General features: G+C 62.6%; 49 protein-coding genes. 24 read left to right on the top strand and 25 right to left on the bottom strand.

Annotated elements, in window-relative coordinates; all coding sequences use genetic code 11:
- From BN1136_RS09945 to pspA, 6 genes are all read right to left on the bottom strand, one after another.
- Window positions 1-536 (bottom strand): phenylalanine 4-monooxygenase (locus BN1136_RS09945; protein ID WP_043808424.1); only part of this gene is annotated, 536 nt, incomplete at its 3' end.
- A 168-nt stretch (window positions 537-704) separates the two neighbouring features.
- A complete protein-coding gene (locus tag BN1136_RS09940) occupies window positions 705-1,727 on the bottom strand; it encodes a YcjF family protein (RefSeq protein ID WP_043760998.1) in 1,023 nt (340 codons plus the stop codon).
- A gap of 30 nt (window positions 1,728-1,757) precedes the next feature.
- Window positions 1,758-3,164: a YcjX family GTP-binding protein gene (locus tag BN1136_RS09935; protein WP_043760999.1), complete on the bottom strand. Its 1,407-nt coding sequence runs from the start codon at window positions 3,162-3,164 to the stop codon at window positions 1,758-1,760.
- Window positions 3,165-3,268: 104 nt separating this feature from the next.
- Window positions 3,269-3,673 carry an envelope stress response membrane protein PspC gene (pspC, locus tag BN1136_RS09930; protein ID WP_043761000.1) on the bottom strand — a complete coding sequence of 135 codons (405 nt, stop codon included), beginning with the start codon at window positions 3,671-3,673 and terminating at the stop codon, window positions 3,269-3,271.
- A complete protein-coding gene (pspB, locus tag BN1136_RS09925; RefSeq protein WP_042075503.1) occupies window positions 3,670-3,906 on the bottom strand; it encodes an envelope stress response membrane protein PspB in 237 nt (78 codons plus the stop codon). The genes pspC and pspB overlap by 4 nt, the downstream gene beginning before the upstream one ends.
- 3 nt (window positions 3,907-3,909) lie before the next feature.
- Entirely contained in the window at window positions 3,910-4,584 is a 675-nt protein-coding gene (gene pspA, locus BN1136_RS09920; protein WP_043761001.1) for a phage shock protein PspA, read from the bottom strand.
- Window positions 4,585-4,780: 196 nt separating this feature from the next.
- Between pspA and pspF the strand changes: the two genes are divergently transcribed.
- From pspF to BN1136_RS09890, 6 genes are all read left to right on the top strand, one after another.
- Complete coding sequence (gene pspF / locus BN1136_RS09915; protein ID WP_043761002.1) at window positions 4,781-5,827, top strand: phage shock protein operon transcriptional activator; 1,047 nt, start codon at window positions 4,781-4,783, stop codon at window positions 5,825-5,827.
- Between the two features lie 130 nt (window positions 5,828-5,957).
- The gene (sapA, locus tag BN1136_RS09910; protein WP_043761003.1) at window positions 5,958-7,553 is read left to right on the top strand and encodes an ABC transporter substrate-binding protein SapA; all 1,596 of its coding nucleotides are present in this window, start codon (window positions 5,958-5,960) and stop codon (window positions 7,551-7,553) included.
- 67 nt (window positions 7,554-7,620) lie between these two features.
- Window positions 7,621-8,580, top strand: coding sequence for an ABC transporter permease (locus tag BN1136_RS09905; protein ID WP_043761004.1), 960 nt, complete (start codon window positions 7,621-7,623; stop codon window positions 8,578-8,580).
- Between the two features lie 86 nt (window positions 8,581-8,666).
- On the top strand, window positions 8,667-9,560 hold the full coding sequence (locus tag BN1136_RS09900) for an ABC transporter permease subunit (RefSeq protein ID WP_043761005.1): 894 nt from the start codon (window positions 8,667-8,669) through the stop codon (window positions 9,558-9,560).
- 79 nt (window positions 9,561-9,639) lie between these two features.
- Window positions 9,640-10,638, top strand: coding sequence for a peptide ABC transporter ATP-binding protein (locus BN1136_RS09895; protein ID WP_043761006.1), 999 nt, complete (start codon window positions 9,640-9,642; stop codon window positions 10,636-10,638).
- Window positions 10,639-10,720: 82 nt separating this feature from the next.
- Complete coding sequence (locus tag BN1136_RS09890) at window positions 10,721-11,506, top strand: peptide ABC transporter ATP-binding protein (RefSeq protein ID WP_043761007.1); 786 nt, start codon at window positions 10,721-10,723, stop codon at window positions 11,504-11,506.
- Between the two features lie 139 nt (window positions 11,507-11,645).
- Here BN1136_RS09890 and miaE read toward each other — a convergent pair whose 3' ends face one another.
- Both miaE and BN1136_RS09880 read right to left on the bottom strand, forming a co-directional pair.
- Window positions 11,646-12,404, bottom strand: a complete 759-nt coding sequence (gene miaE, locus BN1136_RS09885) for a tRNA isopentenyl-2-thiomethyl-A-37 hydroxylase MiaE (protein WP_043761008.1) — start codon at window positions 12,402-12,404, stop codon at window positions 11,646-11,648.
- A 103-nt stretch (window positions 12,405-12,507) separates the two neighbouring features.
- Entirely contained in the window at window positions 12,508-13,518 is a 1,011-nt protein-coding gene (locus tag BN1136_RS09880) for a LacI family DNA-binding transcriptional regulator (RefSeq protein ID WP_043761009.1), read from the bottom strand.
- Window positions 13,519-13,772: 254 nt separating this feature from the next.
- Here BN1136_RS09880 and ascF point away from each other — a divergent pair, with 254 nt between their 5' ends.
- Window positions 13,773-15,224 carry a PTS cellobiose/arbutin/salicin transporter subunit IIBC gene (ascF, locus tag BN1136_RS09875; RefSeq protein WP_043761012.1) on the top strand — a complete coding sequence of 484 codons (1,452 nt, stop codon included), beginning with the start codon at window positions 13,773-13,775 and terminating at the stop codon, window positions 15,222-15,224.
- Between the two features lie 30 nt (window positions 15,225-15,254).
- Window positions 15,255-16,685 carry a 6-phospho-beta-glucosidase gene (locus BN1136_RS09870; RefSeq protein WP_407921451.1) on the top strand — a complete coding sequence of 477 codons (1,431 nt, stop codon included), beginning with the start codon at window positions 15,255-15,257 and terminating at the stop codon, window positions 16,683-16,685.
- A gap of 105 nt (window positions 16,686-16,790) precedes the next feature.
- Here the strand turns inward: BN1136_RS09870 and purF are convergent, their stop codons facing one another.
- The 7 genes from purF to lrp form a co-directional block, all read right to left on the bottom strand.
- Window positions 16,791-18,311, bottom strand: a complete 1,521-nt coding sequence (gene purF, locus BN1136_RS09865) for an amidophosphoribosyltransferase (RefSeq protein ID WP_043761014.1) — start codon at window positions 18,309-18,311, stop codon at window positions 16,791-16,793.
- Window positions 18,312-18,329: 18 nt separating this feature from the next.
- A complete protein-coding gene (locus BN1136_RS09860; protein WP_043761016.1) occupies window positions 18,330-18,821 on the bottom strand; it encodes a CvpA family protein in 492 nt (163 codons plus the stop codon).
- A gap of 188 nt (window positions 18,822-19,009) precedes the next feature.
- Window positions 19,010-20,305 (bottom strand): serine--tRNA ligase, encoded by a 1,296-nt coding sequence (gene serS / locus BN1136_RS09855; RefSeq protein ID WP_043761019.1) that lies wholly within the window; start codon window positions 20,303-20,305, stop codon window positions 19,010-19,012.
- A gap of 343 nt (window positions 20,306-20,648) precedes the next feature.
- A complete protein-coding gene (locus BN1136_RS09850; RefSeq protein WP_043761021.1) occupies window positions 20,649-21,992 on the bottom strand; it encodes a replication-associated recombination protein A in 1,344 nt (447 codons plus the stop codon).
- A gap of 70 nt (window positions 21,993-22,062) precedes the next feature.
- A complete protein-coding gene (gene lolA, locus BN1136_RS09845) occupies window positions 22,063-22,671 on the bottom strand; it encodes an outer membrane lipoprotein periplasmic chaperone LolA (RefSeq protein ID WP_043761112.1) in 609 nt (202 codons plus the stop codon).
- A gap of 77 nt (window positions 22,672-22,748) precedes the next feature.
- Window positions 22,749-25,253 (bottom strand): DNA translocase FtsK, encoded by a 2,505-nt coding sequence (locus tag BN1136_RS09840; protein WP_043761023.1) that lies wholly within the window; start codon window positions 25,251-25,253, stop codon window positions 22,749-22,751.
- Window positions 25,254-25,443: 190 nt separating this feature from the next.
- Entirely contained in the window at window positions 25,444-25,935 is a 492-nt protein-coding gene (gene lrp, locus BN1136_RS09835; protein ID WP_005300047.1) for a leucine-responsive transcriptional regulator Lrp, read from the bottom strand.
- A 150-nt stretch (window positions 25,936-26,085) separates the two neighbouring features.
- On the opposite strand from lrp, the gene ald reads away from it, so the two are divergent.
- The 3 genes from ald (at window position 26,086) to BN1136_RS09820 (ending at window position 29,630) form a co-directional block, all read left to right on the top strand.
- Window positions 26,086-27,201 (top strand): alanine dehydrogenase, encoded by a 1,116-nt coding sequence (ald, locus tag BN1136_RS09830; protein WP_043761030.1) that lies wholly within the window; start codon window positions 26,086-26,088, stop codon window positions 27,199-27,201.
- Window positions 27,202-27,381: 180 nt separating this feature from the next.
- Window positions 27,382-28,332, top strand: coding sequence for a thioredoxin-disulfide reductase (gene trxB / locus BN1136_RS09825; RefSeq protein WP_043761031.1), 951 nt, complete (start codon window positions 27,382-27,384; stop codon window positions 28,330-28,332).
- A 56-nt stretch (window positions 28,333-28,388) separates the two neighbouring features.
- A complete protein-coding gene (locus BN1136_RS09820) occupies window positions 28,389-29,630 on the top strand; it encodes a diguanylate cyclase (RefSeq protein ID WP_043761033.1) in 1,242 nt (413 codons plus the stop codon).
- 98 nt (window positions 29,631-29,728) lie between these two features.
- Here the strand turns inward: BN1136_RS09820 and BN1136_RS09815 are convergent, their stop codons facing one another.
- A complete protein-coding gene (locus BN1136_RS09815; protein ID WP_043761035.1) occupies window positions 29,729-30,199 on the bottom strand; it encodes an outer membrane lipoprotein in 471 nt (156 codons plus the stop codon).
- A 17-nt stretch (window positions 30,200-30,216) separates the two neighbouring features.
- Between BN1136_RS09815 and aat the strand changes: the two genes are divergently transcribed.
- The 3 genes from aat to infA all read left to right on the top strand — a co-directional run bounded on the left by aat (window position 30,217) and on the right by infA (window position 31,924).
- Window positions 30,217-30,924, top strand: a complete 708-nt coding sequence (gene aat, locus BN1136_RS09810; protein ID WP_043761114.1) for a leucyl/phenylalanyl-tRNA--protein transferase — start codon at window positions 30,217-30,219, stop codon at window positions 30,922-30,924.
- Window positions 30,921-31,637: an arginyltransferase gene (locus tag BN1136_RS09805; protein WP_043761037.1), complete on the top strand. Its 717-nt coding sequence runs from the start codon at window positions 30,921-30,923 to the stop codon at window positions 31,635-31,637. Before aat ends, BN1136_RS09805 begins: the two co-directional genes overlap by 4 nt.
- Before the next feature lie 68 nt (window positions 31,638-31,705).
- Window positions 31,706-31,924: a translation initiation factor IF-1 gene (infA, locus tag BN1136_RS09800; protein WP_005300033.1), complete on the top strand. Its 219-nt coding sequence runs from the start codon at window positions 31,706-31,708 to the stop codon at window positions 31,922-31,924.
- A 70-nt stretch (window positions 31,925-31,994) separates the two neighbouring features.
- On the opposite strand, the gene clpA is transcribed toward infA, so the two are convergent.
- Both clpA and clpS read right to left on the bottom strand, forming a co-directional pair.
- The gene (gene clpA, locus BN1136_RS09795; protein WP_043761039.1) at window positions 31,995-34,250 is read right to left on the bottom strand and encodes an ATP-dependent Clp protease ATP-binding subunit ClpA; all 2,256 of its coding nucleotides are present in this window, start codon (window positions 34,248-34,250) and stop codon (window positions 31,995-31,997) included.
- A 60-nt stretch (window positions 34,251-34,310) separates the two neighbouring features.
- Window positions 34,311-34,628, bottom strand: a complete 318-nt coding sequence (clpS, locus tag BN1136_RS09790; RefSeq protein ID WP_005325410.1) for an ATP-dependent Clp protease adapter ClpS — start codon at window positions 34,626-34,628, stop codon at window positions 34,311-34,313.
- 228 nt (window positions 34,629-34,856) lie between these two features.
- Between clpS and cspD the strand changes: the two genes are divergently transcribed.
- Window positions 34,857-35,075: a cold shock-like protein CspD gene (gene cspD, locus BN1136_RS09785; protein ID WP_005300025.1), complete on the top strand. Its 219-nt coding sequence runs from the start codon at window positions 34,857-34,859 to the stop codon at window positions 35,073-35,075.
- Between the two features lie 117 nt (window positions 35,076-35,192).
- On the opposite strand, the gene asd is transcribed toward cspD, so the two are convergent.
- Window positions 35,193-36,305 (bottom strand): aspartate-semialdehyde dehydrogenase, encoded by a 1,113-nt coding sequence (gene asd, locus BN1136_RS09780; RefSeq protein ID WP_043761043.1) that lies wholly within the window; start codon window positions 36,303-36,305, stop codon window positions 35,193-35,195.
- Window positions 36,306-36,640: 335 nt separating this feature from the next.
- Here asd and sugE point away from each other — a divergent pair, with 335 nt between their 5' ends.
- Window positions 36,641-36,955 carry a quaternary ammonium compound efflux SMR transporter SugE gene (sugE, locus tag BN1136_RS09775; RefSeq protein WP_043761045.1) on the top strand — a complete coding sequence of 105 codons (315 nt, stop codon included), beginning with the start codon at window positions 36,641-36,643 and terminating at the stop codon, window positions 36,953-36,955.
- A 138-nt stretch (window positions 36,956-37,093) separates the two neighbouring features.
- Here sugE and BN1136_RS09770 read toward each other — a convergent pair whose 3' ends face one another.
- Together BN1136_RS09770 and BN1136_RS20205 are read right to left on the bottom strand one after the other, a co-directional pair.
- A complete protein-coding gene (locus BN1136_RS09770; protein ID WP_043761047.1) occupies window positions 37,094-37,783 on the bottom strand; it encodes a B3/B4 domain-containing protein in 690 nt (229 codons plus the stop codon).
- Window positions 37,758-38,090, bottom strand: a complete 333-nt coding sequence (locus BN1136_RS20205; RefSeq protein WP_156135303.1) for a hypothetical protein — start codon at window positions 38,088-38,090, stop codon at window positions 37,758-37,760. The genes BN1136_RS09770 and BN1136_RS20205 overlap by 26 nt, the downstream gene beginning before the upstream one ends.
- Before the next feature lie 48 nt (window positions 38,091-38,138).
- Between BN1136_RS20205 and ycaO the strand changes: the two genes are divergently transcribed.
- From ycaO to pflB, 3 genes are all read left to right on the top strand, one after another.
- On the top strand, window positions 38,139-39,899 hold the full coding sequence (ycaO, locus tag BN1136_RS09765; RefSeq protein WP_043761049.1) for a 30S ribosomal protein S12 methylthiotransferase accessory factor YcaO: 1,761 nt from the start codon (window positions 38,139-38,141) through the stop codon (window positions 39,897-39,899).
- A gap of 381 nt (window positions 39,900-40,280) precedes the next feature.
- Window positions 40,281-41,129: a formate transporter FocA gene (gene focA / locus BN1136_RS09760; protein WP_043808422.1), complete on the top strand. Its 849-nt coding sequence runs from the start codon at window positions 40,281-40,283 to the stop codon at window positions 41,127-41,129.
- A gap of 41 nt (window positions 41,130-41,170) precedes the next feature.
- The gene (pflB, locus tag BN1136_RS09755; RefSeq protein ID WP_043761116.1) at window positions 41,171-43,453 is read left to right on the top strand and encodes a formate C-acetyltransferase; all 2,283 of its coding nucleotides are present in this window, start codon (window positions 41,171-41,173) and stop codon (window positions 43,451-43,453) included.
- 120 nt (window positions 43,454-43,573) lie between these two features.
- Here the strand turns inward: pflB and phnX are convergent, their stop codons facing one another.
- Genes phnX through phnW form a run of 3 tightly spaced genes read right to left on the bottom strand, consistent with a single transcriptional unit; the run spans window position 43,574 to window position 46,984 of the window.
- On the bottom strand, window positions 43,574-44,413 hold the full coding sequence (gene phnX / locus BN1136_RS09750; protein WP_043761053.1) for a phosphonoacetaldehyde hydrolase: 840 nt from the start codon (window positions 44,411-44,413) through the stop codon (window positions 43,574-43,576).
- Window positions 44,406-45,845, bottom strand: a complete 1,440-nt coding sequence (locus BN1136_RS09745; RefSeq protein WP_043761054.1) for an aspartate aminotransferase family protein — start codon at window positions 45,843-45,845, stop codon at window positions 44,406-44,408. The genes phnX and BN1136_RS09745 overlap by 8 nt, the downstream gene beginning before the upstream one ends.
- Entirely contained in the window at window positions 45,842-46,984 is a 1,143-nt protein-coding gene (phnW, locus tag BN1136_RS09740) for a 2-aminoethylphosphonate--pyruvate transaminase (protein ID WP_043761056.1), read from the bottom strand. Before phnW ends, BN1136_RS09745 begins: the two co-directional genes overlap by 4 nt.
- A gap of 241 nt (window positions 46,985-47,225) precedes the next feature.
- Between phnW and phnR the strand changes: the two genes are divergently transcribed.
- The 5 genes from phnR (at window position 47,226) to BN1136_RS09715 (ending at window position 53,582) form a co-directional block, all read left to right on the top strand.
- Entirely contained in the window at window positions 47,226-47,933 is a 708-nt protein-coding gene (gene phnR / locus BN1136_RS09735; RefSeq protein WP_043761058.1) for a phosphonate utilization transcriptional regulator PhnR, read from the top strand.
- 105 nt (window positions 47,934-48,038) lie between these two features.
- A complete protein-coding gene (locus tag BN1136_RS09730; protein ID WP_081843760.1) occupies window positions 48,039-49,058 on the top strand; it encodes a putative 2-aminoethylphosphonate ABC transporter substrate-binding protein in 1,020 nt (339 codons plus the stop codon).
- Window positions 49,059-49,329: 271 nt separating this feature from the next.
- The gene (locus tag BN1136_RS09725) at window positions 49,330-50,424 is read left to right on the top strand and encodes a putative 2-aminoethylphosphonate ABC transporter ATP-binding protein (RefSeq protein ID WP_043761062.1); all 1,095 of its coding nucleotides are present in this window, start codon (window positions 49,330-49,332) and stop codon (window positions 50,422-50,424) included.
- Complete coding sequence (locus BN1136_RS09720) at window positions 50,421-52,157, top strand: putative 2-aminoethylphosphonate ABC transporter permease subunit (protein WP_043761064.1); 1,737 nt, start codon at window positions 50,421-50,423, stop codon at window positions 52,155-52,157. The genes BN1136_RS09725 and BN1136_RS09720 overlap by 4 nt, the downstream gene beginning before the upstream one ends.
- A gap of 18 nt (window positions 52,158-52,175) precedes the next feature.
- On the top strand, window positions 52,176-53,582 hold the full coding sequence (locus BN1136_RS09715) for an FAD-dependent oxidoreductase (protein WP_043761066.1): 1,407 nt from the start codon (window positions 52,176-52,178) through the stop codon (window positions 53,580-53,582).
- A gap of 116 nt (window positions 53,583-53,698) precedes the next feature.
- Here the strand turns inward: BN1136_RS09715 and BN1136_RS09710 are convergent, their stop codons facing one another.
- Window positions 53,699-54,154 (bottom strand): YcgN family cysteine cluster protein, encoded by a 456-nt coding sequence (locus tag BN1136_RS09710; protein WP_043761068.1) that lies wholly within the window; start codon window positions 54,152-54,154, stop codon window positions 53,699-53,701.
- Window positions 54,155-54,251: the final 97 nt, after the last annotated feature.

The raw sequence follows: 54,251 nt of genomic DNA, 5'->3' as shown, positions 1-54,251 counted from the left end.
CCGTAGATGTGCAGCCCCCCCGCCCCCTGCAGCAAACCAAATTCCACCGTGAACCAGTAGAGCCGGGCCAGATAGACCCGCTCCTCCTTGCTGGCGTTGAGCCCGAGCTGGCCATAGAGGTGGGTGAAATGGGCAAACGCAGGGTTGGTCAGCATGGCGCAATGGCCGAAGATCTCGTGGAAGATGTCGGGCTCCTGCAGGTAGTCGAGCTCATCCCGGCGGCGGATGAAGGTGGCAACCGGAAACTGGCGGTTGGCCAGCAGGGCAAAGAAGCGATCAAACGAGATGAGGGCAGGCACCGCGGCCACCGACCAGCCGGTGGCAGGGGTCAGGGCGGCGTTGATCTCATCGAGCTGCGGAATGCGATCCCGGGGCAGCGCGAGCCGTGCCAGCCCCGCCCGGTATTCATCACAGGCCTTGCCTTCCAGGGCCGCGAGCTGGCGCTCGATCAGGATCTGCCAGGTGCCGTGCTCCTCGTCCGTGTAGTGGATCCTGCCCTGTTCATCCGGCAGATGCGCCGTGTAGAGACTTGCCATGAGTGCTTCCATCCTCTGGGTGCCGCCCCGCCATCCGGGTGCTGACTGGCCGCTTGACCATGGGATCACTGTAACGGTTTGCCCCTCAAAAAAGCAGCCGACCCCGAGGTCGGCTGATTTTGACAATTGTAAATATTTTGTGACATTCGCACCCGGGTGCCGACGGGCTCACGCCTTGTTGAGGTAGCCCGCCAGCTGGCCGATCAACCGCTTTCTCAGCTCGCCCAGCTTCGGCTTCTCGTCGGCACACCAGGGGAGAGGACGGCACGCCTCCATGGTGCGCAGGCCCAGGCGGGCAGTGAGCAGCCCGGCCCCCACCCCCTGCGCTGCCCGGGCGGAGAGCTTGGCGGTGAGCTCGGCTCCCAGCAGATCCATGCCTACCTCGGTCACCAGCTCGGTGGCGCCGGCGTAGAGCATGTTGCGAAACACCTGGCGAATGAGGCGAATGCGGCTCCAATAGCCGAGCTCGATGGCGTAGACATCGGCGATGTCCTCGATCATCCGCAGGTTGCGCCACAGCATCAGCATCATGTCGACGGTGGCGAGCGGGCTCAGGGCCACCAGCACGGCGGCCTCCCCCGACCATTTCGCCACCCTGGCCTGGGCCAGCTTGTCCCGCTCGGTCAGCACCAGCTGGCTGTAGAGGGTCAGCACCTCCCGATCGCTGTGGCTCTCGTCGAGCTGGGCGAGCCAGGTGCGATACCCCTCCCGCCCCTTGTCACCGCTGCGCTCGGCCAGCTGCTCGCAAAACGCCTGCCCCTGCCCGACCCCCTGATGGGCGAGCAGGTCTTCGGCCCGCGAGCGCACGTCCTGACGTTTCTTCAGGGTGCGCAGGCGCAGCCACTCGCGCCCCACCATCCCGGCAGTGCCCACCACCACCAGACCGGAGGCGATCAACCAGGCCCCGCCCCAGAACGGCGAGGAGGCAAACTGCTCGGTGAGGAAGAGGCCGAACTGACCCAGGGAGAGCAGGCCGACCGCCCCCAGCCCCCAGGCCAGCAGGCGATGGCGGCGACGCGGCCTGACGGTGAGGGCGGGCTCGACCTCGGTCAGGGCGTCGAGCTCCTCGAGGCGCTCGAAGCTCTCCTCCTCCAGCCGTTGTGCAGGGGCAGGCGGTCGCGCTTGCGCCGCCTGGGCGGGTTCCAGGATCACCTTGCCTTGCAGCGGTGCCGGTTTGATCTGATCGTTCATCTTGTTGTCTGCTCCTTCGGGCGGTGCCGGTTATTCGAGGTGATCCCCGAGCAAGAACTCCAGCGCCGCATCGAGCCGGATATGAGGCAGCGCCTCATGGGCGCTCATGGGCAAAGGGCGAAATCCCTGAAAATCGAAACCCTGGGTGTGCCACCACTGGGCTGGCGGGATCTGGGACGGCACCTCCCCCGGGAAGAGCAGCAGCGGCTCGCCGGCCAGGCTGGTGCCGCGAATGGCCGGAAACTCCCGGCCATTCGCCTGCCCCTTGCCCACCTCGGTGGCCTTGATGGCGGCGAGGGCCAGACACTCGGTCTCTATCCCCTCGAAACGGGCCTGACCCCGGCCACGGCTCACCAGGTGCTGCAGCAGGGAGACCAGGGGCCCGTGCTGCTCCGGCGTGACGTGATCCGCCTTGCTCGCCACAAACAGCAGCTTGTCGATGCGCGGGGCGAACAGCCGGCGCCACCAGTTGCTCTTGCCGTAGGCGAAGCTCTCCATGATGCGGGCGATGGCCTGCTGCATGTCGCCAAAGCTGGCGGCGCCGGCGTTGAGGGGTTGCAGGCAGTCCACCAGCACGATCTGGCGATCGAAACCGGCGAAGTGCTGCTCGTAGAAGCCCTGCACCAGGTGCTGCTTGTACTGCTCGAAGCGCTGCTTGAAGGTGGCGTAGAGGGTACCGTCGGCAGGAACCTGGGCCGGGGCATCCCAGACCCAGGGCACGAACTGCAGCAGCGGCGCGCCGGCATACTCCCCCGGCAGCACGAAGCGCCCCGGCTGGATGAGGTGCAGACCGAGCTCCCGCTTGCAGGCGTGCAGGTAGTCGGTATAACGGGCGGCCAGTTCGCTGGCGGCCCGCTCCTCGAAGGCCTGCTCCGCCTGCCAGCCGGGGGTCAGCCAGCCTGCCGCCAGGGCCTGCAGTTCGGGGCGGCGCAGCTGCTCGCGCACCTGCTCGCTCCACTGGGCGTAATCGAGCTCGAGCAGGGGCAAGTCCAGAAGCCACTCCCCCGGATAGTCCACCAGATCCACGTAGAGGGTGGAGATCTCCCCCAGGTGCCTGCGCAGGGGGTGGCGGGTACGATAGCGAATTTCGAGGCGCACCTCGGCCACCCCCCGGGTCGGCTCGGGCCAGGCCGGCGGCTCGCCGAACAGGGCGCCCAGGCCCCGCTCGTAGGGGAAGGTGGGAATATGGGCATTCTGCTGGGGCACCCGGCGGGCCCCCAGGATCCGCCCCTGGCGCTGGGCATCCCAGAGGGGCAGCCGGCCATCGATGGCCGCGTGCTCCAGCTGGTTCACCAGGGCCGTGATGAAGGCGGTCTTGCCGCTGCGGGAGAGGCCGGTGACCGCCAGCCGGATGTGGCGATCCCGGGCCCGGTTCACCACCTCAAAGGCCCTGTGCTGCAGCACGGACCAGGAGTGTTCGAGTTTGTTGCGTATCAAGGCGGGTCTGTCTCCCCCTGTTGTCACCTCTGAGTGGCCCCGGCAGCGTCATGAGAGGGGCCATGAGACGGGCCGCGAGGCGTGTGCCGCGCGGCCCGGGGTCGTTACAGCTTGTTGAACTCGCGCTGCAGGGTGAACTCCTTGGAGGTCACCAGCTTCTCGAGCCGCTGCACCCTGGGCTCCAGGGTGTCGAGCTCGCGGGCGATGCGGCCCAGCGCCTGATGGGGGGTGATGCCCGCCTGCCAGGTGCGCGCCTTCATGCGCACCTCGGCAAACTCCCCCTCCTGCTCCCCGTAGAGGGTGACCGGCTTCTTGTCGAGCAGGAACCAGGCGGCGATGTAGGCGGTGAAGGTGATGAAGCCGGCGAAGATGAGGCCGCTGATGGCCAGCAGCCGCACGATCCAGGTCTCCACCCCGAAGTAGTCGGCAAGGCCGGCACAGACCCCGGCAATCTTGCCCTGCTGGGGGTCACGATAGAGGTTGCGTCCCTCTCTGCTCCACTGTGTCATACCCTGCTCCTCCAGCCCGGGACCTCGGCATCCAGGATCGACTCAAGGGCACCGACCCGCTCCTGCATCTTCTCGGCACGGGCCAGCAGCCCCTGCAGCTGTTCCCGCTCGCTGTCGGCAAGGCCGGCACCGATCCGCCCCTTGGCGCGGTAGTGCAGCACCAGCCAGATGGGCGCCACCACCACCATGAAGACCACCATGGGAACCATCAACACACCCAGCAGATCTTCCATCTGTTACTCCCCCTGTTTGCTGTCACTCTGACCGAGCTTCTGGCGCATGGCCTCCAGCTCGCGGCTGATCTGATCGTCCGCCTCCAGCTCGGCAAACTGCTGGGCAAGCGCCTGGTCGGACTGTCCCAGATCGGCGCGGGCCTCCATCTCGTCGATGCGGCGCTCCATGCGTTCGAACTTGCTGACCACGGACTGGCTGCCGCCACGGGCCACCTGGCTCTGCACGTTCAGCCGGCTGCTGGCGGCCTCGCTGCGAATGGCCATCGCCTTCTGGCGGGCACGGGCATCTTCCAGCTTGGCTTCCAGCTGGCGGATCTCCTCCCCCAGCTTGTCGATGCCGCTGTCCACCGCCTGCAGCTCGCGCTGCAGCGCATCGGCGAGCTCGGTCTGCTTGCTCTTCTCGATGAGGGCGGCGCGGGCCAGATCCTCGCGCCCCTTGGTCAGGGCCAGCTCGGCCTTGCCCTGCCACTCGGCCACCCGCTCCTGATGGCGGCTGACCTGACGACCAATCTCTTTCTGGTTGGCGAGGAAGCGGGCCAGGTTGGAGCGCTCCTTCACCAGTTCATCTTCCATCTCCTGGATGATCAGGCGCACCATCTTCTGGGGGTCTTCCGCCTTGTCGAGCAGGGAAGTCAGGTTGGAGTTGATGATGTCGGCCAGGCGGGAAAAAATGCTCATGATTGTACTCCTGTGATAGGCATCGGGTTGTTTCTCCATTGACAATGGCAACTTGTGTGCCAATCTGGAACAATTATTAACTTGTTGATTTATATGGGCACTCTCGCAGGGATTCAAGTGCCTCGGAAACAAGTGATGATTAAAATAACCAACTTTTGGTAAGATTAACCAGATTTTTCAACGAACAGGGGCAGGGATGACCACGGCCACGGAGAGTCTGTTGGGTGAGTCCAACGCGTTTCTAGAAATCATCGAGCAGGCCTCGCGCCTTGCGCCGCTGCGCAAGCCCGTGCTCATCATCGGCGAGCGGGGAACCGGCAAGGAGCTCATCGCCCACCGCCTACATTATCTCTCGGATCGCTGGGATCAAAGCTTTGTCACCATCAACTGCGCCACCTTGAGCGAGAGTCTGCTGGAAACCGAGCTGTTCGGCCACGAGGCGGGCTCCTTCACCGGCGCCGCCAAGCGTCATCAGGGCCGCTTCGAGCGGGCCGACGGCGGCACCCTGTTCCTCGACGAGCTGGCCACCACCAGCGCCCGGGTGCAGGAGAAGCTGCTGCGGGTCATCGAGTACGGTGAATTCGAGCGCGTCGGCGGAGCCAAGGCCCTCAAGGTCGACGTGCGCCTGGTGTGCGCTACCAACGAGGATCTGCCGGCGCTGGCCGACAAGGGGCAGTTTCGCCACGATCTGCTGGACCGGCTGGCGTTCGACGTCATCACCCTGCCCCCCCTGCGGGAGCGGCGCGAGGACATCCTGATGCTGGCGGAGCACTTCGCCCACGGCATGACCCGGGAGCTCGGCTACCCGCTGTTTGCCGGCTTCTCCCGCAAGGCGACCCAGCTGCTGCTGGACTACCCCTGGCCCGGCAACGTGCGGGAGCTCAAGAACGTGGTGGAGCGCAGCCTCTATCGCCAGGGCAACCCGCAGTTGCCGCTGGCGGAGCTGGTGCTCAATCCCTTTGACTCCCCCTGGCGCCCCCGCGCCGCCGGCAAGGCCGCGCCCGTGGCCAGCGAGGCGGCGCCGGTGAACGGGGCCCAGGCCCCCGGCCTGCCCCTGGATCTCAAGGGGGCGGTGGCGGAATACGAGATTAATTTACTCAAGCAAGCGATGCAGCAATCCCAGTATAATCAGCGCAAAGCGGCTCAATTGCTGGCCCTGAGCTACCACCAGTTCAGGGGCATGCTGCGAAAATACCAGCTGCTGGACGGGGATGAGAACGGTGGCAACCCGGAGATGGGCTGATGAGCCCCCTCTGTGCCGGCGGGCATCACGGTGCTCGCCACCCCGATGGGAGTGCCTGCCTGCCAGGATCCCGCAACGCGCCCGCCCTCTGGCGGGCAACTTTGTCTGAAAACATGGTTCCAACATGAGAATGCTAACCCCGCTGCTGCTCGGCTTCCTGGTCCTGGTCAGCGGCTGTCAGAAACGCGACGAGGCCTCCAGAACGGGGCTCATCTATTGCGCCGAAGGGGCACCCCGAACCTTCAATCCCCAGCTGGCCAATGCGGATCCGACCCTGGATGCCAGCGCCCGCCCCCTCTACGATCGCCTGCTCGAGGTGAATGCCAACACCCTCGGCATCGAAGGGGCGCTCGCCACCCACTGGCGCGTGAGCGATGACGGCCTCTCCTATGCCCTGACCCTGCGCAAGGGGGTGACCTTCCACCGCACGCCCTGGTTCAGCCCGACACGCCACTTCAACGCCGACGACGTGCTGTTCACCTGGCAGCGCCTGCTCGATGAACACCACCCCTACCACAACGTCTCCGGCGGCGAGTACCCCTATTTCTATGGCCTGGGGCTCGGCAGCCTCATCAAGCGGGTCTACAAGAAGGGCCCTCACCAGGTAGTGTTCGAGCTGAACCGGCCGGACGCCTCCTTCCTCGCCACCCTGGCCAGCGATTACGCCATCGTGCTCTCCGCCGAATATGGCGAGCAGATGGCCAAGGCCGGCACCCCGGCGCTGCTGGACAGCCGCCCCATCGGCACCGGCCCGTTCAGCTTCAAGGAGTATCGCCACAACGAATTCGTGCGCTACCTGCGCCACCCCGGTTACTGGGGCGGCGAGGCGAAGGTGGAGCAGCTCATCTACGACATCACCCCCAAATCCTCCAAGCGTCTGGCCAAGCTGCTGACCGGCGAGTGCGATGTGATGAGCACCCCCTCCGCCAGCCAGCTGTCGGTGATAGGCAAGGACACCCACCTCAATCTGTCGGTGCAGTCCGGGATGAATGTCGCCTTCCTCGCACTCAATACCCGCAAGGCACCGTTCAACAAGGTGCAGGTACGCCAGGCGCTCGCCAGCGCCATCAATGTGCAGAACCTGCTGCAGGCGGTCTATTTCGAGACGGGCCAGAGCGCCGCCAGCCTGCTGCCGCCGCTCTCCTGGGGCTATAACCCCTCCCTGCCGCAGCGCAAGCCGGACCTCAGGCTCGCACGCCAGCTGCTCAAGGACGCAGGCTACCCCAACGGCTTCGAGATGCAGGTGCTGGTGCAGCCCGGCGCTCGCCCCTACAACCCGGACGGCCTCAAGACCGCCCAGCTGATGCGCAGCGATCTCGCCAAGATAGGGGTGAGCCTCAAGATAGTGCAGCAGGCCTGGCCGGTCATCGAGACCCGGCTCGCCCGGGGGCAGTACGACAGCCTGCTCTCCGGCTGGATCGCCGACAACGCGGATCCGGACAACTTCTTCCGCCAGCTGCTGAGCTGCGCCGCCGTGGAGCGGGGCAACAACTACAGCCGCTGGTGCAGCCCGGCCTTCGATCAGCTGCTGGACGATGCGGTGACCACCCCGCAGCTCGCCTTCCGCCTGCGCAACTATTACTATGCCCAGTCCCTGCTCAACGAGCAGTTGCCGCTCATCCCGCTGGCCCATGCCCTGCGCACCCAGGTGAGCCGCAACGACGTCCAGGGACTGATGCTCATGCCCTTCGGCGGCACCACCTTCAACCAGGCCTATCGGGAGTGAACATGTCGGATATCCATCCCATCGGCGGCGCTCGCCCGGCGGCACGGCCGCACCTGGAGGCATAAGCATGTTCTTCTATATCCTGCGCCGCATCACCCTGCTGGTCATCACCCTGCTGGTGCTGACCCTGGGGGCCTACCTGCTGGAGTTTCGCCTCATCACCCAGGTGCTGGACTTCTGGCACGGCTACCCTGACTTTCTGCAGCGGATCTTCGCGGGGGACTTCGGCCTCTCCAGCGTCTCCGGCCAGCCCGTGCTGGACGAGATCCGCCGCTACTTCCCGGCAACCCTGGCGCTCTGTCTCGCGGCCTTCGCCATTTCGCTGCTGGTGGGGATCCCCCTCGGCACCCTGGCCGCCCTCTACCAGGGCCGCAGCCTGGATCTCTCCATCATGGCCGCCGGCCTCCTCGGCTACGCCGTGCCCGTCTTCTGGCTGGCGCTCCTGATGGTGATGTTCTTCTCCCTGGATCTCGGCTGGCTGCCCTCCTCCGGCCAGATCAGCCTGCTCTACGACGTCCCCTCCATCACCGGGGTCGCCATCGTCGACGTGCTGATGAGCCAGGAGCCCTGGCGGGAAGAGGCACTGCACGATGCCCTGCGCCACCTGGTGCTGCCCTCCCTGGTGCTGGCCGTGGTGCCCACCACCGAGGTGATCCGCCACGTGCGCAGCTCCCTCATCGACGTGATGAAGCAGAACTACATCAAGGCGGCGGCCAGCCGCGGCCTCTCCCGCCGCCAGATCGTCTGGCGCCACGGCCTCAAGAACGCCCTGCCCCCCGTGCTGCCCCTCCTCGGGCTGCAACTGGGCAGCGTGCTCACCTCCGCCATGATCACCGAGGTGGTGTTCGACTGGCCCGGCATCGGCCGCTGGCTGGTGAGCAGCATCGCGCTGCAGGACTACGCCGCCATCCGCGGTGCCTCCCTGGTGGTGGCCAGCTTCGTCATCTTCATCAGCGTCAGCACCGAGCTGCTGACCACCATCATGTACCCGGCAAGGCGCAAGGAACTCTATGCACGACAAGACTGACCGCGCGCCCCAGGCCCTTCGCGGGGTAACGTACGCCATGCAACACCCTGTTGACGACCCTCGCAATCAGGGCGGGAACCTGCATCATGCACGATAAATCGAACATCTATCCGGAGCTGCGGATCCTCTCTCCCCTGGAGCAGACCTGGGCCTCCTACCGGCGAAATCCGCTGGCCATGGCCGGGCTCTGGTGCTTCGGCCTGCTGCTGCTGATCACCCTCATCGGCCCCCTGGTGATCCCCTACGGCATCGACGATCAGCACAGCGACCACCTGCTGCTCGCCCCCTCCTGGGCCAGCATCGGCAACATCGACTACTTCCTCGGCACCGACGATCTGGGGCGCGACATCCTCTCCCGCCTCGTCGCGGGCGCCCGCCTCACCTTCGGCAACGCCCTGGTGGTGGTGGTCATCGCCCTCGTCGTCGGCTCGGCCATCGGCATCCTGGGTGGCATGAGCAAGGGGGTGAAATCGAGCGTGCTCCATCACCTGCTCGATACCCTGCTCTCCATCCCCTCTTTGCTGCTGGCCATCATCGTCGTGGCCATCCTGGGGCCCGGCCTCTTCAACACCCTGATCGCCATCACGCTGGCGCTGATCCCCCCCTTCATCCGGGCGACCTACAACGCGGTCCACGCCGAGATGCAGAAGGAGTACATCATCGCGAGCCGCCTCGACGGCTCACCGCCCTTGCGGATCATGCGCCTGGCCATATTGCCGAACATCGTCGAGACCCTGGTGACCCAGACCACCCGTACCCTCTCGGCGGCCATCCTGGACATCTCGGCGGTGGGTTTTCTCGGCCTCGGAGCCCAGTCCCCCCAGCCGGAGTGGGGCGCCATGCTGGCGGATTCGAGCGATCTCATCTACCTGGCACCCTGGACCGTGACCCTGCCGGGCATGGCCATCCTGTTCAGCGTGCTGGTCACCAACCTGGTGGGTGAAGGCATTCGCGAAGCGCTCAAAGAGGGGAATGATTGATGATGCCCCTGCTCAATGCCGGCCATATCCATCAGGGCGCGCGCCGCCCTCCCCTGAGCCACCATGAGGAGCGCCACTGATGCCGTTACTCGACATACGCAACCTCACCATCGAAATCGACACGCCCCAGGGCAAGGTCAAGGCGGTGGACAGGGTCAGCCTGACCCTGAACGAGGGGGAGATCCGCGGCCTGGTGGGGGAATCGGGCTCGGGCAAGAGCCTGGTCGCCAAGGTGATCGTCGGCATCCAGAAGGACAACTGGACGGTGCGCGCCGACCGGATGCGCTTCAACGACATGGATCTGCTGACCATGGCCCCCAAGGAGCGACGCCGCATCATGGGCCGGGAGATCGCCATGATCTTCCAGGACCCCATCAGCTGTCTCGACCCCTCCGAGGAGATCGGCACCCAGCTCGAAGAGGCCATTCCCACCAGCGCCTTCGCCGGCAAGTTCTGGCAGCGATTCCAGTGGCGCAAGAAGCGGGCCATCGCCCTGCTGCACCGGGTGGGGGTCAAGGATCACCGCAAGGTGATGCGGGCCTATCCCCACGAGCTGTCGGACGGCATGTGCCAGAAGGTGATGATCGCCATGGCCATTGCCAACCAGCCGCGCCTGCTGGTGGCGGACGAGCCCACCAGCGCCATGGAGTCCACCACCCACTCCCAGATCCTGCGGCTGCTGGACAAGATGAACAAGCTGGGCAACACCACCATCCTCATCATCAGCAACGACATCGCCGCCATCGCGAACCTGACCGACACCCTCAACATCATGTATTGCGGCCAGATGGTGGAGGTGGGCACCCGGGACCAGATCCTCGAATCCCCCCACCACCCCTATACGGATGCCCTGCTCAAGTCCATCCCGGACTTTGACAAGCTGGTGCGCCACAAGTCCCGGCTCGAGACCCTGCCCGGCGTCATCCCGCCGCTGCAGCATCTGCCCATCGGCTGCCGCCTCGGCCCACGCTGCCCCTACGCCCAGAAGCAGTGCGTGCAGACGCCGCTGATGAGCAAGGTCAAGGGGCACCAGTTCAGTTGCCACTTCCCGCTCAACATGGAAGACCCGAAGAAATGAACCGGCACCAGACCATGACCCGGGGCACCTGCCCGCCCTGCCAGCCCCTTTTCCCGGCGACCACACGCAAGGAGACCACGTCGTGACCGAACCTTCCCTGTTGCAGGTCAGGGGCCTGTGCAAGACCTACCAGAACCGTACCGGCCTGTTCCGACGCCGCGCCGTGGAGGCCATCAAGCCGCTGTCGTTCGATCTCGGGGTGGGTCAGACCCTGGCCATCGTCGGGGAGGCGGGCTCGGGCAAGAGCACCCTAGCGCGTATCCTGGCCGGCATGATAGAGCCGAGCGGCGGCGAGATCGCCATCGAGGGGCAGCCCATGGTCCACGGTGACTATCAAACCCGCTGCAAGCTGCTGCGGATGATCTTCCAGGACCCAAATACGTCCCTGAACCGCAAGATCCGGGTCGGCCAGATCCTGGAAACCCCGCTGCGGCTCAACACCGAGATGACCGAGGAGGAGCGCCGGGAGAAGGTGATCCAGACCCTGCGCATGGTGGGCATGCTGGCGGATCACGCGCTCTTCTACCCCCAGATGCTCTCCGCCGGCCAGCAGCAGCGGGTGGGGCTGGCGCGGGCGCTCATCCTCAACCCCAAGATAGTGGTGGCCGACGAGGCCCTCTCGACCCTGGACATCTCGGTGCGCTCCCAGATCATCAATCTGCTGCTGGAGATGCAGGAGACCATGGGGCTCAGCTACGTGCTGGTGGCCAACGATCTGGGCATCGTCAGCCACATCAGCGACGAGGTGCTGGTGATGCACGAGGGCCGGGTGGTGGAGCGCGGCAAGACCCTGCGGGTCTTCGCCGATCCCCAGCACGAGGTGACCCGCCGTCTCATCCAGAACTACAACAACGAATACCGCCGCTGATCCCGGCGGCCCCCTCTCCCCCTTCTCGCAGACATAAAAAACCCGGCCTGATGTGGCATCAGTCGCCGGGGGATTGCGCTCAAAAGTGATTGCGTCGCTCGTAGTAGGAACAGGGCAATGGTAGGCAGCCCCCACTACCTCAACAACTGTCAGATCTGACAGGCAGTCCGCTATGGAACCTGAACTGCGAGTCTGGCGAACGGATGAGTTCCGCCTCCAGGCGCCCGAAGAAGGCGATGCGCTCGCTGATGTCCTCCTGTGCGAACTCCTCTGCCAGGGCCAGATAGTCCTGGTAGTGGCGCGCCTCCGAGCGCAGCAGGGAGACGTAGAAACGGCCCAACTCCTCGTCCAGGTGGGGGGCGATCTTCGCGAAGCGCTCGCAGGATCGCGCCTCTATGTAGGCGCCGATGATCATCTTGTCCACCACGGCCGCCGGCTCGTAGGTACGCACGTGGGTCAGCAGGCTGCGGGCATAGCGGGAGGCCGTGACGGGCCCGTAGGGGATGCCGCGCGCGGCCATGATCTCCAGCACCTGCTCGAAGTGGTGCAGCTCCTCCTGGATGAGGCGCACCATGGGAAACAGCAGGGGGTTGCGCTCCAGCTCCGCAAACACGCTGCGCTCCGACTCGCCCATGGTCCGCTTGCCGAGGATCTCCGCCTTCTCGGGGATGGCGTCCAGCTCACGGTAAAATTCGAGCTTGGGCAGCAGGTGGCGCTTCTCCTTGGGCAGGCAGTAGCGGCGCACCAGGCTGTGGGCCGTCAGGGCCGCCTTGTTCTCGCAGTTGGCGTGATCGATGAGCAGGGTCGGCAATTGGGCGGGATCCCGCGCCATTTCCACCCACTCATCCGGGGTCTCACAATGCAGGAACTGGCGAACGGGGGCTAGCAGGTCATCCATCTGAACTCTCATCTGTTGATACAACACGCGGCGCCGGAGCGCCGGGGGCGCCTATGCTAACGGATCCCGCAAAGCCTGCCCACCTCCCCGGTGCAATTGCCGATCAGGCATTCCGCTCCCGCAGGGAGTCCCGTCGCACCAGCTCCCCGGCGAAGGGCACGCCGGCCACGGGCCTTGCCTCCTCCAGCATGGCGATGAGTCGTCCTATGGTCTCCTTGATCATCTCGGTCACCGGCATCTTGACGCTGGAGAGGGAGGGAATGGTGTAGGGAGCCACGGCGATGTCATCGAACCCGATGACGGAGATCGTCTCCGGCACCCCTATGCCCTGCTGGTGCAACTGCTTGATGGCACCGATGGCCATGTCGTCGTTGCTGGCCACCAGGGCGCTGAAGCGCACGCCCCGCGCCAGCAGGGTCGATACCCCCTGAGCGCCGCAGGCGGGGGTCCAGCGTCCGGCGACGATCCGCTCCTCGCAAGGGGGAATGCCGTGGCGCTGCAGGGCCTGGCGATAACCGGCCAGGCGCTCGATGCCGGTGGGGGACTCCGCCGCCCCGGTGATGAAGGCGATCTCCCTGTGCCCCATCGCCACCAGGCTGTCCACCACGGCCTCGGCCGCCCCCTGCTGATCCGCATAGACGCAGTGGGCAGGGTGACGGGGCAAGCGCCGGTTGAGCACCATGATGGGCTGGTCATACTGCTCGATGATCTCGTCCATCTCCTCGACACTGAGAAAACGCGGATAGATGATGATGCCGTCGCAGCGTGAATCGAGCAGGTACTGGATGGCCTGGCGCTCCTCGTCGGCGCTGTGCTTGCCGTCCGCCAGGATCAGCTGGCGTCCCCGCGCCTCCGTCATCCGCGCGGCGTGGGAGAGCAGCTCGCCGAAGTAGCCGCCGTGATAGAGGGTGTTGGTCACCACCAGCCCCAGAGTCTGGTTGTGCCGGGTCGCCAGCTGCCTGGCCAGCAGGTTGGGGCGATAGCCGCTCTCCTGGATGGCCTGGAACACCCGATCCCGGGTCTCCTGGCTGGTGTATCCATTGCCCGACAGCACGCGGGAGACCGTCGCCTTTGACACCCCTGCCCGCTTTGCCACCTCCAGCATCGTCGTCATATGTTCCCCCCTTTATTCGACGGGCCGCAGTGTACTGCACCCTCCCCCGCTTGTCGTAGCAAGAATGGCGATGCAGCCCCCCTTCAGTGATCCCATTCACGGATCTGCACAATGTCGGCCCCGGGGACTTGTGTCGCCAACGCAAAGCTCGCACTCTATGTGAAACCGGTTCCACATGCAGTTTCATCCCCCTTCTCTCACCATCAGCTGTGGTGAACAGAAGCAGGACCCACTTGGTAAAAGGATCAACCTCGATGTCAAAGAACTATGCGGCTCTGGCCAGTACTGTCATCACCGCCCTCGGTGGTACCGACAACGTCGTCGCCGTCACGCACTGCATGACGCGCCTGCGCTTCGTGCTGAGAGACCCGGCCCGGGTCGACGGCCCCGGGCTCAAGGCAACCCCGGGGGTGCTCGGCGTGGTACAGGCCGACAACCAGTGCCAGGTGATCATCGGCAACACCGTCTCCCACGCCTATCGCGAGGTCATCACCCTGCTGCCGGCCGATATCCAGCCCGCGCCGGTGCAAGGCAACGCGGGGTTCAGCTTGCGCCGCATCGGGGCCGCCATCCTCGACGCCCTGATCGGCACCATGTCGCCGCTCATTCCGGCCATTATCGGCGGCTCCATGCTCAAGCTGCTGGCCATGGTGCTGAGCATGAGCGGTCTGGTGGAGGCCACCTCCCCCAACTACATCATCCTCAATGCCATCGGCGACGGCGCCTTCTTCTTCCTGCCCCTGATGGTGGCGGCTTCCGCCTCGATCAAGTTCAAGACCAACATGTCGCTGGCCATCGCCATCGCCGGCGTTCTGGTGCACCCGAGCTTCATCGATCTGATGGCCAGGGCCGCCCAGGGAGAGCAGGTGACCTTCGCGTTCATTCCGGTGACCGCAGTCAAATACACCTACACCGTCATCCCCGCCCTGGTGATGACCTGGTGCCTTTCCTATATCGAGCGCTGGGTTGATCGCATCACCCCGGCGGTGACCAAGAACTTCCTCAAACCCATGCTGATCGTGCTGATCGCCGCGCCGCTGGCCATCCTGTTCATCGGCCCCGTCGGCATCTGGATCGGGACCGCCATCTCCGGCCTGGTCTACACGGTCCACGACTACCTGGGCTGGCTGTCGGTGGCCATCATGGGTGCGCTCTGGCCCCTGCTGGTGATGACCGGCATGCACCGCGTCTTCACCCCGACCATCATCCAGACCATCGCCGAGACCGGCAAGGAAGGCATGGTGATGCCCTCCGAAATCGGTGCCAACCTCTCCCTCGGCGGTGCCTCCCTCGCGGTCGCCTGGAAAACCCGCAACCCGGAGCTGCGCCAGACCGCCCTGGCCGCCGCTGCCTCCGCCATCATGGCCGGGATCTCCGAGCCCGCCCTCTACGGCGTCGCCCTGCGTCTCAAGCGCCCGCTCATCGCGAGCCTCATCAGCGGCTTCATCTGCGGCGCCGTCGCCGGCATGGCGGGTCTCGCCAGCCACTCCATGGCGGCCCCCGGCCTCTTCACCAGCGTGCAGTTCTTCGATCCGGCCAACCCCATGAGCATCGCCTGGGTGTTCGGTGTGATGGCGCTCTCCGTGGTGCTCTCCTTCGTCCTGACCCTGCTGATGGGCTTCGACGACATACCGGCAGAGAACACCGAGCGCCAGACCGACGCCTCCCAGGCCCTCGCGGGCGCCCGGGCACAGGCCAGCGCGTGATCCCATTTCAGACATGACAAGAGGTAACCAATGTCGTTGACAAGATTTCCCGAAGGCTTCCTGTGGGGGGGGGCCCTGGCCGCCAACCAGGCGGAAGGCGCCCATCTCGAGGGGGGCAAGGGCCTGACCACGGTGGACATGATCCCCCACGGCCCGAGCCGCATGGCGGTCAAACTCGGCCAGGAGAAGCGCTTCTCCCTGCGGGATGACGAGTTCTACCCGAGCCACGGGGCCATCGACTTCTATCACCGCTATCGGGAAGACATCGCCCTGATGGCCGAGATGGGCTTCACCGTGTTTCGCACCTCCATCGCCTGGGCCCGTCTCTACCCCAGGGGGGACGAGCGCGAGCCCAACCCCGAGGGCATCGCCTTCTATCGCGCCCTGTTCGAGGAGTGCAAGAAGCACGGTATCGAGCCCCTGGTGACCCTGTGCCACTTCGACGTGCCCATGCACCTGGTGACGGAGTACGGCTCCTGGCGAAGCCGCCAGATGGTGACCTTCTTCACCCGCTACGCCCGCACCTGCTTCGAGGCGTTCGACGGCCTGGTGAAGTACTGGCTCACCTTCAACGAGATCAACATCATGCTGCACAGCCCCTTCTCCGGGGCCGGGCTGGTGTTCGAGGAAGGGGAGCACCAGGATCAGGTGAAGTATCAGGCCGCCCATCACGAGCTGGTGGCCAGTGCCCTGGCGACCCGGATTGCCCACGAGGTGAACCCGGCCAACCGGGTGGGCTGCATGCTGGCGGGGGGCAACTTCTACCCCTACTCCTGCAAGCCGGCCGATGTCTGGACTGCCCTTGAGAAGGATCGCGAGAACCTCTTCTTCATCGACGTGCAGGCGAGAGGCGCCTACCCGGCCTATGCGGCCCGCGTGTTTCGCGACAAGGGGGTGACCCTGGTCAAGGAGCCGGGGGATGACGAGATCCTCAAGCACACCGTCGATTTCGTCTCTTTCAGCTATTACGCCTCCCGCTGCGCCGCCGCCGACATGAACCAGGGCAACACCAGCGAGGCCAACGTGGTCAAGTCCCTGCGCAACCCCCACATCGAGGTCAGCGAATGGGGCTGGGGCATCGATCCCCTGGGCCTGCGCATCACCATCAACACCCTGCACGATCGCTACCAGAAGCCGCTGTTTCTGGTGGAGAATGGCCTGGGGGCGGTGGACGAGGTGAACGAACAGGGGGAGATCGAGGACGACTACCGCATCGCCTACCTGCGGGAACACATCCAGGCCATGGGGGACGCCATCGCCGACGGCATACCGCTCATGGGCTACACCAGCTGGGGCTGCATCGATCTCGTCTCCGCCTCCACCGGCGAGATGAGCAAGCGCTACGGCTTCGTTCATGTGGACAGGGACGACGCCGGCCATGGCACCCTGGCCCGCAGGCGCAAGAAGTCGTTCTGGTGGTACAAGAAGGTGATCGCGAGCAACGGGGAGGATCTGGCCTGAGCGCCCCTTGCCCGGGTTATCGCCAGGCACTGCGCCGGGTGCACAAACACAAGATGGGGGCCGAGGCCCCCATCTTGTTTCATCGCGATGACAATCTGAAAACGTTTAACTGCCTTCGTTGAAAATTTCCAGGTTGCTGGTCCCTTCCTGCCACTCGCGCACCGCCTTGTTGTCGTCGCTGCGCAGGGCGTTCAGGTGGTCCAGGTAGCCCTGATCCACGTCGGAGGTCACGTAGTGGCCGTTGAACACCGAGGTCTCGAAGTGGCGCAGCTCGGGGTTGATCTCCCGCACCGCCGCTTCCAGATCTTCCAGATCCTGGAAGATGAGACCGTCGGCCCCGATCAGCTTGCACACCTCCTCCACTTCACGGCCATGGGCGATCAGCTCGTTGGCGGTGGGCATGTCGATGCCGTAGACGTTGGGGAAGCGAATTTCCGGCGCCGCCGAGGCGAAATAGACCTTGGCCGCACCCGCTTCGCGGGCCATCTGGATGATCTGCTCGGACGTGGTGCCGCGCACGATGGAGTCGTCCACCAGCAACACCTTCTTGCCCTTGAACTCGGAGCTGATGGCGTTGAGCTTGCGACGCACCGACTTCTTGCGCTGGGTCTGGCCCGGCATGATGAAGGTACGGCCGATGTAGCGGTTCTTCACGAAGCCCTGGCGATACGGCAGGCCCAGGGTGTGGGCGATCTCCAGCGCCACGTCGCAGGAGGTCTCGGGGATGGGGATGACCACGTCCACGTCGAGATCGTCCCACTCGCGGGCGATCTTCTGGCCCAGCTTGCGACCCATGTTGAGGCGGGCGGCGTAGACGGAGACCTTGTCGATGAAGGAGTCGGGACGGGCGAAGTAGACGTACTCGAAGATGCAGGGGCTCATCTGCGGGTTGTCCGCACACTGCTCGGAGAAGAGCTGGCCCTGCTCGGTGATGTAGATGGCCTCCCCCGGCGCGACGTCACGCACCGTCTCGAAACCGATGGCGTCGAGGGCCACGCTCTCGGAGGCGAGCATGTACTCCACCTGGCCCTGCTCGTCCTGACGACGGCCCAGGATCAGCGGGCGGATGCCGTTCGGGTCACGGAAACCGATGAGACCATGGCCGATCACCAGGGAGACCACGGCGTAGGCGCCGCGGATCTGCTGATGCACCTTGCGCACCGCGGCGAAGATGTCCTCCGGACGCAGCGCCATCTTGTCGCACAGATCCAGCTCGTGGGCCAGCACGTTCAGCAGCACCTCGGAGTCCGAGGTGGTGTTGATGTGGCGACGGGCCACCTTGAACTGCTGCTCCTTGAGCTCCTTGGCATTGGTGAGGTTGCCGTTGTGGGCCAGCACCATGCCGTAGGGAGAGTTGACGTAAAAAGGCTGGGCCTCTGCGGCGCTGGAGCTGCCGGCGGTGGGATAGCGGACGTGTCCGATGCCGATATTCCCTTTCAGCCGCTGCATGTGGCGCACTTCAAACACATCCTTCACCAGACCGTTGGCCTTGCGTTGCCGGAAGTTTCCACTGTCAATGGTCACGATCCCGGCGGCATCCTGTCCCCTGTGCTGCAACACCGTCAAGGCGTCGTAGAGGGCCTGATTGACGGGGGTGGTGCCAACTATACCGACAATACCGCACATGTCTTTGCTACCTCGATGTCACTGTACCTGTTGAAGAAAACTGGACGAGTTCATCATGAACCCGAAGAACCACTGGATCACCGGCTTGAACTCGGGAACCAGCCTGGATGCCGCCCACCAGTCGCTCTGGGAGAGGCTGGTGAAGGTATCCATGAAAAACAGCAGGGCGCTGACGATCAGCACCCCGCGGATCGCACCGAAGCAGACCCCCAGCACCCGATCGGTACCGGACAGCCCCGTCTTTTCCACCAGCAGGCCCACCACGTAGTTAACCACGCTGCCGAGGATCAGGGTCGCCACGAACAGGGCTGCGATGGCGAGACCATTGCGCACCATGGCGTCGGAGAAGGAGGTGAAATAGACGGCGAGATCGGAATAGAAATGGCTGGCGATGAAGAAGGCGACGAACCAGGTGACGAGTGACATGGCTTCCTTGAGGAAGCCGCGCACCAGGCTGATGAGGGCGGAAAAACCAACGATGCCCATGATGGCGTAATCAATCCAGACCATAGAAAAAGATGTCCTGCGAAATTGCGGCGCAGTCTAACAAAAACGATTGCGCAATGCTTGATAAAATTGTGTTAAACGCGGAACCGGCGTGCCGAGGGAGGCGATTCGGCCCCCCTTGTCACCCCGTGACCGGCGCCAGAATGCACAACGCCATGGCATGCCATGGCGTTGTCGTCTGCAACAAAGGCTTACCCGATGTGGGTCAGTCCGCCCATGTAGGATTGCAGCGCCGCCGGGATGGCGATGCGGCCGTCTGCCTGCTGGTAGTTCTCCAGCACGGCCACCAGGGTGCGACCCACCGCGAGGCCGGAGCCGTTCAGGGTGTGCAGCAGCTGCGGCTTGCCGTCGACCCGCACGCGAGCCTGCATGCGGCGCGCCTGGAAGTCGGTGCAGTTGGAGACGGAGGAGATCTCGCGGTAGGTGTTCTGGGCTGGCAGCCAGACTTCCAGATCGTAGGTCTTGGCGGCGCAGAAGCCCATGTCACCGGTAGAGAGCGCCATCACGCGGTACGGCAGCTCCAGCAGCTGCAGCACCTTCTCGGCGTGACCGACCATCTCTTCCAGGGCGTCCCAGGATTTCTCCGGGTGTACCAGCTGCACCATCTCGACCTTGTCGAACTGGTGCATGCGGATGAGACCGCGGGTGTCACGACCGTAGGAGCCCGCCTCGGAGCGGAAGCAGGGGCTGTGGGCTGTCATCTTGATGGGCAGGTCCTGCTCGTCGAAGATCTCGTCCCGGGCCATGTTGGTGAGCGGGACTTCGGAGGTCGGGATCAGGGAGAACTTGCGTACCTTGCCCTCTTCTTCCCCTTCCCCTTCGATACCGGTGTTGAAGAGATCCTGGGAGAACTTGGGCAGCTGGCCGGTGCCGTACAGGCTGTCCGGGTTCACCAGATAGGGCACGTAGCACTCGGTGTAGCCGTGCTGCAAGGTGTGCAGGTCCAGCATGAACTGGGCCAGGGCGCGGTGCAGGCGGGCAATCTGGCCCTTCATCACCACGAAGCGGGAACCGGAGAGCTTGACGCCGTTCTTGAAGTCGATGCCCTTGGCCGCTTCACCCAGATCGATGTGATCGCGCACCTGGAAGTCGAACTCGCGCGGGGTGCCCCAGCGGCGCACTTCCACGTTGTCGTTCTCGTCGCGGCCCACCGGGGTGGAGTCGCTCGGCAGGTTGGGGATCATGTCGGCGATGGTCTTGAGCTCGGCCAGCAAGGCCTCCAGCTCGACCTTGCTGGTCTCCAGCTCCTCATTGATCTTGGTCACTTGTGCCTTGAGGGGCGCCACATCTTCACCGCGGCGTGCCGCCTCACCGATGGACTTGGAGCGGGCATTACGCTCGGCCTGCAGCTCCTGGGTACGGGACTGCAGATCCTTGCGTTTCTCTTCCAGAGCGTTGACAGCCGCTACGTCCAGAACGTAGCCACGTGTCGCCAGACGAGCGGCGGCATCGTCGATGTCGCTGCGCAGATATTTGGGATCCAGCATGGTTTACCTACTTTTTTTAATGGGATCTGGGCCCGGGTCATCGTGACAGGGCTGAAGAACAGATCCGGAAGTTAACATCGGTTGGCACACCCCAGCCCTCTTTTGCATCGGGCCGACAAGATCGAGCCTTCGAAATCAAGAAGATGGCGCCAGGCCAAGACGAGCGGGGTCAGACGGGCAGTGTAGCAGACCGCCCCCCCGCCCGAACAGGGCGTAATGCGCCCGTTTTGCCCTGTTTTCCGGGCGGTGACGACCTGGAGCAAATCCGCTGGCCAATTAACGCGCAATTGGCCCGGATTGGTCTGGCAGAGGGGGCACCATGGCACTCCCCTGCCCCGTCCGGTTATTTCTCCCGCCGGCGCGGGCTCTGTCTGTCCAGTTCGCGCAGATAGTCGAGCTTCTGGCCGATCTGCTTCTCAAGGCCGCGATCGGTGGGCTGATAGTACTGCTTGCCGGCCAGCTCCGGCGGGAAGTACTCCTCACCGGCGGCATAGGCCCCCGGCTCGTCGTGGGCGTAGCGGTACTCGGCGCCGTAGCCGAGCTCGCTCATGAGCCTGGTCGGGGCGTTGCGAAGGTGGGGGGGCACCTCGAAATCCGGCAGATTCTTGGCGTCCGCCAGCGCCGCCTTCCAGGCGGTGTAGACCGCATTGCTCTTGGGGGCGCAGGCGAGGTAGACGATGGCCTGGGCGATGGCCCGCTCCCCTTCTGCCGGGCCGACCCGGTGGAAGCAGTCCCAGGCCGACAGGGCCACCTGCATGGCGCGCGGATCGGCGTTGCCCACGTCTTCCGAGGCGATGGCCAGCAACCGGCGGGCGATGTAGAGGGGATCGCAACCGGCGCTCACCATGCGGGCATACCAGTAGAGGGCCGCATCCGGCGCAGAGCCGCGAATGGACTTGTGCACCGCCGAGATGAGGTCGTAGAAGTGATCGCCCCCCTTGTCGAAGCGCGCCACGTGCTCCCCCACCACGGCGGCAAGCAGGGCGCTGTCGATCTGCTTGTGGCCGCTGCCGTCGAGCTGGGCCATGTCGGCCAGGAGCTCCAGGTAGTTCAGGGACTTGCGTCCGTCCCCGTCCACGGCTTTTGCCAGCGCTTCCTTGACCCCGGGGGCAAAGGCGAGGGCCGGATCATTGAGGCCACGGGCGTCCGTCATCGCCTGATCGATCATGGCGAGGATGTCGCTCTCCTCCAGCCGTTTGAGCAGATAGACCCGGGCCCGTGAGAGCAGCGCGTTGTTGAGTTCGAACGAGGGGTTTTCGGTGGTGGCGCCGATAAAAGTGATGGTGCCATCTTCGATGTGGGGCAGGAAGACATCCTGCTGGCTCTTGTTGAAGCGATGCACCTCGTCCACGAAGAGGATGGTGCGCACCCCGCGCCAGCTGTTCTCCTTCGCCTTGTCGATGGCGGCGCGGATCTCCTTGATGCCGGAGGTGACGGCGGAGACCCGCTCCACCTCCGCCTGGCAGTAGTGGGCCACCAGTTCTGCGAGCGTGGTCTTGCCGGTACCGGGCGGCCCCCACAGGATCATGGAGTGGCAGTGGCCCGCCAGGATGGCTTTGCGCAGGGGCTTGTCGGGCCCGAGGATATGTTGCTGACCGATGTACTGGTCGAGGGTTTGCGGCCGCATCCGGGCCGCCAGCGGACGAAAGTCCGACGAGAAATCCAGCGATAAATTGCTCATCTGCATTGACCGTCAGGAAGGGTGCGGGCAGCCGTTGCCGGGCGGCCCGCCAACAAGGTCAGCGCCTGCCCGGGCATCAGCGCTGATCGTCCAGCTCGACCCCCTTCGGGATCTTGAACACGAATTCGTTGCCCTTGAGCACCGGCTTGCGGTTGAAGCTGCCCAGAGTGAACTCGCTCCACTGTCCCTGCGCCTCTTTGACGTCGAAGCGGCTGATGTTGTTCTGCCTGTCGAAGGTGATGCGGAAGGAGGCGATGAGCTCGTCCTTGTTGCGGCTGGTGACGGTGTAGACATCCCCTTCCTGGGTCACGTCGTAGTTCTTCCAGAGGCTGTTGTCGTTACCGGCGATGAGCACGAAGGGGGTGTTGAGCACCGCATCCTTCATCTTGAGGGCGGTGACCTGCTCGACGAAGGGATCATACACCCAGACATCCTTGCCATCGGCCACGATCAGGCTCTCGTCCGGGGAGGTGGTGTGCCAGTTGAAACGATTCGGGCGCTGCACCACCAGGGAGCCACTCGCCTTCTGCAGCTCCTTGCCCTTGCTGTCATAGACGGTCTGGGCAAACTTGGCGGAGAAGAGGCTGACGCCCGCCAGTTTCTGCTTGAGATCGCTGGCCGCATCGGCCCACACCTGGCTGCTGGCGACCAGCAGCATGGAACCCATCAACAGTTGTTTTTTCATCAGGCTCTTCATAGGGAGGTTCTCGATAAAAGGCCACGCCCGCAGAGGGCATGGCCAGAATGATACAGGAGTGAGGCTTAGTCACGCACCGGCGGCGGTGCCAGCACGTCGCGCTGGCCGTTGCCACCCGGGGAGCTGACGATGCCCTGGTTTTCCATCTGCTCGATGAGACGGGCCGCCCGGTTGTAACCGATCTTGAACTTGCGCTGCACGCTGGAGGTGGAGCCGCGGCGGGATTCCACCACGAAGGCGACCGCCTCGTCGAACAGGGGGTCGAGCTCCTCGTCACCGCCGCCGCCGTATTCACCGCCGCTCCCCTCGCCGTCCGACTCGCCGGAGAGGATCTCCTCGATGTAATCCGGCTCGCCACGCAGTTTCCAGTCCGCCACCACCTTGTGTACCTCGTGGTCATCCACGAAGGCGCCGTGGACCCGGGTCGGGTTGGAGGTACCGGCCGGCATGTAGAGCATGTCCCCCATGCCGAGCAGGGATTCGGCGCCCCCCTGATCCAGGATGGTGCGCGAGTCGATCTTGCTCGACACCTGGAAGGAGATCCGGGTCGGGATGTTGGCCTTGATGAGGCCGGTGATCACATCCACCGACGGACGCTGGGTCGCGAGAATGAGGTGAATACCGGCCGCCCGCGCCTTCTGGGCGATACGGGCAATGAGCTCTTCCACCTTCTTGCCGACGATCATCATCATGTCGGCGAACTCGTCCACCACCACCACGATGTGGGGCAGCTTCTCGAGCTCCGGCGGCATCTGATCCATGGAGTCGCCCGGACGCCAGAGGGGATCCAGCAGGGGATCACCGGCCTCGATCGCAGCCAACACCTTGTCGTTATACCCCTTTAGGTTGCGCACGCCGACCGCGGACATCAGCTTGTAGCGGCGCTCCATCTCGCCCACGCACCAGCGCAGGGCGTTGGCCGCGTCCTTCATGTCGGTGACCACTTCGGTCAACAGGTGCGGAATGCCTTCGTAGACCGAGAGCTCCAGCATCTTGGGGTCAATCATGATGAAACGCAGGTCTTCGGGCGAGGACTTGTAGAGCATGGAGATGATCATGGTGTTCACCCCCACCGACTTGCCCGAGCCCGTGGTACCGGCCACCAGCAGGTGGGGCATCTTGGCGAGGTTCACCACAACGGGTTCTCCGGCGATGTCCTGGCCCAGCCCCATGGTCAGCGGGTTGCGGCTATCACGGAACGCCTCGCAGTCCAGGGTCTCACGCAGGTAGACGGTCTGGCGCACCCGGTTGGGCAGCTCGATGCCGACATAGGTCTTGCCGGGGATCACTTCCACCACCCGCACGCTGCTGGCGGAGAGGGAACGGGCGAGATCCCGCGACAGGTTGGTGATCTTGCTCGCCTTCATGCCCGGTGCCAGATCCAGCTCGAAACGGGTGATGACGGGACCCGGATAGACGCCGACCACCTTGGCCTGCACGTTGTAGTCGGCGAGTTTCGCCTCCACCAGCCGGCCCATGCGCTCCAGCTCGTCCTTGCTCATCATCTGGGTCTTGGCGGGCGGCCTGTCCAGCAGATCGATGCTCGGCAGGGGGGCCAGATCGGCCTGGGGACGGCGCTTCGCCTTGACCAGTGCCGGGGCGACCGGGGCCTCGGGAGCCTCCTCCCCTTCCGCCCAGGGCAGATCGAGATCGTCCTCTTCCTGGCTCACCACCGGGCGCTGACGGCCGTTGACCACGCGCTTGCCCTTGGCGGCAGGCGCCGGAGCCTCGTCCTCTTCGTCGTCAAACTGCGGATCGAACTGGAAGGTGTCTTCGTCAAGCTCCGGCAGCCATTCGTCAGATTTTGTCTTCTGAGCCCGATTTTTAGCCTTGGGATTGCGTGTCCAGCTGCTGTGGGGCTCGTCTTCGTCCTCCTCCTGGTCGAAGCTGCCCACCCCACCTTCCAGCAGGGGATCCGGCCCCTCGTAGCGGGGCTGGCGCCAGCCGCCGGTCAGCCAGCGACCCAGGGTGGTGGGGAAATGGTAGATGGCGCTGATGCTGCCGGTGCAGGCGGCACCGATACGCTCGACGATGGTGAGCCAGGACCAGCCGGTAAACAGGGTGATGCCGGTCGCCACGAAGCAGAGCAGCATGAGGTTGGCCCCCACGCCACCAAACAGGGGCACCACGGCGGAGGCGATCACGTCTCCGACCAGGCCACCGGCGGAGAAGTTCTGCAGATCGTTGAAGTTCATGCTGGCGATGGCGGACATGCCGAGCACGGTGAGGATGAAACCGATGATCCGCACCGACAGGGTGAGATAGTCCACTTCCAGCAGCTTGCTCGGGCGCCAGAACAGGCTCCAGCCGAGCAGGACCACCAGGGGGGGCACCAGGTAGGAGAAGGCCCCGAAGGTAAACATGGTGATGTCCGCGAGCCAGGCCCCCGCGCTGCCAGCGAGGTTCTTTACCTCTCCCTGCCAGGAGGTCTGGGACCAGCCGGGATCGGCGGGGTGATAGGTCAAGAGGGCAAGCAAGAGATAGGCAGCCATCAGGGTGATGGCAATCAAGACGGCCTCGAAGATCCGTTGTGTACCTGATAAAGGAGTAAACAGCTTTTTATCGGCCAAACTCCGGCTCCTTTCTGAAAACATGAATGCGGGGATAGGGGGCCTAGTATCCCTGAAAAGCCCACCGATTGTCAGCCAGTGCCTGAAGGCGGGCCATGAAACAGTAAATAAGAAGAAACGAGCGGACCGGCCGCTCGTTTCTGACTATCGTGACTCGTCATGGTACTTGCAAGTCACAGCACAACCCCGCTTATCGGGTGCTGATCACCAGACGACTGCTCTGTTTGACCTCTTCCATCACCACGTAGGTGCGGGTGTCATTAACGCCCGGCAGACGCAGCAGGGTTTCACCCAGCAGGCGGCGGTAGGCGGACATGTCGCTGACGCGGGTCTTGAGCAGATAGTCGAAATCACCGGATACCAGATGGCACTCCTGGATCTCTTCGAGTACCTGAACAGCCTTATTGAACTGCTCGAACACGTCGGGTGCGCCACGATTGAGGGTAATTTCCACGAATACCAGCAGAGACGCGTCAAGATAATGAGGATTCAGAATGGCGGCATACCCTTCGATATACCCTTGTCGCTCCAGGCGACGAACCCGTTCCAGACACGGTGTGGGACTCAGGCCAACTCGTTTGGACAACTCAACGTTCGAAATCCTGCCATCCTTTTGCAGTTCATTAAGAATGTTGCGGTCAATCCTGTCCAAATCCTTTAGCCGACTCTTAGCTTCCATCATTTAATTCCATCCTTTGGCTATTTTTTGGTAAGAATCACCAGTCATTTTATAATAATGGTCACAAATCCTGTCAATACCTGAATATACTAGGCGCATATGTCGCTTAACAATTAGGCAACATAAACCACCAATCGATAGACGAGGGATAGCATGATTATCGGTGTACCTAAGGAAATAAAAAACCATGAATATCGCGTAGGCATGGTTCCGGCCAGTGTACGTGAACTGACAGCACGAAACCATACTGTTTTCGTCCAAAGCGGCGCAGGAAATGGCATTGGCTTCAGTGATGCAGATTATCTGGCTGCCGGAGCCGAGATCCTGGCCTCTGCGGCAGACGTTTTCGCCAAGGCGGAGATGATCGTCAAGGTCAAGGAGCCTCAGGCGGTCGAACGCGCCATGCTGCGCCCGGGCCAGACCCTCTTTACCTATCTGCACCTGGCGCCAGACCTGGCCCAGACCCAGGAACTGGTGGACAGCGGCGCCATCTGCATCGCCTACGAAACCGTCACCGACGGTCGTGGCGGCCTGCCCCTGCTGGCCCCGATGTCGGAAGTGGCTGGACGCATGTCTATTCAGGCGGGTGCCCAGGCGCTGGAGAAGTCCCGCGGTGGTAGCGGCGTGCTGCTCGGCGGTGTTCCGGGTGTGGAACCGGCCAAGGTGGTGATCATCGGTGGCGGCGTGGTGGGTTCCAATGCAGCCCGCATGGCCATCGGCCTGCGCGCCGACGTCACCATCCTCGACAACAACATCGATACCCTGCGTCGTCTCGACAGCGAGTTCCAGGGCGCGGCCAAGGTGGTCTACTCCAATCGCGAGACCCTGGAGCGTCACCTGCTGGCAGCGGATCTGGTCATCGGCGGTGTGCTGGTGCCCGGCGCCACTGCGCCAAAACTTGTCAGCCGTGACCACATTGCCCGCATGAAGCCGGGTGCGGCCATCGTGGACGTGGCCATCGATCAGGGCGGCTGTGTCGAGACTTCCCATGCGACCACCCACGAGGATCCCACCTTCATCGTCGATGACGTGGTGCACTACTGTGTAGCCAACATGCCCGGCGCCGTGGCCCGCACCTCCACCGTGGCCCTGAACAACGCCACCCTCCCCTTCATCATCAAGCTGGCCGAACAGGGCTATCGCAACGCACTGCTCGCCGATCCCCACCTGTTGCACGGCCTGAACGTGATGGCGGGCAAAATCACCTGCAAGGAGGTTGCCGTGGCCCACAACCTGGCTTACACGGATCCCCTGACCCTGCTGAACTGATCGCTCCCCGCAAGGGGTGTAGATGAGTGAAAATCCGCCCGCGATGGGCGGTTTTTTATGCCTGCCATTCCCGGCTCACCCCTCTTGTTGGCGATTGCCCCAATCGATGCGCTGGCCTTTGACCACGGATCACGAATTACCTACAATCGCGCAAACTCATCACGTCTCGGAAATCACATCATGAGCCAAGTCACTCACAGCAAACTGCTGATCCTGGGATCCGGTCCGGCAGGTTACACTGCGGCCGTCTATGCCGCTCGCGCCAACCTCAATCCCCTGCTCATCACCGGCATGCAGCAAGGTGGTCAGCTGACCACCACCACCGAAGTGGAAAACTGGCCAGGGGACGCGGAAGGGCTGACCGGCCCGGCCCTGATGGAGCGCATGAAAGAGCATGCAGAGAAGTTCGATACCCGCATCCTCTTTGATCACATCAATGAAGTGACGCTGACCGAGCGTCCCTTCCGCCTCAAGGGGGACAACGGTGAATACACCTGCGATGCGCTGATCCTCGCCACCGGCGCCTCCGCCAAATACCTGGGCCTGCCCTCCGAAGAGGCCTTCAAGGGCCGCGGCGTCTCCGCCTGCGCCACCTGTGACGGCTTCTTCTACCGCAATCAGGAAGTGGCCGTGGTCGGCGGCGGCAACACCGCCGTGGAAGAGGCGCTCTATCTGGCCAACATCGCCAAGAAGGTACACCTCATCCATCGCCGCGACGAGTTCCGTGCCGAGAAGATCCTGATCAAGCGCCTGCACGACAAGGTCGAGAGCGGCAACATAGTGCTGCACACCCACCAGACCCTGGACGAAGTGCTGGGGGACGACATGGGCGTAACCGGCGTGCGCCTGCGCAGCACCCAGGACCAGTCCACCTCCGAACTGCCGCTGATGGGGGTCTTCATCGCCATCGGTCACCAGCCCAACACCCAGATCTTCGAGGGTCAGCTGGCGATGGAAAACGGCTACCTCAAGGTGCGCGGCGGCCTGGAAGGGTTCGCGACCCAGACCAGCATCCCGGGCGTGTTTGCCGCCGGTGACGTGGCAGACCACGTCTATCGTCAGGCGATCACCTCCGCCGGTACCGGCTGCATGGCGGCCCTCGATGCCGAGCGATATCTGGACGCCCAGTAACCCTGAGGATATAAAGGGCATGCCAATCGGCATGCCCTTTTCTTTTGAGGAGAAGAATGAAACGGAAAATCATGATTGTGGAAGACAGCCTGACGGTTCGTCGCATGCTGACCCAGGCCATTGCGCAGCAGACCGGACTGGAAATCGATGCCTTTGATAGCCTTGACGCTGCGCGCGACTGCCAGGGTGAGGAGTATGTGGTCGCCCTGGTGGATCTCACCCTGCCGGATGCCCCCTCTGGAGAGGCCGTCAATGTGCTGATGGAGCGCGGCTTGCCTGTGGTGATCCTCACCGCCGACATCAGCGAGGAGAAACGGGAAGCCTGGCTGGATGCAGGGGTGCTGGACTACGTGATGAAGGATTCACGTCACTCCCTGCAATATGCCGTCAGCCTGGTGCACCGCCTCTATTTGAACCAGGCCATCGAAGTGCTGGTGGTCGATGACTCGCGCACCTCCCGCCATCGCACTGCGGCCCAGCTGCGCAAGCAGCTGCTGCAGGTACACGAGGCTGCCTGTGCCCGCGATGCCCTGGCCCTGCTCGAGCAGCACCCCGCCATCCGGCTCATGCTGGTGGACTACTACATGCCGGAGATCGACGGCATCAGTCTGGTGCGGATGCTGCGGGAGCGCTACAGCAAGCAGCAGCTCGCCATCATCGGCATCTCGGTGTCGGACAAGCACGGCCTCTCGGCCCGCTACCTCAAGCAAGGGGCGAACGACTTCCTCAACCAGCCCTTTGAGCCCGAGGAGCTGCAGTGCCGGGTCAGCCACAACCTGGAAGCGCTGGAGCAGTTCAACAGCATCCAGGAGTCGGCCAACCGGGACTACCTGACCGGACTCTACAACCGGCGCTACTGGTTCAACGAGGGACAGAAGTGGTTCGAGGAGCACCAGCGCCAGCAGGCGCCGCTCTCCCTGTGCGTGCTCGACGTGGATCATTTCAAGCAGGTCAACGATCACTGGGGTCATGCCATCGGTGATCAGCTGCTCTGCCACCTGACACGGCTGCTTACCCAGTTTTTCCCGGATGCCATGATAGCCCGCTTCGGTGGGGAAGAGTTTGCCCTGATGGTGGCCCATTGCCCCGTCCCCGTGCTGCTCAAGCGACTGGAAGGGCTGCGCCAGCAGCTACGCCAGCAGCCCTTGTCACGGGAGATACCGCTGTTTGTGCGCGCCAGTTTTGGCGTCATCAACGTCGGGCGGCTCTCCATGGACGAAGCGCTCTGCGAGGCAGATCGCCAGCTTTATCAGGCCAAGAACACCGGACGCGACAAAATCGTCGCCCAGGGCGCCTGACCGAGTCTCGCACAAGACACTCCGTGTAGTACCGCCCGGCGCCACCTTGGGTGAGCGCCGGGTCACTTTCCTTTCTCCAGCCCCTCTGCCCGCCGGTCTCAGTACGTTTTGTCGACCCGCACGCCATCGTTGAAATAGAGGATGCGCACCTTGTCGCCCTGCGCGAACACCATGGCCGGATCGAAATCCTGGATCACGTTGATGAGCTTGTCCTGGTCGCTCCTGATCAAGAGCTCCACCAATTTGCTTTCCACCACGCTGCCCCCGGACTGGTAATGCTGCACCGCAGCCGCCCCCGCCAGCGCCCCCACGGCCGTGGCGATTTCCCGCCCGTGACCGCCGCCAAACTGGTTGCCGAGCAACCCGCCGAGCACGGCGCCTCCCAGCGTCTTCCAGCCGCTCTGCTCGGACTCCACCATCTGGCTCTGGGTGATGTTGCGCACCGTGTCGACCTGACCAAAGACCACCTGCTCCACGGGGCGCGCCGTGTTGCGCTCATACACGGCGCCCCAGACGGGTGCCGTGACAAAGCCAAGCAAGCTGGATACTATCAGGATAATGGCCTTCATCTATGAACCTCTGCCTTATGTCTCGCTATCTTACCGAACTGGATGATGAGCTGTGCTGGTTTCCCTCCCCCAGCCATGCGCTGGAAGAACCCAACGGACTGCTGGCGATAGGGGGGGATCTCTCCCCCGCTCGACTGCTGGCAGCTTATCACAGCGGGATCTTTCCATGGAATGAGCCACACCAGCCGCTGCTGTGGTGGTCACCGGATCCCAGGGGGGTCATCGTGCCCGACGAACTCCATATTGGTCGCAGCCTGCAGAAGGTCATCCGCCGCACTCCCGTCGAGGTGTTCATCAATCGCGCCTTCGATGAGGTGATTGCGGCCTGCGCCGCCCCTCGTCGCAGTGCCAGCGGAACCTGGATCAGCGCCCCCATGATCGACGCCTACCGGCAGCTGCATCGCCTTGGCCACGCGCACTCCGTCGAAATCTGGCAGGATGACCAGCTGCAGGCCGGTCTCTACGGCCTCTCCCTCGGCCGCGTCTTCTGCGGCGAGTCCATGTTCAGTCGCATCGACAACGGCACCAAGCTGGCCATGGTGGCGCTCTGTCGCCATTTCGCCCGCCATGGTGGCGCCCTCATCGACTGCCAGATGCAAAACCCCTTTCTGGCGACCCTGGGTGTCCAGGAGTGGCCGAGAAAGCAATTCCTGAGTGCATTGACCACCCTGAGCCGACAGCCCCTGCAGGATGGCTGCTGGCAAGCGAGGAGGATCAGCCCATGAGCGAAGAAGTGATCCTTAAAGTGGGGCTGACCCCCAGGCACCCGTGCAGCTATCTTGGCCACGAGCAGGAGCAGTTGCTGGTACTGATGGATCATGATCTGCTCAATGCCGCAGGGTATGAGCGGCTGCTGACCGCCGGATTTCGCCGCAGCGGCAACGACATCTATCGTCCCCACTGCCCCGCCTGCAGCGCCTGCCAGTCCCTGCGCATCCACAGCGAGCGGTTCGTACCGAGCCGCAGCCAGAAGCGCATTCGCCATCTCAACCGCGATCTCGAGCTGGTGCTGAGCTACGACGACAAGCCGGAGTACTACCAGCTCTATGAGCGCTATATCCGCGAGCGCCACCGGGATGGCAGCATGTATCCACCGAGCCGTACCCAGTACAAGGGATTCCTGCACTGCGACTGGATGCCGCCCCTCTACTTGGAGATACGCAAGGAGGGACGCCTCATCGGGGTCGCGACCACGGACCTGCTTCCCCACTCGATGAGCGCCATGTACACCTTCTTCGACCCGGACCACGCCGACCGCTCCCTCGGCACCTTTGCCATTTTGAGCCAGTTGGAACTTGCCCGGCGCACCGGTCGCCAGTGGCTCTATCTGGGGTATCTGGTGGAGGAGTGCCGCAAGATGAATTACAAACGCCAATACCTGCCCCACGAGCTGCTGGTGCAGGGAGAATGGAAAAAATTCGACGCCAGGCCCGAGTAAACTTTACACATAGCCTTAAATCCGGCATGATCCAGCGGTTTTTTGTTGTGGCTTATCAAGAGGATTCAATGGCTAAAGAAGACAGTATTGAGATGCAGGGTACCATTCTCGAAACCTTGCCCAATACCATGTTCCGTGTGGAACTGGAAAATGGTCACGTGGTTATCGCTCATATTTCCGGCAAGATGCGCAAAAACTACATCCGTATCCTGACTGGAGACAAAGTAACGGTGGCTCTGACTCCGTACGATCTCTCCAAGGGACGTATTGTTTTCCGCTCTCGCTAAGCCAGGAATTCAGCAAAAAACCCCAGCCTCTCGGTTGGGGTTTTTTGTCATTGCTGGCATTCATGACCCATCAGTGGGAGACAGCTTCAACGTTGACCTGAAAATCAAAGCTGAGGCTGTTATTCACCAGCTCGACCCGCACTACGCCGCCATCGACCAGTGAACCAAACAGGATCTCGTTGGCCAGCGGCTTCTTGAGCTGCTCCTGAATGACCCGCCCCATGGGCCTGGCCCCCATCGCCCTGTCATATCCCTTCTCGGCCAGCCAGTGGCGCGCCTCTTCAGAGACTTCGAGCGATACCCCTTTCGCATCCAGCTGTACCTGCAGCTCGACGATGAACTTGTCGACGACCTGATGGATGATCGCCATGTCCAGGTGGTTGAACCAGATGATGTGGTCCAGCCGGTTGCGAAACTCCGGACTGAAGGTCTTGTTGATCACCGCCATGGCATCGTGGCTCATGTCCTGTTGCTGGAAGCCGATGGACTTGCGCTGTGTCTCCTGTACCCCCGCGTTGGTGGTCATCACCAGGATCACATTGCGAAAATCGGCCTTGCGCCCGTTGTTGTCGGTCAGGGTGCCGTTGTCCATCACCTGCAGCAGCAGGTTGAAGACATCCGGGTGCGCCTTCTCGATCTCGTCGAGCAGCACCACGGAGTGCGGATGCTTGAGGACGGAGTCGGTCAGCAGCCCCCCCTGCTCGAACCCCACATAGCCGGGAGGAGCACCAATCAGGCGGGAGACGGTGTGACGCTCCATGTATTCGGACATGTCAAAGCGCAGAACCTCCACCCCGAGCGCCTTGCCCAGTTGCTGGGTAACTTCTGTCTTGCCCACCCCGGTCGGGCCGGCAAACAGGAAGCACCCGACGGGGCGACGCTCGTTGCCAAGGCCGGAGCGTGACAGGCGAATGGCATCTGTGAGCACAGTGATAGCCTTGTCCTGACCGAACACCACCATCTTGAGATTGCGTTCCAGGTTCTTCAGCACCTCCTTGTCGGAGGAGGAGACGGATTTTTCCGGGATGCGGGCGATCTTGGCGACAATGGCCTCGATTTCCGGCACATTGATCACTTTCTTGCGCTTGCTGGCCGGCAACAACCGCTGTCCCGCCCCCGCCTCGTCGATGACGTCGATCGCCTTGTCCGGCAGGTGGCGGTCGTTGATGTATTTGGCTGAGAGCTCCACCGCGGCACGAATGGCCTTGACGGTGTAGCGCACGCCATGGTGAGACTCATAGCGGCTCTTGAGCCCCATCAGAATACGCGTCGTGTCATCCACACTCGGCTCTACGATATCGATCTTCTGGAAGCGGCGGGCCAGGGCCCGGTCTTTTTCAAAGATCTGGGAATATTCCTGATAGGTCGTGGAGCCGACGCAGCGCAGCAACCCGTTGGAAAGCAGTGGCTTGATGAGGTTTGCGGCATCGAGCTGGCCACCGGACGCGGCCCCCGCCCCTATGATGGTGTGGATCTCGTCGATGAAGAGGATGGCCCCCTCCTGACGCTCGATCTGCTTGAGCAGCACCTTGAGGCGTTTCTCGAAGTCACCGCGATATTTGGTCCCCGCCAACAGGGACCCCATGTCGAGGGAGTAGATGGTGCTGTTAGCTATCACCTCGGGCACGTCCCCCTTGACGATGCGATAGGCCAGCCCCTCGGCGATGGCGGTCTTGCCGACCCCCGCCTCCCCCACCAGCAGCGGGTTGTTCTTGCGGCGGCGGCACAGTACCTGGATGGTACGGCTCAGCTCCTGATCGCGCCCGATGAGCGGGTCGATCCGCCCCTCCAGCACCAGCTGGTTGAGGTTGGTGGCAAAGCTCTCGATCTGGGCGGAAGAGACCTCATCATCGGACTCGGCATTGTTGCCGCCGCCACTCTCGGGCTTGCTGTCTTTGCGTACCCCGTGGGAGAGGAAATTCACCACGTCCAGCCGGCTGACTTCCGCCTTTTTCAGGAAGTAGGCGGCCTGGGACTCCTGCTCGCTGAAGATGGCGACCAGGACGTTGGCACCGCTGACCTCGGTATTGCCCGACGACTGGACATGGAAGACGGCGCGTTGCAGCACGCGCTGGAAGCCAAGGGTCGGCTGGGTCTCTCTGTCTTCGTCATCACGGGGAATAAGCGGGGTTGTTTGATCGATGAATGCGCGGATCTCCTTGCGCATCTGCTCCACATCCGCACCACACGAACTCAGCGCCTCATGGGCTGAGCTGTTATCCAACAGGGCTAACAACAGGTGCTCGACGGTCATGAATTCGTGGCGCTCGTCACGGGCCAGCTTGAAAGCCTCGTTCAGCGTCTTTTCTAGATCTTTGTTCAACATAGGCACCTCCCCTCAGTACAGCAACAATGCGGTGTCGTTATCGCCATCAAGTCATCAGCTTCAAGCCTTTTCCATGGTACATAGCAGTGGATGTTCGTTGTTACGTGAATAGGTGTTGACCTGGACCACCTTGGTTTCGGCAATCTCGGCGGTGAATGTGCCACAGACTCCCTTACCACTATAATGCACGCTCAGCATCACCTGAGTGGCCTTCTCCAGATCCATACCAAAGAACCTTTGCAGCACCTCCACCACGAACTCCATCGGTGTGTAGTCGTCGTTGTTCAGGACGACCTTGTACATGGGTGGCGGTTGCAGCTTCGTTTTCTCTGCTTCTGCAATCTCTTCATTAGCAAAGAGTTCTTTCTGCTTGCTCATAATTGCGCTTTGGTACCTCTAGATTACTACCGTCTCGTTCTCGATTGTCAATAGACTTGTTAACCAGATCACATCGGTTGTTAACAACTTCTTGACTCGCTTAAAAGTTGGACTAGATTGGTTACTTGCTAATCGGCGCCCGTCTGCTATGGGGTCATGCCCTAGTTATATAAGGCCGGCGCAGGTTACTCAACGACTTCAGGGTAATCAATAAAAGGATGTAGATGTATGGCAACCGGAACAGTCAAGTGGTTCAACAACGCAAAAGGATTTGGGTTTATCTGTCCGGAAGGCGGTGGTGAAGATATCTTCGCTCACTACTCCACGATTCAAATGGAAGGTTACAAGACCTTGAAAGCAGGTCAGGCAGTCAATTTTGAACTGCAACAGGGGCCGAAAGGAAATCATGCCTCTGTCATCGTGCCAAACGAAGCACAGAACATGTAAGAGTCAGACTGGATAAATTAAAAAACGGCATCCTGCAGGGATGCCGTTTTTTTATTGGGTTTGCTTCACCGCAAAACAGGGAAGGCCAGACCTTCCCTGTTCTTTCGCAATATGCGCTCAGCGGGCCAGCAGGATGTTGAGCATGCGGCGCAGCGGCTCGGCTGCGCCCCACAACAGCTGGTCACCCACGGTGAAGGCGGCCAGGTACTCCGGACCCATGTTGAGCTTGCGCAGACGCCCCACCGGGATGCTGAGGGTGCCGGTGACGGCCGCCGGGGTCAGCTCGCGGGCGGTGATGTCGCGATCGTTCGGGATCACCTTGACCCAGTCATTGTGGGCAGCCAGCAGGGCCTCGATTTCGGGGAGCGGCACGTCTTTTTTCAGCTTGATGGTGAAGGCCTGGCTGTGGCAGCGCAGGGCACCGATGCGCACACACAGACCATCCACCGGAATGGCGGCGCTTTCTAGCCCAAGGATCTTGTTGGTCTCCGCCTGACCCTTCCACTCTTCACGGCTCTGGCCATTGTCGAGTTTGGTGTCGATCCAGGGGATCAGGCCACCGGCCAGGGGCACGCCGAAGTTGTCTACCGGCAGGGTGCCGGAGCGGGTCTTCTCGGTGATCTTGCGCTCGATGTCGAGGATGGCAGAGGCGGGATCCGCCAGCTCCACCGCCACTTCATCGCGCAGTATGCCCATCTGGGTGACCAGCTCGCGCATGTGGCGCGCACCGCCACCGGACGCGGCCTGATAGGTGGCCACGCTCACCCACTCCACCAGATCGGCCTTGAACAGGCCGCCCAGAGCCAGCAACATCAGGCTGACGGTGCAGTTGCCGCCGACGAAGGTTTTGATGCCGTCATTCAGTGCCCGCTCGATGACGTCACCGTTGACCGGATCCAGAATAATGACCGCGTCCTTCTCCATGCGCAGGGAGGAGGCCGCATCTATCCAGTAGCCTTGCCAGCCGGTGGCTTTCAGGCGCGGATAGACATCTTTGGTGTAATCGCCACCCTGGGCGGTGATGATGATCTCCTGTGCGGCCAGCGCCTCGATGTCGAAGGCATCCTGCAGGGTGCCGGCATCGACGCCGAAGTTGGGGGCGGCCTCACCGGCCTGGGAGGTGGTGAAGAAGGTGGGTTGAATATGGGCGAAATCCTTCTCTTCCTGCATCCGGCTCATCAGGACCGAACCCACCATGCCACGCCAACCGACCAAACCTACTTTTTTCATAATGTCCTACCCTGGATAGCTGCTATAGAAACCGTGTGTTGCACCCGCCCCCCTGTCCGGCAGCCGCCATTTACAAGGGGTTCACAATATATGGGTTGCGAAGAATGTGTCTGTCCACATTACGGATTGTGGCGGCCGGTGCAAGTCGAATTGCGCAATATTCTGTGCCATTCGTTGCAATATCCGCCAGCCTGGCGTGTGGCCGAGCAAGCGGCTGGCATCCCGTATAGGCTTGGGGCATCATTGAGACCACTCGGCAGCCCCCTGCCCCTTGGGGACGACCTCAAGGACTCCCGATGTGCAGGGACGACCCTGCTTCCTGCGGAACCTTCTCTATGTCCTGGTTACTCCTGCTGTTGGCCGGTCTGTTCGAGGTCGCCTGGGCCATCGGCCTCAAGTACACCGACGGTTTCAGCCGTCCCCTTCCCACCCTGCTTACCCTGAGTGCCATGGCCGTGAGCGTGCTGCTGCTCGCCATGGCAGTCAAGCAACTGCCCCTTGGCACCGCCTACGCGGTCTGGACCGGTATCGGTGCGGTCGGCACCGTGCTGATGGGGATCTGGCTGTTCAACGAACCGGCCACCCTGGCCCGGGTGCTCTGCCTGCTGCTGATCATCGGCGGCATCCTGGGGTTGAAAGTAATAGGTTAGCCACTTCCCTGAGTGGTCGGCCCACGACCTGCTGACTGGCAAGTGACAAAACAACCAATAAGACGTGAAAATCCCTTAAGATCGCTCGCGGCTTTCCAATCCTTCGCTCTTGCACGCCAGCGGCAAGCGTGCATGTCGTCATGCCCCGTCAGACGCCCCTATCAGGGTCGTCTCAATCCGGGCCTCCGGCATCATCTGCAACAGTCCCGCCACCAGCCGATCACCAGCCTCGTGCAGCGCCGCCAGTGGCATGGAAGGCAAGCTCTCCAGAATGAACCACATCTGGGTACACTCCACGCTGAGCCGGGTCCGGATCCCCTGACGCCAGTTCCAGCGGCGACAGGTCACCCCCCTGTCGTCCCGCCACACCACTTCCCCAGGTTCAGGCGCCTCGTGGGCCGGCTCCCCTTCCTTTATGGTGTCAAAAAGCTCGCTGCCATCGGCGATCACCAGGCGAGGCGAGCCCTCATAGGCCGTCAGATTTTCCCCACCCACGGGAATGGCGTACTCGATGCTGACGGCATTGTAGAGATCGACCACAGGGTCGATGCTGGGCATGGCGCCATCGCGCAGCACCCGTTTACGAAGGGCCTCAGCCGAGCAGGGGGTGCGCTGTGGCTTGGCGCCAAAGCGTTTGAACACCTCGCCCCATGCGGCCAGATGGGCCTGGGCCCAGGGCGCAGGCTCGGTGCCGCACGCCCGTACCAGCGCCTCGGCGCCCACATGCGGGTTCGTCACGGGGGCAGCCTCCACCAGAATGCTGAGGGCTCTGAAACCGGGAGCCAGGGTGGCGATGTCGGGGTCAATACGGGGGATCATGAAGGGCATAACTACTCCCGGTCAGCAAGGGATGACCAATGTCAGTAATAAAGAGGGGTGAAGAGGCCAGATAAAGGCCGTACAGCCGGCTTGGGCACGCGCTCTTCATCGAGCAGGGGCCATGATGGAAGAAGCCTTGGCACAATGACATCGACATTCTCTTAAGGGGGTTAAGCAAAACTGATACCCAGCCCTTCTCGCCCGCGTCGCCAGTTGCCCGAAATGCTCCTCTCTTTGCAAAGACCGAATCCCGGCCCCGGGTCTTTTCAAATACCTGCGCCGCCGCATTGCCCTGGCCGCTTTCCCCGTCACTCATGCTATTATCTGCGACCAAACATGAGCCCATTAAAATCAGGACATTGTGATGACCGACCACACCTTTATTCCCGGCAAGGACGCGGCGCTGGAAGACTCCATCGAACGCTTCCAGACCAAGCTGCAAGCCCTGGGGTTTGATATCGAAGAGGCCTCCTGGCTCAACCCCGTGCCGAACGTCTGGTCCGTGCACATCCGGGACAAGGATTGCGCCCTCTGCTTTACCAACGGCAAGGGTGCCAGCAAGAAGGCGGCGCTCGCCTCCGCTCTTGGCGAATATTTCGAGCGTCTCTCCACCAACTACTTCTTCGCCGACTTCTATCTGGGCGAGCAGGTAGCGAATGGCGACTTCGTGCACTACCCGAACGAGAAGTGGTTCCCCATCGAGGGGGATCAACTGCCGGCCGGTCTGCTCGACTCCTTCACCCGCAAGTTCTACAACCCGGACGGTGAAGTGACCGCCGACATGCTGGTGGATCTGCAATCCGGCAACGAGGAGCGTGGCATCGTCGCCCTGCCCTTCGAGCGCCAGTCCGACCACCAGACCGTCTATATCCCGATGAACATCGTCGGCAACCTCTACGTTTCCAACGGCATGAGCGCCGGCAACACCCGCACCGAAGCCCGCACCCAGGGCCTGTCCGAGGTGTTCGAGCGCCACGTGAAGAACAAGATCATCGCCGAGGCCATCAGCCTGCCGGAGATCCCGACCGAGGTCATCGCCCGCTACCCCGGCATCAAGGCCTCCATCGATGCGCTGGAGGCCGAAGGCTTCCCCATCTACAGCTTCGATGCCTCCCTCGGCGGCCGCTATCCGGTCATCTGCGTGGTGCTGCTCAACCCGAGCAACGGCACCTGCTTTGCCTCCTTCGGCGCTCACCCGCGCTTCGAAGTGGCCTTCGAGCGCACCGTCACCGAGCTGCTGCAGGGGCGCAGCCTCAAGGATCTGGACGTGTTCGTCCCGCCCTCGTTCGACAACGAGCAGGTGGCGGATCACCACAACCTGGAAACCCACTTCATCGACTCCTCCGGCCTCATCAGCTGGGATCTGTTCAAGCAGGAGTCTGACTTCGAATTTGCCGACTGGGACTTCCGCGGTACCTCCCAGGAGGAGTTCGATCACCTGATCGGCATCTTCCACGAGCTGGAGCAGCCGGTCTACATCGCCGACTACGAGCACCTGGGCGTCTACGCCTGCCGTATCCTGGTACCCGGTATGTCCGACATCTACCCGGTGGAAGATCTGCTGCTGGCCAACAACACCATGGGTGCCCACCTGCGGGAGACCATACTGGCGCTGCCATCCCTGGAGTGGGACGCAGAGCAGTACATGGCGCTGTTCGACCAGCTGGATGAAGAGGGTCACGACGAGCGGACCCGGGTGCGCGAGCTGCTCGGCATCGCCGCCGCCAAGGGCAGCGCCCTGCACACCCTGCGGGTCGGTGAGCTCAAAGCCATGCTGGCCCTGGCCGCAGGCGAGCTGGAGAGCGCGCTTGATCTCATCGACTGGACCATGGAGTTCAACCAGTCGGTGTTCCCGGCCGATCGCGCCGCGTACTACCGCGCCCTGCGCGCTTGCGTCGAGCTCTTCCTGGACGAGGATCGCGACCCAGAGCAATACCGTCCGGTGTTCGCCCGCATGTTCGGGGAGGAGACCCTGGCACAGGCCTGGGCCAACGCCCGCGGCGAAGCGCGCTTCCACGGTCTGGAAGCCGCCGATCTGTCGCTCTCCCAGTTCCCCCTGCACCAGAAACTGCTGGCGGCCTACGAAAAGCTACAAAAAGCCAAACGAATCCATACGTGGAACTGATATGCTAGTGTGACGAAGGGGCCTTATGGCCCCTTCTGTTTTATGGTCTACGCTTTGGCTGGCCAAGCCACAAAGATGAAATAAAAGACAAAAAATACCTCTTAGGGGGTTGTTAATTTGGCACTCATGGTGCAGCGCCGCCGCAAAGATGCCTTGCCGGTACTTTTTTAGGGGTTCTCTTTATAAGTTCTTAAAAATCATGAAATTAATAACAGACTTATTTATGTTTCACCTGAAACCTGGTGTAAAGAAACGCTTCCGGATGGCAAAAAATCCTGTAGTAAAATTACATTCACAATCTGTAATTCTTGATCGGTGTCAATTTTGGGGATCTGCCCCTTTGTTATGATTTCCACAGGCAAAATATGCAGGTAACGAGAATTGAAAGCAGAATCTCCCTTTGATTGTCTGAAGCCCGAAGCCATCGCCGCACTGGCCGAAGACATTACCTATGCCAAGGCCACCAAGCCCGCATACAAGACTATCCCTCTGGCCATCACGGCAGGCGCCTTCATCGCCATCGCCTTCGTCTTCTACATCACCGTCACTACCGGCTCGAGCGGCATGTCCTGGGGCATGGCCAAGCTGGTCGGTGGTCTCTGCTTCTCCCTCGGCCTCATCCTCTGTGTGCTGCTCGGCGCCGAGCTGTTCACCTCCACCACCCTGACCCTGGTGGCCAAGGCGGCCAATCGCATCAGCTGGGCCCAGCTGCTCAAGAACTGGGGACTCGTCTACTTCGGCAACCTCATCGGCGGGCTCATCATCGTCGGCCTCATCATCATGTCGGCGGAATACATGGCGGCAGATGGTCAGTGGGGACTGAACGCCATGAAAGTGGCCCAGCACAAGATCCATCACACCTTCTTCGAAGCCGTGGCCCTTGGCATCCTCTGTAACCTCATGGTGTGTCTCGCCGTGTGGATGGCCTTCGGTGCCCGCAGTGCCACCGACAAGGTGATGGTGATGCTGCTCCCCGTCGCCATGTTCGTGGCCTCCGGTTTCGAGCACAGCATCGCAAACATGTTTATGATCCCGGTCGGTATCGCCATTCACAGCGTCGCGGGCCCGGAATTCTGGCAGGCCATCGGCCAGGACCCGGCGACCTTTGCCGACCTGACCGTATCCAATTTCGTCTTGCACAACCTGATCCCTGTCACCATTGGCAATATCATTGGTGGTGGCGTCATGGTAGGACTGACTTACTGGTTTATCTTCCGTCGCCATCATTAAGGATGGCGGCAGACACATAAATACCTTGAGAGGTAATGAAAATGGCAGAACTTAACGAACAGTTCCAAAAAGCATGGGAAGGCTTCGCAGCCGGTGAATGGCAGACCTCTGTCAACACCCGTGACTTCATCCAGAAGAACTACACCCCGTATGAAGGTGACGAGTCCTTCCTGGCTGGCGCGACCGAAGCCACCACCAAGCTGTGGGACAAGGTCATGGAAGGCATCAAGATCGAAAACCGCACTCACGCGCCAGTCGATTTTGATACCGACCTGCCCTCCACCATTACCGCTCACGATGCTGGCTATATCGATCAGGGCCTGGAGCAAATCGTTGGTCTGCAGACTGACAAGCCGCTCAAGCGCGCCATCATCGCCAATGGCGGTATCAAGATGGTCAAGACCTCTTGCGAAGTGTACGGTCGCCAGCTTGACCCCATGGTCGAGAAGATCTTCACCGAGTACCGCAAGACTCACAACCAGGGCGTGTTCGACGTCTACACCAAAGACATCCTGAACTGCCGCAAGTCCGGCGTCATCACCGGTCTGCCGGATGCCTACGGCCGTGGCCGCATCATCGGTGACTACCGTCGTGTTGCCCTGTACGGTATCGACTTCCTGATGGCCGACAAACTGGCCCAGTTCAAGTCCCTGCAGGCTGACCTGGAAAACGGTGTCAACCTGGAAGCCACCATCCGTCTGCGCGAAGAGATCTCCGAGCAGCACCGTGCCCTGGCCCAGATGAAGGTGATGGCTGCCAAATATGGCTGCGACATCTCCGTACCGGCCAAGACCGCCAAAGAAGCCGTACAGTGGACCTACTTCGCCTACCTGGCGGCCGTCAAGTCCCAGAACGGCGCGGCCATGTCCTTCGGTCGTACCTCCAGCTTCCTGGACATCTACATTGAGCGTGACCTGCAAAAAGGCCTGATCACCGAGCAAGAAGCCCAGGAGCTGATGGACCACATGGTCATGAAGCTGCGCATGGTTCGCTTCCTGCGTACCCCGGAATACGATTCACTGTTCTCCGGCGACCCGATGTGGGCCACCGAGACCCTGGCCGGTATGGGCGTTGATGGCCGTACTCTGGTCACCAAGAACAGCTTCCGTATGCTGAACACCCTGTACACCATGGGCCCGTCCCCTGAGCCGAACCTGACCATCCTGTGGTCTGAGAAGCTGCCGGTCGGTTTCAAGAAGTACTGTGCCAAGGTATCCATCGAGACCTCTTCCGTTCAGTACGAGAACGACGACCTGATGCGTCCGGACTTCAACAACGATGACTACGCCATCGCTTGCTGTGTGTCCCCGATGATCGTCGGCAAACAGATGCAGTTCTTCGGTGCCCGTGCCAACCTGGCCAAGACCATGCTGTACGCCATCAACGGCGGTATGGACGAGAAGCTCAAGATCCAGGTCGGTCCGAAAACCGAAATGGTCACCTCCGAGTACCTCGACTACAACGACGTGATGGACAGACTGGATCACTTCATGGACTGGCTGGCCAAACAGTACGTCGCCGCCCTGAACATCATCCACTACATGCACGACAAGTACAGCTACGAAGCCTCCCTGATGGCGCTGCACGACCGTGACGTCTATCGCACCATGGCATGCGGCATCGCCGGTCTGTCTGTTGCGGCTGACTCCCTGTCTGCCATCAAGTACGCCAAGGTCAAGCCGGTACGTGATGCCGATGGCGTCTCCATCGACTTCGAAATCGAAGGCGAGTACCCGCAGTTCGGTAACAACGACGCTCGCGTCGATGACATCGCCTGCGACCTGGTCGAGCGCTTCATGAAGAAGATTCAGAAGCTGAACACCTACCGCGGCGCCGTGGCTACCCAGTCCGTGCTGACCATCACCTCCAACGTGGTGTACGGCAAGAAGACCGGTAACACCCCGGATGGTCGTCGCGCCGGTGCGCCGTTCGGCCCGGGCGCCAACCCGATGCACGGTCGTGACCAGAAGGGTGCCGTTGCTTCCCTGACGTCCGTTGCCAAGCTGCCGTTCGCCTACGCCAAAGATGGTATCTCCTATACCTTCTCCATCGTGCCGAACGCCCTGGGCAAAGACATGGAAGCCCAGAAAGCCAACCTGGCTGGCCTGATGGATGGTTACTTCCACCACGAAGCCAACCTGGAAGGTGGTCAGCACCTGAACGTCAACGTGATGAACCGTGAAATGCTGCTGGACGCCATGGAAAACCCGGAGAAATATCCGCAGTTGACCATCCGCGTATCCGGTTATGCCGTTCGCTTCAACTCCTTGACCAAGGAGCAACAGCAAGACGTCATCACCCGTACCTTCACCGCCTCTCTGTAATAGAGTCTCGGTGAACAAAAACCGGCGCCTGGGCGCCGGTTTTTTTATGCCTGATAGTCAGGGAGCATGGCCTGAAAACCTGCAGGCAAGGTCGTCCCCCCCTCCTCTCACCCGCCTTGTTCAGGGCCGCTCCCCTGCCGCCAGACGGCGGTTGATATCGGCGATGACCGGGGCGATGTCCGCCAGGGTGTCGATGACGTAATGCGCTCCCGCCGCCCGCAGTTTGGCCTCCGCTGGTGCGCGCCTCTCGGCGATTTCGGCGTCGCTCATGGCGGCGAACTCCTCCCAGGTGGCGCCAAACTCGTTGCCGGAAACCGACAATCCCACGGTCCACATGCCCGCGTTCAACCCTTCGCTGATGCCCGGCACGGCATCATCCACCTTGATGCAGCGATGCACGGCGCTTATTCCCAGCTCAATCACATTGGCCAGCGCCATCCAGGGGCCGGGGCGACCGCCCGCCTTGAGGTCATCGGTGGCGACCCAGTGATCCGGGTGATAGCCGTGAGCGGCCGCCGCCGGCACCAGCGCCTCCATTACCGGACGGGGATAACCGGAACAGGAGCCGATCCGCAGCCCTTGTGCTCGCAGCCCATCCAGCACCGGCAACACACCCGGGATGGGGGCGGCGAAGCGGGTCACGGCGGCGATCTGCAGCGGCATAAAGGTGTGATAGAGGTGGTCCACCTCGGCGTGACTCATGGGGTGGCCGAAGCGGGCCTGCCAGCGGGCATCCACCGAGGGCAGACGGCCCAGCGTCGCGATATGATCCCATTTGCCCAGCCCCATGGGCTGGCGCGCCTCATCCAGGGTCACGGGGAAGTCATAGGCGCGGGCGAAGGCCTCGACGAAGATGGAGGTGGGGGCGAAGGAGCCGAAATCGATGACGGTACCGGCCCAGTCGAGGATCAGCGCCTCCACGTCGGTGGTCGGTTGGATGGCAATCTGCAAGTCAGTCATGGTGATCTTCCTGTTTCGGTGAAAGCGCGATCTCGCCAAGGGCGCGATCCAGAATGGCGATGGCGCGCACCAGCTCGGCGCGAGCGATATTGAGCGGGGGCGAGAGCTGGATGACATTGCCCTGGGAGACCTTGAAGCTGAGCCCGAGTTCCAGACAGCGGTAGAGCAGCCGCTCGGCGGCCTCGCTGTTTCGAGCTCGACTCTGATGATCGACCACCAGATCGAGCGCCCAGAGCAAACCGATACCGCGCACCTGGCCGATCAGAGGGTGGCGCTCGGCAAGCGCCGCAAGCTCGCGCGCCATAAAGCGGCCGTCCTCCCGCGCTTTTTCCAGCAGTCCCTCTTCACGGATGGTGGCGATGGTGGCGAGGGCCGCCGCACAGCCGACGGGGCTCTTCTCGTGGGTGTAGTGACCGAGCGAAATAGCCGCCGCCTGATTGAAACGATCGCGAGTGATGAGCGCGGCAAACGGCACCACCCCGCCCCCCAGCCCCTTGCCCAGGCAGATGATGTCAGGCTCGATGCCGAACTCTTCGAAGCTGAACCAGTGGCCGGTGCGACCCAGGGCATTGGGGATCTCGTCGACGATCAGCAGCACCTGGTGGCGATCGCAGATCTCCCGCACCCGCTGCCAATATGCCCTTGAGGGCACCTGCACATCGGTGTTGCGGATGGGCTCGGCGATAAAGGCGCCGATTCCTCCCTCCTTCTCGATGACGTATTCCAGATAATCGGCGTAGTGCAGATCATCCCCCTCGCCGCGATACCAGACGCCGCGATAGCGGGTGGGGGGCGGAATACGCTCCACTCCGGCCATCAAGGGGCCCATACCGGCACGAAAACAGGCCTCGCCGCCGACCGAGATGGCATCGAGGGAGGCGCCGTGAAAGGCATCCCACAGGGACACCACCTTGCTGTTGCCGGTGATAAAGCGGGCGAGCTTCAGGGCAATCCCCACCACCTCGCTGCCGCCGGGGGCGAACAGCACCCGGTTGAGATCGCCGGGGGCCAGCTCGGCCAGGGTACGGGCACAGTCGATGGCGACCCGATGGGTGTAGCGGCGGGGCGCAAACGACAAAGCGGCGAGTTGCTGCTGCACCGCGGCCACCACCCTGGGGTGGCCGTGACCCAGCTGATGAACGCTGTTACCGTGAAAATCGAGGTAACGCTTGCCCGATACGCTGGTCAGCCAGCTCCCCTGCGCTCCCTCAAGCAAGTCCAGACAGGGGGTGGAGAGCGCCTGATGGAGAAAGTAGCGGCTATCCTCCGCCAATCCGGCCTGTATCACCTCGCTCTGAGCCGCCCACCAGCGCGTCCGCCCCTCGCCGAGGTTTATGTCCCCTTCGCTGTCGGCGCGGCCGCTGCCGTGCAGCTTATGGTCATGCAAATCGTGGCCACGCAGATCGTGACCGTGAAGCGCTTGGCTCGTCATCGTGCGTCCCCCTGCCAGTAGCAGGCGCTGGCCATGGCCGCGAGCAAGCCGCGCACCCGCTCTGGCGTCACGTCACCGATATTGCCGATACGGAAGCAATCGGCCTGGGAGACCTTGCCCGGATAGATGACAAAGCCCTGCCCCTTGAGCCGCTGGTAGAAGTCGGCGAAGCGGTAATCCGGGTGGGCTGGGGAGTAGAAGGCGGTGATGATGGGGGATTGCCACTCCTCTGGCAGCAGCGGCGCAAAACCGAGGGCGGCCATGCCATCCACCAGGGTGCGCTGATTCTCGCTGTAACGCTGATGGCGGGCGTCGATCCCGCCCTCCTCTTCCAGCTCGCGCAGAGCCTGGGCAAAGGCGAGCACGGTATGGGTGGGCGAGGTAAAGCGCCACTTGCCCCCCTGCTGCTCCATGGTCTGCCACTGGGCGTGCAGGTCAAGGGAGACCGAACGGGCACGACCGGCGCAGGCCGTGAGCGCGGTGCGGCGGGCGATGACGAAGCCAAAACCCGGCACCCCCTGAATGCACTTGTTGGCGGAGCTGATGAGAAACTCGATGCCAAGGCGCCCCATGTCGATGGGGATGCCGCCAAAGCTGCTCATGGCATCGACGATCAGGCGGATGCCGCGGCGCTGGCAGAGCTCGGCCACCTCCTCAAGGGGGTTGAGCATGCCGGTGGTGGTCTCGCAGTGCACCATGGCCAGATGGGTGATCTCGGGGTGGCGCGCCAACATGGCCTCGATGGCTGCGGGTTCCGGGCGGGTTGTCTCGCCGCAGTCGAGCTCATGGTGGCGCAGGCCAAGACAGCGGGCCATCTCCCCCATGCGGGCACCGTAGGCACCATTGTTGATGATCAGCAGGCACTCATCGACGCCGATGGCCGAGCCCAGCACGCTCTCCACCACATAGCTGCCGCTCCCCTGCAGCAGCACGGCGCTGTAGTCGCTTTCATATTCCGGGCCGGTGGCGAGGCGCACCAGCTCGCGGCGAATGGGCTCCACCACCCCCTGGTTGTAGTCCGCATCCCAGGTGCAACTGTCTTGCAGCATGGCGGCACGCACAGTCGCGGTGGTCGAGAGGGGGCCCGGGGTCAGCAGCAGGTAATCGGCGGCGGCAGGGGCCGCAGGAATATGGGTCATGACTTCGCTCCTTTTGGTATATACCAGATTGAGCGCATTGTGGGTAACAGCCCCGCCAAGGTCAAAGGGGTGCCCTTACGTGCAACAAAAAATTCATTTTCGGCGCCGTGATCGCGATAATCTAGGAAGCCAGAACCACAGGGGCAACACTGGTCTTTACCAATGTACTTTGACACCTCTGTTTAGCGACCGGATCGACGACCAGACCTGTGCCCAACTCATTGCACAACCAGGGACTTTCATGAGCAAACCCCAATACCTGCAGATCAAGGATGCCCTCGCCAACCAGATCCTGGCGGGGGGCCTGGCCCCCAACGACAAGCTCCCCTCCGAGCGGCTGCTGGGGGAACTCTACGGCACCACCCGGGTCACCATCCGCGAGGCGCTGGTACAGCTGGAGGCCAACGGCCTTATCTATCGGGAGGATCGCCGCGGCTGGTTCGTCACTCCGCCGCGCTTTCGCCTCAATCCCAGACGCACCTCCAACTTTCACCAGATAGTGCGCGAGCAAGGGGGTGAGCCACGCACCGAGCTCCTGGAAAAAAGCCGCCAGGCGGTGCCGCCGGCGCTGATGGTACGGCTGCAGCTCAAGCCATTCGACAGCCTGTTTCTGCTCAAGCGGCTGCGCTACGCCAACGGGCGCGCCATCTGCTATTGCGAGAACCATTGCCTGCCAGAGCGGGTGCCCGGCCTGCTGGAGCTGGATCTCAACGGCAGCCTGACCGAGACCTACCAGGCCCATTACGATCTTCTTTACGCCCGCATGCAGGTGCGCTTCTTCCCCACTGCCCTGCCGGACGAGGTGGCCAAGGCGCTCGGGGCTACCGCCGGGCTACCCGCCCTGCGCCTGGAGCGACTCAACTTCGATCAGCACGGCCGGGTACTCGACTTCGATCTGGAGTACTGGCGCCACGACAGCCTGGAGATCGAGGTGGATACCCAGGAGTGACGTAGGCAAAACGTCACGGGGCCGTCACAGGATCGTAATAAAGCTCCCCTAGCCTCTCTCTCGACCAATCTGGTTTATACCAATCCAACCGACATGGAGAAGAGGATGAAACAGGGAACCCATCTGCTGGCCGCCGCCGTGCTGACCGCCATGACAGCCCCGGCACTGGCTGCCACCGATCTCACCGTCTACACCGCCTTCGAACCGGAGCAGCTCGGCGAGCTGAAAACCGCGTTCGAGCGCCAGCATCCGGACATCAACATCAAGTGGGTGCGCGACTCCACCGGCGTGGTCACCGCCCGCTTGCTGGCGGAAAAAGCCCAGCCCAAAGCGGACGTGGTGTGGGGTCTGGCCGCCACCAGCCTGATGCAGCTCGATCAGCAGCAGATGTTGACCGGTTACGCTCCCAAAGGGCTGGAGAGGCTCGACAGCCGCTTTCGCGACAGCAAGGCCGAGCCCCACTGGATCGGTCTGGACGCTTTCTTCAGCGCCATTTGCTTCAACAAGGTAGAGGCGGAGAAACAGGGGATCCCGGCGCCGACTAGCTGGGCCGATCTCACCAAGCCCGTCTACAAGGGCAAGGTGATCATGCCCAACCCCAGCTCCTCCGGCACCGGCTACCTGAGCGTCGCCGGCTGGCTGCAGACCATGGGCGAGCAGCAGGGCTGGCAATTTATGAACGGTCTGCACCAGAACATCGACCGCTACACCCACTCGGGTTCGGCCCCCTGCAAGCTGGCCGCCAGCGGCGAGACGGTGATCGGTATCTCCTTTGACTTCCCGGCCACCAGCCTCAAGGCCAAGGGAGCCCCCATCGAGGTGGTGTTCCCGAAAGAGGGTTCGGGCTGGGACATGGAAGCCGCCGCCATCATCAAGGGCACCCCCAAGCTGGAGGCCGCCAAACAGCTGCTCGACTTTGCCGCCACCGAACAGGCCAACGCCCTCTACAACAAGTCGTTCGCCGTGGTCGCCATCCCGGAGATGGCCAAGCCCAGAGCCGGCTATCCGGTGGACATCAACAGCCAGATGATCGACAACGACTTTGGCTGGGCTGCCCGCGAGCGCAACGCCATCCTGGCCCAGTGGAGCGCCAGCTTCGACGGCAAGACCGAAGCCAAGCAGTAATCCCGCTGGGGGCTGGTTTGAGCAATGCCAATGCACCCAGGGCGATAAACAGATTGCCGAAGGCCAACCCAGGTTGGCCTTCTCTTTTTGGCATCGCCTCACGTGTTTGTGTCGTCCTCAATGGGTGGCACCTAACTCATCCACAAGCGACCAAGCTAGCTGCTGGCGACCCGATGTCATCTGACTGTCATCAAGCCGTCATCCCCCGATCACCTGACCGTCACACTTCATCCGCAAACTGGTATATACCAAATCAGTAGCGAGTCGCACCATGACCCAGCCCTATCTGGACATCCAACACCTCAACAAGCAGTTCGGCGCTTTTCAGGCCCTCAAGGGGATCTCCCTGACCATTGAGCCGGGAGAGTTTATCTGTTTTCTCGGCCCCTCCGGCTGTGGCAAGACCACCCTGCTCAGAGCCATCGCCGGGCTGGATCTGCCGGACAGCGGCGAGATCTGGCAAGGGGGGCGCAATATCTCCCAACTGCCGCCCCAGCAGCGCGATTTTGGCATCGTGTTCCAGTCCTACGCCCTCTTCCCCAACCTGACGGTGGCCCAGAACATCGCCTTCGGCCTCGAGAATCAGAGGCTGGCGCGGGATCTCATCAAGGAGCGGGTCGATCACTGGCTGGGGCTGGTGGGTCTCACTGCCCAGTCCCACAAGTACCCGAGCCAGATCTCCGGCGGCCAGCAGCAGCGGGTAGCGCTGGCCCGCGCGCTCGCCCTCTCCCCCGGTCTGTTGTTGCTGGACGAACCCCTCAGCGCGCTGGATGCGCTGGTGCGCACCCACCTTCGCAGCGAGATCCGCGCCCTGCAGCAGCGCCTTGGCATCACCACCATCATGGTGACCCACGATCAGGAAGAGGCGCTGACCATGGCCGACCGCATCGTGGTGATGGAGGGCGGTCGCATCGTCCAGGTGGGCACCCCGCAGGAGATCTACCACAGGCCTTCGAGCCGCTTCGTGGCAAGCTTTGTCGGCACCATGAACTTCCTCGAGACCCTGGTGCTCGGCCCCACCCAGGTGCGCCTCAATGAACACCCCCTGCCGCTCGCCAACCAGGCCAACCCTGGCAGCAAATTGCAGGTGGCGATCCGCCCCGAGGCGATCACTCTGGGTACGCCGAGCGAGCCCTGTCTTGGGCAACATGGCGTTGAAGCAACCATCGAGCAAGTGGAGTTTCTCGGCGCCGCCCAGCGCCTTATCTGCATCGCCGACACCTATCTGGGCCCGCAGCAAATTCTGGTGGAGCGCCCCACCCACGAGCTGCCCAAACACGAGCAGGGTGGCTGGCGCAGCGGCATGCGCTGCTCCCTGCATTGGCCCGTCGCGGCGATGCAACTGTTTGAAGGAGAGCGCCCATGACTGCCCCCCTTGCGACCTCCTCCCTGTTGCCGCCAACGACAACCCGACAAGACGCCCGCTGGCAGCGCCTCTGTTTCGGCTGGAGCCGGGATCAGCTGCTGCAACTGATCCTGCTGGTGCTCGGCATCGCCCTGCTGGTAGGGGGCCTCTTGCTGCCCCTGCTCACCATGCTGCAAAAGAGCCTGCAGGATGAGAACGGGCTCTGGGTGGGGCTTGCCAACTTCAGCGCCTACTTCGACTCCCCTCATCTGGGGCGTACCATCGGCAACACCCTCTGGCTCGGGGTGCTGATCACCGCGCTGGTGGTGACCATCGCCTTCGGCTACGCCTACGCCCTCACCCGTACCTGCATGCCGGGCAAGCCCCTGTTTCGCCTCATCGGCCTTATTCCGCTCCTTATGCCCTCCCTGCTGCCCGCCATCAGTCTGGTCTACTGGTTCGGCAATCAGGGAGTTGCCAAGGGGCTGCTCGGCGGCGAGAGCATCTACGGCCCCATCGGCATCGTCATTGGTCTGGGCTTCTGGTGCTTCCCCCACGCCCTGATGATCCTTATCACGGCGCTCGGTCAGAGCGATGCCCGCCTCTATGAAGCCTCCCGGGTGCTGGGCAGCAGCGGCTGGCGCACCTTTGTCACCGTCACCTTGCCCACCGCCCGTTATGGCCTTTTAAGCGCCGCCATCGCGGTCTTCACCCTCACCATCTGCGACTTCGGGGTGGCCAAGGTGATTGGCGGCCAGTACAGCGTGCTGGCCACCGACATCTACCGGCAGGTGATCGGGATGCAGAACTTCTCGCTGGGCGCCGTTGCCAGCGTCACTCTGCTGCTACCGGCACTGTTGAGCTTTGCCCTGGAGCACAGGGTGCGCAGCAAGATGCAGGAGCAGAGCAGCACCAAGGCGGTGCCCTATCAGCCCAAACCCCATCGGCTACGGGATCTGCTGGCCCTCGGTTGGTGCACCCTCTGGGCCCTGCTGTTTCTGGCGCTGGTAGGGATGGCGGTTTATGGCTCCCTGGTGCAGTTCTGGCCCTATAACCTTGGGCTGACACTGGATCACTACGCCTTTGACAGCAACAGCGTCTACGGCTGGCAGCCCTTTACCAACACCTTGCAACTTGGCCTCTATACCGCGCTTATCGGCACCGTGCTGGTGATGGTGCTGGCCTGGGCGCAGGAGAAGGGACGCCACTTTGCATGGCTGCGTCAGTTGCTGCACCTCTTGGCCATGCTGTCCCTGGCGGTGCCCGGCATGGTGCTGGGGCTGGGTTACATCTTCTTTTTCAACGGCAATCCGCTCTTTGGCACTCTCTATGGCACTCTGCCGCTGATGGTGCTCTCCTGCGTCATCCACTACTACACCGTGGGCCATATGACGGCGCTGACCAGCCTCAAGCAACTGCCCAAGGAGCTGGAGCTGGTGGCCATCTCATTGCGAATCCCGCTCTGGAAGGCGTTCTGGCGCGTCACCCTGCCCGCCTCCCTGCCGGCCCTGCTGGAGATCTTCATCTATCTGTTCGTCAACGCCATGACCACCACCTCGGCGGTGATCTTCCTCTACTCGAGCGACAGCGTGCTCGCCTCCATCGCCGTGCTCAATATGGAGGATTCCGGCGATACCGCCGCGGCTGCCGCCATGGCCACCCTGATCCTGCTGGCCGCCGCCACCGTCAAGCTGCTCCAGCTCTTTTTGAGCCGCGCCCTGCTGGATCGCACCCAGCGCTGGCGCCACCCATAACCTTATCGAGGAGTCATGATGTCCACTCTCCCCTTCTGGCTGGCCGAAGCGCTCGCCGCCGAACAACCCGCGCCGCCCACGCCCCTCGTCGGCCACCACGAGGCCGATGTTTGTATCGTCGGCGGCGGCTTTACCGGGCTCTGGAGTGCCATCGCCCTTAAACAGGCCGAACCTGCCTTACGTATCATGGTGCTGGAAAAAGACCTGTGCGGCAGCGGCGCCTCCGGGCGCAACGGCGGCTGCCTGCTCACCTGGTCGGCCAAATACCTGACGTTAAAGCGCCTCTTTGGCGAGCAGCAGGCCGCCTGGCTGGTGCAAAGATCCGAGCAGGCGGTGCACGAGATTGCCCGCTTCTGCGAAAAGCACCACATAGAGGCAGAGCTGAGGGTCGAGGGCACCTGCTACACCGCCACCAGCGAGGCCCAGCGCGGTCTGATGGAGCCGGTATTGCAGGAACTCAAACGAGCCGGTCTTAACCAGTGGCAGGCAATTGCGGAGGGTGAACTGGCAAGACAGAGCGGCTCCCACGTTCATCTGGAGGGGCTCTACAGCCCCCACGCGGGCTCGGTGCAACCGGCGTTGTTGGTGCGCGGCCTGTTGCGGGTGGCACGGGCGCTGGGGGTCGAGGTTTATGAGCACTCCCCCATGCAGCGCCTCGAAGGGGGCCAGCCGGCGCGGGTGCAGACGCCGCAGGGCGAGGTGCGAGCCCGCAAGGTGGTGCTGGCCCTCAACAGCGCCATGGCGACGCACTTTCGCGAGTTTCGCCGCAGCATAGTGCTGGTCTCCTCCGATATGGTGATCACCGACCCTGCGCCACAGGCGCTTGCCGCCCAGCAGCTTGAGCACGGCCGCGCCGTGGTGGATGGCCGCACCTTTGTGCATTACTACCGATCCACTCCGCAAGGGCGGCTGATGCTGGGCAAGGGGGGCAACACCTTTGCCTTTGCCAACCGCCATCTGGCCGAGTTCGATGCCCCCAGCCGTTATCTTGCCCCCCTCACCCGCACCCTGCGCCGCTTCTTTCCGGCCCTTGCAGAGGTGCCCATTGCCGCCAGCTGGTGCGGCGCCTCCGATCGCTCGGTGGATGGCCTTCCCTTCTTCGGCCACTGGCGAGGGCAGCACAATATCGTCTATGGCCTCGGCTATTCCGGCAACGGCGTGGCGCAGAGCTGGATGGGTGGCCAGATCCTGGCGGCCCTGGTGAGAGACGAGTCGCGGGAAGCGGACAAGCCGTGGCGCGACTGCGCCCTGGTGAGCGGCCCGCGCGGCTACTTTCCGCCCGAGCCTTTGCGCTGGCTAGGAGCCATGGTGGTGCGCAATGCCATCCGGCGCAAGGAGCGGGCAGAAGACGAGGGGCGAACAGTGCCCTGGTATGACAAGCGGCTGGCCAGACTTGCCGATGCGGCGGGCAAGGCAGACAAGTAGACGCCTTCACAGCGCTTTGTAAGGAGCCAGCAAGCCGAAGGGGCAGGAGAGTGATGACTCCCCTGCCCCTTCGCAGTTGGTACGGCTCGCGGCTGGCCCGATAGACGGGTCTGGCGTTAGCTGGCCCAGGTGATGATATGGTCGGCCCAATCGCCGGCATGTACCTCGTGGATCACCTTGCCGCGCACGGATTGACCGGCCTGGTGCATGGCGCTGCGGCTGCCGGTGATAAGGGGATGCCAAGCCGGCAGGCTCTGCCCTTCCGCCAGCAGGCGATAGGCGCAGGTGGAGGGCAGCCAGTTGAACTCGGCAATCTTGTCGTGGGTGATCTGCAGGCAGTCCGGCTCTTTCTTAAAGCGGTTGCCGTAGTCGGAGCACTGGCAGGTCTTGGTATTGAGCAGGTTGCAGGCCACGTTGGTGAACACCAGCTCCTCGGTGTCCTCGTCGATCAGCTTGTTCAGGCAGCACTTGCCGCAGCCGTCGCACAGGGACTCCCACTCGGCCGTGGTCATCTGTTGCAGGCTTTTTACCTGCCAAAAGGGGGCGGTCTGCACGGGTTCACTCTGCTGCATGAAAATTGGCTCACTCAATACACTGACAAGCGCGTGGTTATACGCCCTATGGCCCGATTTTTCAAGGTTAGTGGTTTTATCTTTACGACCAATAATC

Origin of the sequence: Aeromonas taiwanensis (assembly GCF_000820165.1) — a bacterium.
GTDB lineage: Bacteria > Pseudomonadota > Gammaproteobacteria > Enterobacterales > Aeromonadaceae > Aeromonas > Aeromonas taiwanensis.
Note: the sequence above shows the minus strand (reverse complement) of the source record. Positions and strands in the feature narration are given on the sequence as shown.

What these genes read in the sequence shown, in the direction of transcription:
- BN1136_RS09940 (WP_043760998.1), bottom strand. Translation starts at nt 1,727, where the DNA reads ATGAACGATCAGATCAAACCGGCACCGCTGCAAGGCAAGGTGATCCTG.
- pspC (WP_043761000.1), bottom strand. Translation starts at nt 3,673, where the DNA reads ATGACACAGTGGAGCAGAGAGGGACGCAACCTCTATCGTGACCCCCAG.
- pspB (WP_042075503.1), bottom strand. Translation starts at nt 3,906, where the DNA reads ATGGAAGATCTGCTGGGTGTGTTGATGGTTCCCATGGTGGTCTTCATG.
- pspA (WP_043761001.1), bottom strand. Translation starts at nt 4,584, where the DNA reads ATGAGCATTTTTTCCCGCCTGGCCGACATCATCAACTCCAACCTGACT.
- pspF (WP_043761002.1), top strand. Translation starts at nt 4,781, where the DNA reads ATGACCACGGCCACGGAGAGTCTGTTGGGTGAGTCCAACGCGTTTCTA.
- sapA (WP_043761003.1), top strand. Translation starts at nt 5,958, where the DNA reads ATGCTAACCCCGCTGCTGCTCGGCTTCCTGGTCCTGGTCAGCGGCTGT.
- BN1136_RS09905 (WP_043761004.1), top strand. Translation starts at nt 7,621, where the DNA reads ATGTTCTTCTATATCCTGCGCCGCATCACCCTGCTGGTCATCACCCTG.
- BN1136_RS09900 (WP_043761005.1), top strand. Translation starts at nt 8,667, where the DNA reads ATGCACGATAAATCGAACATCTATCCGGAGCTGCGGATCCTCTCTCCC.
- BN1136_RS09895 (WP_043761006.1), top strand. Translation starts at nt 9,640, where the DNA reads ATGCCGTTACTCGACATACGCAACCTCACCATCGAAATCGACACGCCC.
- miaE (WP_043761008.1), bottom strand. Translation starts at nt 12,404, where the DNA reads ATGGATGACCTGCTAGCCCCCGTTCGCCAGTTCCTGCATTGTGAGACC.
- BN1136_RS09880 (WP_043761009.1), bottom strand. Translation starts at nt 13,518, where the DNA reads ATGACGACGATGCTGGAGGTGGCAAAGCGGGCAGGGGTGTCAAAGGCG.
- ascF (WP_043761012.1), top strand. Translation starts at nt 13,773, where the DNA reads ATGTCAAAGAACTATGCGGCTCTGGCCAGTACTGTCATCACCGCCCTC.
- BN1136_RS09870 (WP_407921451.1), top strand. Translation starts at nt 15,255, where the DNA reads ATGTCGTTGACAAGATTTCCCGAAGGCTTCCTGTGGGGGGGGGCCCTG.
- purF (WP_043761014.1), bottom strand. Translation starts at nt 18,311, where the DNA reads ATGTGCGGTATTGTCGGTATAGTTGGCACCACCCCCGTCAATCAGGCC.
- BN1136_RS09860 (WP_043761016.1), bottom strand. Translation starts at nt 18,821, where the DNA reads ATGGTCTGGATTGATTACGCCATCATGGGCATCGTTGGTTTTTCCGCC.
- serS (WP_043761019.1), bottom strand. Translation starts at nt 20,305, where the DNA reads ATGCTGGATCCCAAATATCTGCGCAGCGACATCGACGATGCCGCCGCT.
- BN1136_RS09850 (WP_043761021.1), bottom strand. Translation starts at nt 21,992, where the DNA reads ATGCAGATGAGCAATTTATCGCTGGATTTCTCGTCGGACTTTCGTCCG.
- lolA (WP_043761112.1), bottom strand. Translation starts at nt 22,671, where the DNA reads ATGAAAAAACAACTGTTGATGGGTTCCATGCTGCTGGTCGCCAGCAGC.
- lrp (WP_005300047.1), bottom strand. Translation starts at nt 25,935, where the DNA reads ATGATGGAAGCTAAGAGTCGGCTAAAGGATTTGGACAGGATTGACCGC.
- ald (WP_043761030.1), top strand. Translation starts at nt 26,086, where the DNA reads ATGATTATCGGTGTACCTAAGGAAATAAAAAACCATGAATATCGCGTA.
- trxB (WP_043761031.1), top strand. Translation starts at nt 27,382, where the DNA reads ATGAGCCAAGTCACTCACAGCAAACTGCTGATCCTGGGATCCGGTCCG.
- BN1136_RS09820 (WP_043761033.1), top strand. Translation starts at nt 28,389, where the DNA reads ATGAAACGGAAAATCATGATTGTGGAAGACAGCCTGACGGTTCGTCGC.
- BN1136_RS09815 (WP_043761035.1), bottom strand. Translation starts at nt 30,199, where the DNA reads ATGAAGGCCATTATCCTGATAGTATCCAGCTTGCTTGGCTTTGTCACG.
- aat (WP_043761114.1), top strand. Translation starts at nt 30,217, where the DNA reads ATGTCTCGCTATCTTACCGAACTGGATGATGAGCTGTGCTGGTTTCCC.
- BN1136_RS09805 (WP_043761037.1), top strand. Translation starts at nt 30,921, where the DNA reads ATGAGCGAAGAAGTGATCCTTAAAGTGGGGCTGACCCCCAGGCACCCG.
- infA (WP_005300033.1), top strand. Translation starts at nt 31,706, where the DNA reads ATGGCTAAAGAAGACAGTATTGAGATGCAGGGTACCATTCTCGAAACC.
- clpA (WP_043761039.1), bottom strand. Translation starts at nt 34,250, where the DNA reads ATGTTGAACAAAGATCTAGAAAAGACGCTGAACGAGGCTTTCAAGCTG.
- clpS (WP_005325410.1), bottom strand. Translation starts at nt 34,628, where the DNA reads ATGAGCAAGCAGAAAGAACTCTTTGCTAATGAAGAGATTGCAGAAGCA.
- cspD (WP_005300025.1), top strand. Translation starts at nt 34,857, where the DNA reads ATGGCAACCGGAACAGTCAAGTGGTTCAACAACGCAAAAGGATTTGGG.
- asd (WP_043761043.1), bottom strand. Translation starts at nt 36,305, where the DNA reads ATGAAAAAAGTAGGTTTGGTCGGTTGGCGTGGCATGGTGGGTTCGGTC.
- sugE (WP_043761045.1), top strand. Translation starts at nt 36,641, where the DNA reads ATGTCCTGGTTACTCCTGCTGTTGGCCGGTCTGTTCGAGGTCGCCTGG.
- BN1136_RS09770 (WP_043761047.1), bottom strand. Translation starts at nt 37,783, where the DNA reads ATGCCCTTCATGATCCCCCGTATTGACCCCGACATCGCCACCCTGGCT.
- BN1136_RS20205 (WP_156135303.1), bottom strand. Translation starts at nt 38,090, where the DNA reads ATGAGTGACGGGGAAAGCGGCCAGGGCAATGCGGCGGCGCAGGTATTT.
- ycaO (WP_043761049.1), top strand. Translation starts at nt 38,139, where the DNA reads ATGACCGACCACACCTTTATTCCCGGCAAGGACGCGGCGCTGGAAGAC.
- pflB (WP_043761116.1), top strand. Translation starts at nt 41,171, where the DNA reads ATGGCAGAACTTAACGAACAGTTCCAAAAAGCATGGGAAGGCTTCGCA.
- phnX (WP_043761053.1), bottom strand. Translation starts at nt 44,413, where the DNA reads ATGACTGACTTGCAGATTGCCATCCAACCGACCACCGACGTGGAGGCG.
- BN1136_RS09745 (WP_043761054.1), bottom strand. Translation starts at nt 45,845, where the DNA reads ATGACGAGCCAAGCGCTTCACGGTCACGATCTGCGTGGCCACGATTTG.
- phnW (WP_043761056.1), bottom strand. Translation starts at nt 46,984, where the DNA reads ATGACCCATATTCCTGCGGCCCCTGCCGCCGCCGATTACCTGCTGCTG.
- phnR (WP_043761058.1), top strand. Translation starts at nt 47,226, where the DNA reads ATGAGCAAACCCCAATACCTGCAGATCAAGGATGCCCTCGCCAACCAG.
- BN1136_RS09730 (WP_081843760.1), top strand. Translation starts at nt 48,039, where the DNA reads ATGAAACAGGGAACCCATCTGCTGGCCGCCGCCGTGCTGACCGCCATG.
- BN1136_RS09725 (WP_043761062.1), top strand. Translation starts at nt 49,330, where the DNA reads ATGACCCAGCCCTATCTGGACATCCAACACCTCAACAAGCAGTTCGGC.
- BN1136_RS09720 (WP_043761064.1), top strand. Translation starts at nt 50,421, where the DNA reads ATGACTGCCCCCCTTGCGACCTCCTCCCTGTTGCCGCCAACGACAACC.
- BN1136_RS09715 (WP_043761066.1), top strand. Translation starts at nt 52,176, where the DNA reads ATGTCCACTCTCCCCTTCTGGCTGGCCGAAGCGCTCGCCGCCGAACAA.
- BN1136_RS09710 (WP_043761068.1), bottom strand. Translation starts at nt 54,154, where the DNA reads ATGCAGCAGAGTGAACCCGTGCAGACCGCCCCCTTTTGGCAGGTAAAA.